This is a genomic window from Candidatus Accumulibacter contiguus, assembly GCF_012940005.1.
GTDB classification, from domain to species: Bacteria; Pseudomonadota; Gammaproteobacteria; order Burkholderiales; family Rhodocyclaceae; genus Accumulibacter; species Accumulibacter contiguus.
Map to the genome: position 1 here is coordinate 1 of NZ_SPMX01000050.1, position 50,419 is coordinate 50,419.

At 62.2% G+C, this 50,419-nt stretch carries 42 protein-coding genes and 4 pseudogenes; 27 read left to right on the plus strand and 19 right to left on the minus strand.

The annotated features are described in order from the left end of the window. Window positions 1–101: 101 nt before the first annotated feature. The 5 genes and pseudogenes from E4Q08_RS15950 to E4Q08_RS15970 all read right to left on the minus strand — a co-directional run. Window positions 102–173: pseudogene (locus E4Q08_RS15950) on the minus strand (protease); the annotation flags it as partial. 10 nt (window positions 174–183) lie between these two features. After that, window positions 184–600, minus strand: a complete 417-nt coding sequence (locus E4Q08_RS15955) for a hypothetical protein (RefSeq protein ID WP_034910513.1) — start codon at window positions 598–600, stop codon at window positions 184–186. A 7-nt stretch (window positions 601–607) separates the two neighbouring features. Further along, a complete protein-coding gene (locus E4Q08_RS15960) occupies window positions 608–2,305 on the minus strand; it encodes a VWA domain-containing protein (protein ID WP_169071113.1) in 1,698 nt (565 codons plus the stop codon). Window positions 2,306–2,369: 64 nt separating this feature from the next. Beyond that, on the minus strand, window positions 2,370–3,149 hold the full coding sequence (locus tag E4Q08_RS15965; RefSeq protein WP_169071114.1) for a hypothetical protein: 780 nt from the start codon (window positions 3,147–3,149) through the stop codon (window positions 2,370–2,372). Continuing rightward, window positions 3,146–4,315 carry a toxic anion resistance protein gene (locus E4Q08_RS15970; RefSeq protein WP_169071115.1) on the minus strand — a complete coding sequence of 390 codons (1,170 nt, stop codon included), beginning with the start codon at window positions 4,313–4,315 and terminating at the stop codon, window positions 3,146–3,148. The genes E4Q08_RS15965 and E4Q08_RS15970 overlap by 4 nt, the downstream gene beginning before the upstream one ends. 284 nt (window positions 4,316–4,599) lie before the next feature. Between E4Q08_RS15970 and acnA the strand changes: the two genes are divergently transcribed. From acnA to E4Q08_RS26200, 5 genes and pseudogenes are all read left to right on the plus strand, one after another. Then, window positions 4,600–7,344 (plus strand): aconitate hydratase AcnA, encoded by a 2,745-nt coding sequence (gene acnA, locus E4Q08_RS15975; RefSeq protein ID WP_169071116.1) that lies wholly within the window; start codon window positions 4,600–4,602, stop codon window positions 7,342–7,344. A 16-nt stretch (window positions 7,345–7,360) separates the two neighbouring features. Continuing rightward, window positions 7,361–7,999: a hypothetical protein gene (locus E4Q08_RS15980; RefSeq protein WP_169071117.1), complete on the plus strand. Its 639-nt coding sequence runs from the start codon at window positions 7,361–7,363 to the stop codon at window positions 7,997–7,999. Window positions 8,000–8,357: 358 nt separating this feature from the next. Next, on the plus strand, window positions 8,358–8,687 hold the full coding sequence (locus E4Q08_RS15985) for a hypothetical protein (RefSeq protein ID WP_169071118.1): 330 nt from the start codon (window positions 8,358–8,360) through the stop codon (window positions 8,685–8,687). Continuing rightward, entirely contained in the window at window positions 8,684–9,742 is a 1,059-nt protein-coding gene (locus E4Q08_RS15990) for an MBL fold metallo-hydrolase (protein WP_169071119.1), read from the plus strand. The genes E4Q08_RS15985 and E4Q08_RS15990 overlap by 4 nt, the downstream gene beginning before the upstream one ends. Window positions 9,743–9,858: 116 nt before the next feature. After that, window positions 9,859–10,041: pseudogene (locus E4Q08_RS26200) on the plus strand (aconitase family protein); the annotation flags it as partial. Between the two features lie 480 nt (window positions 10,042–10,521). Here the strand turns inward: E4Q08_RS26200 and E4Q08_RS16000 are convergent. The 3 genes from E4Q08_RS16000 to E4Q08_RS24105 form a co-directional block, all read right to left on the minus strand. Next, window positions 10,522–11,112, minus strand: a complete 591-nt coding sequence (locus tag E4Q08_RS16000) for a CHRD domain-containing protein (protein WP_034909861.1) — start codon at window positions 11,110–11,112, stop codon at window positions 10,522–10,524. Window positions 11,113–11,409: 297 nt separating this feature from the next. Next, window positions 11,410–13,518, minus strand: coding sequence for a hybrid sensor histidine kinase/response regulator (locus E4Q08_RS16005; protein ID WP_169071120.1), 2,109 nt, complete (start codon window positions 13,516–13,518; stop codon window positions 11,410–11,412). 229 nt (window positions 13,519–13,747) lie between these two features. Continuing rightward, a complete protein-coding gene (locus tag E4Q08_RS24105) occupies window positions 13,748–14,050 on the minus strand; it encodes a hypothetical protein (RefSeq protein ID WP_211203457.1) in 303 nt (100 codons plus the stop codon). Between the two features lie 370 nt (window positions 14,051–14,420). On the opposite strand from E4Q08_RS24105, the gene E4Q08_RS16010 reads away from it, so the two are divergent. From E4Q08_RS16010 to E4Q08_RS16030, 5 genes are all read left to right on the plus strand, one after another. Further along, a complete protein-coding gene (locus E4Q08_RS16010; RefSeq protein WP_169071121.1) occupies window positions 14,421–14,813 on the plus strand; it encodes a hypothetical protein in 393 nt (130 codons plus the stop codon). After that, entirely contained in the window at window positions 14,810–16,282 is a 1,473-nt protein-coding gene (gene istA, locus E4Q08_RS16015; RefSeq protein ID WP_169071122.1) for an IS21 family transposase, read from the plus strand. Before E4Q08_RS16010 ends, istA begins: the two co-directional genes overlap by 4 nt. Continuing rightward, window positions 16,272–17,042 carry an IS21-like element helper ATPase IstB gene (gene istB, locus E4Q08_RS16020; RefSeq protein ID WP_169071123.1) on the plus strand — a complete coding sequence of 257 codons (771 nt, stop codon included), beginning with the start codon at window positions 16,272–16,274 and terminating at the stop codon, window positions 17,040–17,042. Before istA ends, istB begins: the two co-directional genes overlap by 11 nt. Window positions 17,043–17,166: 124 nt before the next feature. Beyond that, a complete protein-coding gene (locus E4Q08_RS16025; RefSeq protein ID WP_169071124.1) occupies window positions 17,167–17,436 on the plus strand; it encodes a hypothetical protein in 270 nt (89 codons plus the stop codon). Between the two features lie 879 nt (window positions 17,437–18,315). Then, window positions 18,316–18,903 (plus strand): hypothetical protein, encoded by a 588-nt coding sequence (locus E4Q08_RS16030; protein WP_169071125.1) that lies wholly within the window; start codon window positions 18,316–18,318, stop codon window positions 18,901–18,903. 110 nt (window positions 18,904–19,013) lie between these two features. On the opposite strand, the gene E4Q08_RS16035 is transcribed toward E4Q08_RS16030, so the two are convergent. Both E4Q08_RS16035 and E4Q08_RS16040 read right to left on the minus strand, forming a co-directional pair. Continuing rightward, window positions 19,014–23,069: an EAL domain-containing protein gene (locus E4Q08_RS16035; protein ID WP_169071126.1), complete on the minus strand. Its 4,056-nt coding sequence runs from the start codon at window positions 23,067–23,069 to the stop codon at window positions 19,014–19,016. A 33-nt stretch (window positions 23,070–23,102) separates the two neighbouring features. After that, the gene (locus tag E4Q08_RS16040; RefSeq protein ID WP_169071127.1) at window positions 23,103–24,233 is read right to left on the minus strand and encodes an ABC transporter substrate-binding protein; all 1,131 of its coding nucleotides are present in this window, start codon (window positions 24,231–24,233) and stop codon (window positions 23,103–23,105) included. Window positions 24,234–24,502: 269 nt separating this feature from the next. Here E4Q08_RS16040 and E4Q08_RS16045 point away from each other — a divergent pair, with 269 nt between their 5' ends. From E4Q08_RS16045 to E4Q08_RS16060, 4 genes are all read left to right on the plus strand, one after another. After that, the gene (locus tag E4Q08_RS16045; RefSeq protein ID WP_169071128.1) at window positions 24,503–25,351 is read left to right on the plus strand and encodes a cache domain-containing protein; all 849 of its coding nucleotides are present in this window, start codon (window positions 24,503–24,505) and stop codon (window positions 25,349–25,351) included. A gap of 64 nt (window positions 25,352–25,415) precedes the next feature. Next, on the plus strand, window positions 25,416–25,757 hold the full coding sequence (locus E4Q08_RS16050; protein ID WP_034919512.1) for a hypothetical protein: 342 nt from the start codon (window positions 25,416–25,418) through the stop codon (window positions 25,755–25,757). A 62-nt stretch (window positions 25,758–25,819) separates the two neighbouring features. Continuing rightward, the gene (locus E4Q08_RS16055; RefSeq protein WP_169071129.1) at window positions 25,820–27,004 is read left to right on the plus strand and encodes an MFS transporter; all 1,185 of its coding nucleotides are present in this window, start codon (window positions 25,820–25,822) and stop codon (window positions 27,002–27,004) included. 56 nt (window positions 27,005–27,060) lie between these two features. Continuing rightward, on the plus strand, window positions 27,061–27,465 hold the full coding sequence (locus E4Q08_RS16060) for a hypothetical protein (RefSeq protein ID WP_308240156.1): 405 nt from the start codon (window positions 27,061–27,063) through the stop codon (window positions 27,463–27,465). 189 nt (window positions 27,466–27,654) lie between these two features. Here E4Q08_RS16060 and E4Q08_RS16065 read toward each other — a convergent pair whose 3' ends face one another. Both E4Q08_RS16065 and mutM read right to left on the minus strand, forming a co-directional pair. Beyond that, window positions 27,655–29,610 (minus strand): dynamin family protein, encoded by a 1,956-nt coding sequence (locus tag E4Q08_RS16065; protein ID WP_169071130.1) that lies wholly within the window; start codon window positions 29,608–29,610, stop codon window positions 27,655–27,657. A gap of 75 nt (window positions 29,611–29,685) precedes the next feature. After that, window positions 29,686–30,513, minus strand: coding sequence for a bifunctional DNA-formamidopyrimidine glycosylase/DNA-(apurinic or apyrimidinic site) lyase (gene mutM / locus E4Q08_RS16070; RefSeq protein ID WP_034915143.1), 828 nt, complete (start codon window positions 30,511–30,513; stop codon window positions 29,686–29,688). Between the two features lie 91 nt (window positions 30,514–30,604). Between mutM and E4Q08_RS16075 the strand changes: the two genes are divergently transcribed. The 5 genes from E4Q08_RS16075 to rpmG all read left to right on the plus strand — a co-directional run bounded on the left by E4Q08_RS16075 (window position 30,605) and on the right by rpmG (window position 34,805). Next, a complete protein-coding gene (locus E4Q08_RS16075) occupies window positions 30,605–32,359 on the plus strand; it encodes a tetratricopeptide repeat protein (RefSeq protein WP_169071131.1) in 1,755 nt (584 codons plus the stop codon). 46 nt (window positions 32,360–32,405) lie between these two features. Beyond that, complete coding sequence (gene lolB, locus E4Q08_RS16080) at window positions 32,406–33,035, plus strand: lipoprotein insertase outer membrane protein LolB (protein WP_034911718.1); 630 nt, start codon at window positions 32,406–32,408, stop codon at window positions 33,033–33,035. Next, the gene (gene ispE / locus E4Q08_RS16085) at window positions 33,032–33,892 is read left to right on the plus strand and encodes a 4-(cytidine 5'-diphospho)-2-C-methyl-D-erythritol kinase (protein ID WP_169071132.1); all 861 of its coding nucleotides are present in this window, start codon (window positions 33,032–33,034) and stop codon (window positions 33,890–33,892) included. Before lolB ends, ispE begins: the two co-directional genes overlap by 4 nt. Window positions 33,893–34,401: 509 nt before the next feature. Further along, the gene (gene rpmB, locus E4Q08_RS16090) at window positions 34,402–34,635 is read left to right on the plus strand and encodes a 50S ribosomal protein L28 (RefSeq protein ID WP_169071133.1); all 234 of its coding nucleotides are present in this window, start codon (window positions 34,402–34,404) and stop codon (window positions 34,633–34,635) included. Between the two features lie 14 nt (window positions 34,636–34,649). After that, window positions 34,650–34,805, plus strand: a complete 156-nt coding sequence (rpmG, locus tag E4Q08_RS16095) for a 50S ribosomal protein L33 (RefSeq protein ID WP_034928807.1) — start codon at window positions 34,650–34,652, stop codon at window positions 34,803–34,805. A gap of 110 nt (window positions 34,806–34,915) precedes the next feature. Here the strand turns inward: rpmG and aroG are convergent, their stop codons facing one another. The 4 genes from aroG to ilvB form a co-directional block, all read right to left on the minus strand. Next, window positions 34,916–35,995, minus strand: coding sequence for a 3-deoxy-7-phosphoheptulonate synthase AroG (gene aroG / locus E4Q08_RS16100; RefSeq protein WP_169071134.1), 1,080 nt, complete (start codon window positions 35,993–35,995; stop codon window positions 34,916–34,918). Further along, window positions 35,992–37,161: an HD-GYP domain-containing protein gene (locus tag E4Q08_RS16105; protein ID WP_169071135.1), complete on the minus strand. Its 1,170-nt coding sequence runs from the start codon at window positions 37,159–37,161 to the stop codon at window positions 35,992–35,994. The genes aroG and E4Q08_RS16105 overlap by 4 nt, the downstream gene beginning before the upstream one ends. A gap of 498 nt (window positions 37,162–37,659) precedes the next feature. Then, window positions 37,660–37,968, minus strand: a complete 309-nt coding sequence (gene ilvN / locus E4Q08_RS16110; RefSeq protein ID WP_169071136.1) for an acetolactate synthase small subunit — start codon at window positions 37,966–37,968, stop codon at window positions 37,660–37,662. 2 nt (window positions 37,969–37,970) lie between these two features. Beyond that, complete coding sequence (gene ilvB / locus E4Q08_RS16115; RefSeq protein WP_169071137.1) at window positions 37,971–39,653, minus strand: acetolactate synthase large subunit; 1,683 nt, start codon at window positions 39,651–39,653, stop codon at window positions 37,971–37,973. Window positions 39,654–40,521: 868 nt separating this feature from the next. Between ilvB and E4Q08_RS16120 the strand changes: the two genes are divergently transcribed. From E4Q08_RS16120 to E4Q08_RS16155, 8 genes and pseudogenes are all read left to right on the plus strand, one after another. After that, window positions 40,522–40,740 (plus strand): helix-turn-helix domain-containing protein, encoded by a 219-nt coding sequence (locus E4Q08_RS16120; RefSeq protein WP_034909712.1) that lies wholly within the window; start codon window positions 40,522–40,524, stop codon window positions 40,738–40,740. Next, window positions 40,741–42,918: a type I restriction-modification system subunit M gene (locus tag E4Q08_RS16125; protein WP_169071138.1), complete on the plus strand. Its 2,178-nt coding sequence runs from the start codon at window positions 40,741–40,743 to the stop codon at window positions 42,916–42,918. Continuing rightward, window positions 42,915–44,159, plus strand: a complete 1,245-nt coding sequence (locus E4Q08_RS16130; protein ID WP_169071139.1) for a restriction endonuclease subunit S — start codon at window positions 42,915–42,917, stop codon at window positions 44,157–44,159. Before E4Q08_RS16125 ends, E4Q08_RS16130 begins: the two co-directional genes overlap by 4 nt. Beyond that, entirely contained in the window at window positions 44,156–44,932 is a 777-nt protein-coding gene (locus E4Q08_RS16135; RefSeq protein ID WP_169071140.1) for a DUF3800 domain-containing protein, read from the plus strand. Before E4Q08_RS16130 ends, E4Q08_RS16135 begins: the two co-directional genes overlap by 4 nt. A 185-nt stretch (window positions 44,933–45,117) precedes the next feature. After that, the gene (locus tag E4Q08_RS16140; protein WP_034909708.1) at window positions 45,118–48,414 is read left to right on the plus strand and encodes a type I restriction endonuclease subunit R; all 3,297 of its coding nucleotides are present in this window, start codon (window positions 45,118–45,120) and stop codon (window positions 48,412–48,414) included. After that, window positions 48,414–48,682 (plus strand): annotated as a pseudogene (locus E4Q08_RS24935) (phosphohydrolase); the annotation flags it as partial. The gene E4Q08_RS16140 and the pseudogene E4Q08_RS24935, both read left to right, overlap by 1 nt. Next, window positions 48,603–48,836: a hypothetical protein gene (locus E4Q08_RS16150; RefSeq protein WP_034909706.1), complete on the plus strand. Its 234-nt coding sequence runs from the start codon at window positions 48,603–48,605 to the stop codon at window positions 48,834–48,836. The pseudogene E4Q08_RS24935 and the gene E4Q08_RS16150, both read left to right, overlap by 80 nt. 40 nt (window positions 48,837–48,876) lie before the next feature. Next, the gene (locus E4Q08_RS16155) at window positions 48,877–49,428 is read left to right on the plus strand and encodes a DCL family protein (RefSeq protein ID WP_248594961.1); all 552 of its coding nucleotides are present in this window, start codon (window positions 48,877–48,879) and stop codon (window positions 49,426–49,428) included. A gap of 57 nt (window positions 49,429–49,485) precedes the next feature. On the opposite strand, the gene E4Q08_RS16160 is transcribed toward E4Q08_RS16155, so the two are convergent. The 3 genes and pseudogenes from E4Q08_RS16160 to E4Q08_RS24110 form a co-directional block, all read right to left on the minus strand. Then, window positions 49,486–49,767, minus strand: coding sequence for a hypothetical protein (locus E4Q08_RS16160; RefSeq protein ID WP_169071141.1), 282 nt, complete (start codon window positions 49,765–49,767; stop codon window positions 49,486–49,488). A gap of 211 nt (window positions 49,768–49,978) precedes the next feature. Further along, window positions 49,979–50,101, minus strand: a pseudogene (locus E4Q08_RS16165) (ATP-binding protein); the annotation flags it as partial. Window positions 50,102–50,113: 12 nt separating this feature from the next. Continuing rightward, on the minus strand, window positions 50,114–50,419 hold a 306-nt coding region (locus tag E4Q08_RS24110; RefSeq protein WP_211203458.1), incomplete at its 5' end, for a hypothetical protein.

Below are 50,419 nucleotides of genomic sequence, written 5' to 3' on the forward strand. Positions count from 1 at the left end.
TCTCCCCGACCCTCCCCCGCGAGGGGGGAGGGAGATTCGTGAGTCGCATACGCGACTTTCACATTAACGGTCATGACTTTTCCAGGCACCCCCGATCATGAAAGTACGCCGGCGGCGGCCAGCAGTTGCGCGCCGTGGCAGATCGCGGCGAGCGGCTTGCCGGCATGGGCGAAATCAGAATTTTCAATTCGAGCTGTGCGGGCGTGTCAGCCGGATCACATGCCAGCCGGCAAAGCTTTCCGTCAGTGCGCTTTCGGCGTTGGTCAGGAAATAGACCTCGGCATTCGCGGCCGGGGGCAGCAGGCCGTTCAGTCGGGAAAAGTCCCGCGGTGCATAGGGCGTGATGCGGCCCGTCTGCAGCCGGTCGGACCATTCGTGGACGACGCTTTTCTCCGTGCTCAGGAAAAACTGCGTATATCGCCGCCGGCCCAGATCGTCCAGCACGGAGGCAACCTGAGGCCAGACTTCGAGCATGGGATAGGAGCTATCCACGACCACCACGACTTGACGCGGGTGGGTCTGCAGGTAGCCATGGTAGCCTGCGCCGAGCCCAGCAAAAGTCGTGACGGCCAGTGCCAGCCAGGTGCGCAGAGCAGACATGGCCGGCTTACATCTGCGCGTTCAACAGCGAACCGATCTTGTAGCCGATGTCGCCCTCGCCGGCATTCAGATTGGCCGCCTCGACGAGACCCGACAGGCGTGCCAGTTCCTTGATGTCAGCCTCGTAGCCCACGGCATAGATCGGAATATTCAGTCCTTTGATGATCATTCGCATGTCGTCGAAACTCATGCCCTGGTTGGTTTCGCCGTCGGTGAGCACGAACAGCATGGGCTGCACGTCCGGGTGTGTGGCCTTCTCCTTGACGAGCAGCGACAGGGCTACCGCGATGCCGTCGTACATCGCGGTGCCACCGGCGGCATCGATCTGTGCGATCGCCGTGCGCAGCGTGGCTTTCTGGCGTAGATCGAAAGGCTTGATCGGCACCACCTCGGTCACCTTGTCGTTGAACAGCACCATGCCTATCGAATTGCTCGCGGCAATCAGGTCGGAGCCCTGCAGCAGGGCCTGTTTGACGTTGCGCAGCCGGCTGCCCTGCATGGAACCGCTGATGTCACACAAGAATACCGCTGCGACCGGCCGGCTCTGGTTCTTGGCCTTTTTCCAGAGTTTTTGTACCTGCGCGATCATCTCTCCGGGCGGCGCTGCAAAGGGGGTTTTATGGTCCATGGGCGAATTAAAGCCATACTTGGCTGCGTTCGCCTGATATTTCTGCTGTGTCGCGAACGCCGCGAAGCGCTTCAGTACTTCGACGCGCTCGGCGGGAATCTTGCCCAGCGCGTAGAGTGGGTTGTCGTGGCGTTCGCCGAACGGCACGAATTCGTAGCCGCTGCTCAATTCCGGCATGTTTGCGAAGGTCTGGCGCTCCATCACGAAGGCGTCGAGCGAGCCGCCACTCTGTACCGAATCGCGCATTTGCAGGGTGGTGATGGCGACGAAGGGCACCTTGCTTTGAAAGCCCTCGAACGCGCTTTCCACGTCCGGCGCCAGCATGCGCGCGGTTTCGCCGCCGGCGAAGGTCTGCAGCACCGTGAGGAGGAAATTCAGGCCGGTCGTGCTCGCATAGGGATCGGTGTAGCCCATCACGATGCGCTCCTGTACGGTCGCGTCGATGAGCATTTTGACGTCCAGTTGGCCGCCCGCGGTGCGTAGCTTGTCGGCTTTATCCTTTTTCAGCACGACGCCCGCAAGATTGCCGGCCAGACGCTCACTGATCGGCGTGACCGCCATGCCGCTCGCGGCCGTCATGCGTATCCACAGATGCGAGGATGGGGTATAGGCGTCGGGAACATATTTGCGCGAGGCGATGAACTGGTAGGCGGTGCCGGAGGCGATGTTGCGCACGCGGACCTGAGCACGCCGGCCGTCGGCAAGCTTCTCGTTCGCGGCATTGAAATCGCGCGCAACCTCGGTCAGCCAGCCATCGCTGCCATTGCCGGATTTTTCGATCGAACTGAATATTTCGGCCACCACGTCACCGGCGCCAGCGGCCGGCTCCACGACGACCGGGAATTTTGCGATGTCGGGTAGTGTATCGGCCAGCGTGGCCGGCGCGCCGACAGGCAGATTGACCTGCGCACGCACCGGACGGGTGTCATAGGCCACGCGCTGCACGTGCTTTGCGAGTTCGGCGTGGGCCTGCTCGCTGGTCAATGGCTGGGAACGATCCGGCCCGCAAGCCGACAGCAGCAAGGTCAGGAGTGCGCCAAGAAGGATGCCGAACGCGCCTGGAGAGGAATTGTTCATGATCTACCTTTCGGTGAGTGGCCTGTGCCGAGCCAGTCGGCCCGCTTGAGCAGCGGCGAGCCGTTCATCTCTTGCCCGGCGGCCGTGCGCCGTCCGCCGCATAGCGGCCGGTCTGGCTTGCCAGTCGTTCGAGTTCCGCGATGGCCGTGCGGGTGTCGAGTTCGCTGCGATCCTTGCCGGTATGCGTATTGGCGAATGCTGTCGCCACCCTGGTCAGCGCGGTAATCGCGGCTTCGTTCTGGGCCAGCAGGTCGGCCGCTTTCTCGAATTGGCCGGCGTGCAAGCGCTTGCGTTCGTGCCATGCACCGGCGCTGTCCGGGTGTGTGCCGGCAGCGTGCATTTCGCGCAGGCGCTGGTCGAGATAGTCGGCATCCCTGCTGCTTACGCTGCGCAAACCCAAAGCCAGTTCGTGCAGGTTATCCAGCGCCGCGAGATAGACCTTGTCGGCCGTTGCGAGATAGCGGTCGAAGGTGAGTTCGCCGGCGTCCAGCCGCCGGCCCAGCACGATGGCCAGGGTACGGCGCTGGTCGCACAGGATGCTCAATTGTTCGACGCCGCGGCGGGCATCCGCGTGGCGCGCGCCAAGTTCGCGCAATTCGGCCGCCAGCGGAGCAATGTCATCGGCGGGGGCGGTGCGCGCATTTTCCTGGGCAGCGCGTGCAGCCAGGACCGGCCAAAGCACCAGCAGTCCGGCGCCCAGCGCCAGCGCGACGATGTGGATCGCGGCGGACGGCGCGAACCACGCGGCAAACGCCCATTCCAGAAAGCCCGTCACGGCCAGCACGAACCCACTGCGCGGATCGCGCAGCAAGCTCCGGAGAGCACGCGGCGCCAGTGGATTCATGCGCCGTTCTGGTCAGGTGTGTGCCAGTCATCCGCTGCAGCATTGCCCTGCTGCAGCGCGCGCACGCTACCTGCGGCCGCAACGGCGATGCGGTCCATTTCGAGAATCGACTTCGCCATTTCAGGCAGCGCCGCGCGGCGGAAACTGGCTAGCGCGTCCAGGGCTGCCCGCACGTCGGAGAAGGCCTTGCGCAGCACCTCCAGATCAAGCTGGGTAGCAGCAGCCTGACGATGGATGTCCACCCCCTGGCTTTTCAGGCGCGCGGCGGTGGCGCCAATCAACTTGTTGGTGGTGTCGGTGATGGTCTGCACCTTGTCCAGCACGATCTTCTGGTTCGCCAGTGCGAGCGCAAGCGCCACAGCAGTTTGCAGCGCATTCACCGTCACATTGACGGCGCGATCCACACCACGCATCAGTTCCCGGTTATTGCGCACGATGACTTCGGTGGTGAGGTAGCCTTGCTGGCCCACGAGCAACTGTTGCTGCATGTCCTGGATGCGCTGCCGCAGCGGGAACAGCAATTCCTCGGCGACGAATCTGGCCTGTGCCGTGTCGGGTTCGATCTGCGTGGCGAGCCGCTGTTCAAGTTCCGCATCCACCAGCCGCGATAGCCCTATCGAATGTTCCAGCCGCTCGGCGAGGGCATGCATCTCCTTCTGATCGCCCTGCAAGGTGAGGTTGTCGCGCCGCAACTGCTCCTTCCCGGCACGCAGTGACTGCAAAATGCGGTCGATGACCGTCGAAACGCTTTCATAACGAGAAAAATAGCGCTTGAGCGGCGTGCCTATCCCCGGAATGTAGCCGATCAGGCGTGTGGCGAATCCCGGCTCCAGATCGAAGCGGGCGGGATCGAGTTCCTCCACGCGGTCGCGCAGCGCGAGCAATGCCTGGGCCACGTCGCCGCCGTCTTCGGCGCGCCCGGCCAGCGCGCGCAGCGGCTCCTTGAGCATCGCGCTGCGACGGGCGAGTTCGGCCTGTTCGAGATGGCCGAGATGTTCCACCTCATCACGCCCGGCCGCCTGTTGTGCGGCTGCCCGCTCCAGCAGGTGGTCGACGAATTGTCGCGCCTGCACCACAAGCGGGTCCGCAGCGGGCGAAGCGGCGGCAAGATCCGGCACGGATTGCCGGGGACTGTGGCCGGCGGGTTTGGAAGGATCGGAACTCATTGCCTGGCAGCCTTCATAAAATGCGCGCGGACGCTAAGCTCAAGCGGGAATCGCGGCAATGCAGGCCCATCCTGCTTGCACCCGTCCCCGACACTTGCGGGACTACGTCAGCATTCTATCCCAGCGACGAGAGTAGATGTTTCCCATCCAGTGGCGGTCCATCGTCGATTCTGCCCTCGCTGAGCCTCACGAAGTGAATCCGTGCCAGCAGCAGCGAACGTACTGCCACCACCCGCTGTCAATCCACCATCTGCGCCAGGCGCGCATCTGTCCGGAGGTTCGACATGTCCCACTCGCCATTCAATACGCTGTCTCGCTTCACGCCTCCCGGCCAATCGGAGGTTCTGTTCTATTCCTTGCCGGCACTGGCGGCTGCCGAGATTGGCAATGTGCCTCGTTTACCGGTGTCGCTACGCATCGTTCTCGAAGCGCTGTTGCGTCACTGCGATGGCCAGCGCGTCAGCGAGCAACACATCCTCGAACTTGCCGAGTGGCAGCCGCGCGCACGCCGCAGCGAGGAGATTCCCTTCGTCGTCGCGCGCGTCGTGCTGCAGGATTTCACTGGCGTGCCATTGCTCTGCGATCTCGCAGCGATGCGGCAGGTGGCGCAGGCGCGCGGACTCGACCCGCGGCGCATCGAGCCGCTGGTGCCGGTCGACCTGGTCGTCGACCACTCGGTACAGGTCGATTACTACGGCACGCCACAGGCGCTGCAGCAGAACATGACTCTCGAGTTCGAGCGCAACCGCGAACGCTATCAGTTCATGAAATGGGGAATGCAGGCTTTCGAGACCTTCCGCGTCGTGCCGCCGGGAGTGGGCATCGTCCACCAGGTCAATCTCGAACATCTGTTCCACGGCGTTCGTCAGCAGGCAATGCGGGAAGCGGGTACAGGGCGCGCCGAGGGACGGCTGTGCTTTCCCGACACGCTGGTCGGCACGGACTCGCACACCACGATGATCAATGCCGTCGGCGTCGTCGGCTGGGGGGTCGGCGGCATCGAGGCAGAAGCAGCGATGCTCGGGCAGCCCGTTTATTTCCTGACCCCGGACGTAGTTGGCGTCGAACTCAGCGGCCGCCTGCGCGAAGGCGTCACCGCCACCGATCTGGTGCTGACGGTAACCGAGCTGTTGCGCCGTGAGAAAGTGGTCGGCACCTTTGTCGAGTACTTCGGCGAGGGAGCCAGCACGCTGTCGGTGACCGACCGCGCGACGCTGGCCAACATGGCACCGGAGTACGGGGCGACGATGGGCTTTTTCCCGGTCGACGAGAAGACCATCGACTATATGCGCAGCAGCGGCCGCAGCGAAGCGGATTGTGTGCTCTTCGAGGCCTATTTCCGGGCACAGGGATTGTTCGGCATTCCGCGCGCCGGCCAGATCGATTACTCGCGTACCGTCCGCCTCGATCTGGCCAGCATCGTCCCCTCACTGGCCGGCCCCAAGCGGCCGCAGGACCGCATCGCGCTGCCCGAGATGGCGAGCCGCTTCAATACCCTGCTGAGCGCACCCGAGTCGGCCGACGGCTTCGCTCGCCCACCCGAGACCCTGCGACAGCGCTACGCGACCGGGCGGCCCGGCGTCGATCTCGGCCATGGCGACGTGCTGATCGCGGCGATCACCTCATGCACCAATACCAGCAATCCGGCAGTGATGATCGCCGCCGGATTGCTGGCGAAGAAGGCCGTCGACAAAGGCCTGCGCGTGCAGCCGCACATCAAGACCTCGCTGGCTCCCGGCTCGCGGGTGGTCACCGATTATCTGGAAAAGGCTGGCCTCCTGGAGCCGCTCGCCAAACTCGGCTTCGCGCTCGCCGGTTACGGCTGCACGACCTGTATCGGCAATGCCGGCGACCTCGACCCGGCGTTCAACCAGGCGATTACCGATCACCAGCTCGTCGCCGCCGCGGTGCTCTCGGGTAACCGCAACTTCGAAGCGCGCATCCATCCCAATCTGCGCGCCAATTACCTCGCTTCGCCGCCGCTGGTCGTGGCTTTTGCAATCGCCGGCCGGGCCAATATCGACCTCGACAGCGAAGCGCTGGGTCGCGGTGCCGACGGCCAGCCGGTCTATCTGCGCGAGATCTGGCCGAGCTCGCAAGAGATCGACGCCGTGCTGCCGTTCGCGCTCGATCCCGAGACCTTCCGCCGGCGTTACGCCGACGTCGGCGCCGACCAGGATCTCTGGAAAGCCATTCCGGCGCCGGCCGGCGAGGTCTACGACTGGCCACCATCGACCTACATCGCCCGCCCGCCGTTCTTCGAACTGCCAGCGCAGCTTGCCGGCAACATTCGCGGCGCGCGGGCGCTGCTGATCCTCGGCGACTCGGTCACTACCGACCATATCTCGCCGGCCGGTTCGTTCGGCGAGCACACGCCGGCCGGGCAGTGGCTCACCCAGCAGGGAGTCAAACGCGTCGACTTCAACTCCTACGGCGCCCGCCGCGGCCACCATGAGGTGATGATGCGCGGCACCTTCGCCAATGTGCGCATCCGTAACCTGATGCTGCCGGCCGACGCCGAAGGACGCCAGCCACAGGGCGGCTACACGCTGTTCGACGGCCAGCAGACGACGGTCTTCGCCGCCGCGATGCGCCATCTCGAGCGTGGCACGCCGACGCTGATCTTCGCCGGCGAGGAGTATGGAACCGGGTCGTCACGCGACTGGGCCGCCAAGGGAACCCGCCTGCTCGGCGTGCGGGCGGTGATCGCGCGCAGCTACGAACGAATCCACCGTGCCAATCTGGTCGGCATGGGCGTACTGCCACTGCAGTTCGTTGCCGACGATTCGGTGACTTCTCTGGGCCTGCGCGGCGACGAGACCTTCGACATCCTCGGCATCGGCCCGAGCCTGTTGCCGATGCAGGCGCTCACCCTGGTGATCGAGCGCGCCAACGGCGAACGCAGCGAACGCCCGTTGCTGTGCCGCATCGACACGGCGATCGAGGTCAGTTACTACCGATCGGGCGGCATCCTGCCCTACGTTCTCGGCGAACTGCTCGGAGCACCTGCGGGAAACACGACCGACTAATTGCTGCAGAATGGCTATGTTGAAATCTCATATAATTGCGCGCTATCCAACCCCTGCACACCTGCCTCCTTTGACCAGACAAGCGGACATATTCAGCTCTTCCATCGTCGCGGTAGGTGCCTTCAATCCGGCCATTTTCACGCCGGACTGGCTAGAGCGAAACAATCTGATCGGAACAGACGACCTGGACGGTGCGCGGAACGACGCGTCTTTGATAGTTTCGCACCAGGTTTGTGCGTTCGAAACCGACTGGTTTGCGCTTCAGGTGTTCGAAGAGCAGTTTTCGCTGACCAGCAAGGGACCTTTGACCCCGGCGTTTGCGGACTTGGCAATCGGGATCCTGTCCTTGGTGCCGCACACACCAATCACTGCTGTCGGGCTAAATTTCCTCGGACATTACCGGCTAGCCAGCAAGGATGAGTACCACCGAGTCGGCGACGTATTGGCACCAAAAACCATTTGGAACGGTCTTTACCCCGAAAAGCACGCTACCACCGGCCTGGTCGATCTGACAATGCTCATCCAGCGCACCGACAAGAGCCGGAACCCCGTATCCGGTGATGAGAAGCGGATTTCCGTCCAGCCTTCTACCAAGGTTCGTTGCGGGGTTTTTTTTCGCCTACAACGATCACCATGTCGTTGCCTCCAGCAATGACGCCGTAACTGCCGCCGAGGTTGCATCCGATACCATCGCTTTGAACTGGGAGACATCTTGGCAAGACGCCGTTCGGGTATTTGATGGTATTCTTTCGCAGGCTCTGGCTGGATAACCACCAAACATGCTAGTCCAGACCACTAGTCCAGCGCGCAGGGGCCGTAGCTCCCGCATCGCCGACCCGTTCGACTTCCAGAGCGAGCCTGTAGCTCCGAAACCCGTTGAAGTCGTGCGAAGTTCCACCGTGTTCTACGATCGGACGGACTTGGCGAGCAGTGTCTCGCAGCGCGCCGAAAAGGCGTTCTTGGCGCCATTGCCTGTCAAGTCGGTCGGAACCCAGGTTGACACTGATGCCTCAGTGATCCAGATCTGGGAAGGCCGCGTACTGAGCGTGGACTTGCAGAGTGAGGTGATGAGCGTCCTCTTGTCTGCAAGAATTGGGCAGGTTGCTGACCATACCGCTGAAATCGACCTGCAATGGGTGGCCGACCAAGACCGTGATCTGGTCCAGCCCGGTGCCGTGTTTTACCTGACTCTCTTCAAACGACTGCGCCGGGGCAGCGTAGAGAACGCGCAGGAACTGCGGTTTCGGCGGCGGCCGGCCTGGTCCAGGCAGCAGATCCAGCGTATCCAGGCAGACGCGGCAATGATACGTTCGAAGATGAAGGCTCGGCCAATCGCTGAATGAGTGATTACGGCAGCGGTCCTGCTCACGACGAGCTGGAAATCACGCTCTTCGGGCCTGGCTTCGGTGAAGCGATCGCGGTCCATCTCGGCGAAAACAACTGGCTGCTGGTCGATTCCTGCATCGATCCCGCAACCAAAGGCCCGGCAACCCACGCATACCTCCAGGCCATCGGTGTTCAGCCCAAGCATGTCAAGACTATCGTAGCATCGCACTGGCATGACGATCACGTGCGAGGCATGTCCCGGCTGGCTGCGCACTACCCGGATGCCGAGTTTATGTTGTCCGCTGTGTTCAACAGCGACGAGGCTTCTGCTTTCCTCGCAGCCTATGGGGGATCAGCGGCCCCCGGCTTGGCACGTGGCGCAAAGGAACTGTTTTCTGTGGTCGCCCAGCGAGCAGAGGTCAGTTTTCTACAGCAACGCTTCTCTGTACTGGAGTTGTCCGCAAATGGTCGGAACGTTCGAGTATCGGCACTCTCGCCAGTCCCAGCTGCTTTCGCCCAATCCCTGGCCCATTTCGCCCAGTATCTACCGCGAAATGTAGCGCAAATCAACCACGCACCGGACCTGCGCCCCAACCACGAAGCGGTGGTGCTACACATTGACTTTGACGGGGATGCGGCGTTGTTAGGCTCTGACTTGGAAAGCCATCCTACCTGCGGTTGGGGCGCGGTGGTGTCCAACGCCTGGTGCGCCGCTCGGCCTACGGGTTCAGCTTACAAAGTGGCGCACCATGGCTCCTATTCTGGTGACCACCCGAACATTTGGGCCACGCTGCTCGGGGAAAATCCGACCGCTTGCCTGACCCCGTTTAACCGAGGTCATAGGTTACCGTCTGATGAAGACAAGGCCCGCATCAAAGCCAATACGGCAATTGCTTATTTGAGTTCCGGAGCAACGCGCCGGCCGGAAATGGACGCGGCGGTGTTGAAGCGGCTGGAAGACATCTGCAAGAAGGTTTCACGGGTTAATTCAGGCTTTGGCGCGATCCGGCTGCGAAAGTTGCCAGCAGCGAACTGGGCCGTGGAACTCTTCGGGGCGGCCTGCGCTTTGTAGGGCAGCAGAAAAAACTGTGCTGGAAGGCGTAAGAGTCTGCTTTGGAGGGCTATCTCCACTGTTCTATAGTCGCAATGCGCCATCTGCACCCTTCACCAACCAGAAATTTCGCGTAAGGCCTGCGCGTGCAGCCGCACATCAAGACCTCGCTGGCTCCCGGCTCGCGGATGGTCACCGATTATCTGGAAAAGGCCGGCCTCCTGGAGCCGCTCGCCGAACTCGGCTTCGCGCTCGCCGGTTACGGCTGCACGACCTGTATCGGCAATGCCGGCGACTTCGACCCGGCGTTCAACCAGGCTCCTACCTGGCCGCGCCGCGAAACGCCAACAGCCTATACCCGGCGATGCCCGCCGCCGTGGCCGATCTGCTGGGCCGATGCCTGCAAGTCGACGTCGCCGCGCTCGAACGGCCCCATGCCCGCCCCTTCAGGCCGTGGCCGCGCTCGATGCCGACGGGCTCAACAACCTGGCGCTCTCGTTCCGCGATCTGGGCCGTGACGAACCAAAACCCATGCCGCCATGGCCGACATCCAGGGACGGCGCGGCAGCAATGCCCAAGCCCTGACTTCCCTGACACGGCGGTGCTGGATCTTTCCGCCGGCGACCGGCTGCTGTTATGCACCGACGGCCTGACCAACATGCTCGGCGACTGCGAAATTCGTCGGCACCGGCACCGACGATGCCGGCGACGCCCTCGACCGTCGCGTCGAATTCCGGGTGTCGACTGCTGAGGCCCCCCGGCTGCGGCGCCCGACCGGCGCCGCAGCCAAAGCCGTGCTCTCAGAGGCGTCGCCGTCCGCGCCGGGTCAGCACCAGCGCTCCGATGCCCATGGCGCCGAGGAGCAGCGAAGCGGGCTCGGGAACGCGCTCGGGGAAAGCGCGGATCTCGCCACCGGGGAACTTGCTGGTATGGATGTTGAAGTACGCCGTGCCGGCATCGAGGCCGGCAAACAGCGCAGTGCGCGCGCCGGCAACGGTCGCGCCACCGAAGTTGTTGATGAACGCGCTGGTGAAGCTGCTGGCCAGGTCGAGGTCGATGAGCGCCGAGTAGGAGCCCGCCGATACGCCCACAGGAAAGCCGGGCAGCGTGCCCGGGGTCACTGCCACGCCGATCGTTCCGGTACCGGCGGTTGCCGTACAACAGTGGATGTGCGCAATCGTCGTCGTTCCGGACAGGCCGGTGAAATCGGCGTGGATCGACAGATCGTTGGTCGCATCATCGAACTTGAGCTTGACGATACCGGACCCGGTGGCGCCCAGGGCTTCGGGGCCAAGATCAGCGGCGTAGGTGTAGACGGTGGCCGAGGCCAGGCTGGAAGTCAGGCTCAGGGTTGCCGCCAGAAAACAGGATTGCCATGAACGTGTACGCATCGGGTAGTCTCCTTTGTCAGGCTGGTTGTCCGCATGGCGAGCCTCACGGCCGCCGCGTGCGGGGGTCGAGCGGACGCGCGATCGACCAACCGGCACCTTCGCGCGATTCGGGCAGCCCGCCCCCGTGCAGACTGAAGCAAGATCCGCACCATTGTTGCAAGGCATTGTTTGCATGAGCTTCCAGCCTGCGGGCACGGCGCGACTGTAAAAAAAATCCGACAAAATCACTCGGAAAATATTCGCTACAGCCCGACGGGAGCGGTCGGCTGCCCGAGAGCGGTGGCGGGGTGCCGTCGCTCATGGCTGGTTGTTGAGCCACCGCCCGAGCATCTGCCGCAGCGCCGCCGCCTCGAACGGCTTCACCAGGTAGTCGTCCATTCCCGCCTGCAGGCACTCGTCACGGTAGCCTGCCATGGCGTGCGCCGTCAGCGCAACCACCGGCGTCCGCTGCGTACCGCGCAGCTTCTCCACCTCGCGAATCCGGCGTGTCGCCTCGAAGCCGTCCATTCGCGGCATCTGGCAGTCCATCAGCACCAGGTCGAAGGGTTGGCGCGCCTGCTCGGTCACAGCCTGCTCACCGTCGGGCACCAGCACGACGTCGATTCCGTAGTGCAGCAGCGTTGCCCGCGTCACCTCGGCGTTGACCGGGTCATCCTCGGCGACCAGAACACGGCGACCGGCGAAAGACCCGGCGACGGCACGGCGCCCCGCCGCCGCCGGCGCCGTTGCCTCGGGGAGGCGGACTCGAAACCAGAAGCATGAACCCTCGCCCGGTGAACTCTGCACCCCGATCTCGCCACTCATCAGGCGTACCAGTTCACGCGCGATCGACAGCCCGAGCCCGGTACCACCGAAGCGCCTGGTCGTCCCCTGCTCGGCCTGCGCGAACGCTTCGAAGATCTGCGCCTGCTTGTCCGCCGCGATGCCGATGCCGGTGTCGTGGACGGCGAAACGCAGAGCGCCATCAGCCTCACGACAGGCGTCGACGTCGATCGTCCCGTGTGTCGTGAACTTCACCGCGTTCGACACCAGATTCAACAGCACCTGGCGCAGCCGGACGACGTCGCCTGTCACCCAACGCGGTAGATCCGCCGCCGCCGTCACCCGCAGGGTCACGTTCTTGAGCCGCGCGGTCTCGCCGAAGAGATCCTGCAGCTCGCGCAGCATCGCCGGCAGATCGAAGCACGCTGATTCCAGATCCAGCCTCCCCGCCTCGATCTTCGAGAGGTCGAGAACATCGTCCAGCACGCCGAGCAGCGCCCGCCCCGAGCGCTGGATGGTCCGTGCGTAGTGCCGCGCCCGCTCCGCCAGGGGCTCATGCAGCAGCAGGTCGGCCATGCCGATGACGCCGTTCATAGGCGTCCGGATCTCGTGGCTCATGTTGGCCAGGAAAGCCGACTTGGCCCGGCTTGCCGACTCGGCAGCCTCTTTGGCGGCGATGAGTTGCTGCTCGATCCGCTTGCGCTCGCTATCGTCGATGGCGAAGATGTAGGCACCCTGTACCGAGCCATCCTCTGCCCGGTCGGGCAACAGGTACGTGCGGTCATAGCGGGTGCTTCCGTCGGACATCGGCAGAGCCATGTCGTATTCGGCTGCCTCTCCCCGCCGTACCTGCTGCAGATGGGGCTCGATCTGGCAATAGGCCTCGTCGCCAAGCAGCTCCGGCACGCCCATGCCGCCGACGGCCTCGGCCGTGCGCCCGAAGCACTCCGCGTAGCGCCGGTTCACGAAGGAATAGCGCGGCATACTCTCGGTGTAATCGGCGTGGGCAATCGCCGCCGGCATGCCATTGACGATGCGCTGCAGGCGCTGCTCACCACGCCGTATGCTGGTGCTGTCGGCCGCCCGCGCACGCAGGACGATCCGCGCTGCCATGGCGACGACGACCAGCGACGAGAGCTGGCCGATGAACGCAAGCAGGGCGGCTTCCTCGGCGGGGACCAGGTTCGGCGGCAGCAGCCCGCACACCGTCGCCCAGTACAGCGCGAAGAGCAGCAGGATGTCGATGGCGAAGGCAGCCAGCAGCACGCGCGCGCGGCCGAAGGTGCCCAGCGTAGCCAGCAGCGCGATCAGCCAGGGCGCCGCCGCCGACAGAACGCCGCCGGTGGCAAAGGCCCAGACGACGACATACACGCTGCCGAGCAGGTTGGTGAGCAGGAGGACTTCGGTCGGCCGCGACACGAAGCGGATGGCGGCCGCAGCGCCGACCGGCGTCAAGATCGCGACCGCAAAGAGCGTCAGTTCGAGCGTGCTCGGCCGGCTGCGCACGACGATGAAGGCGACGAGCAGCAGCGACACCACGGCTGAGATGGTCAACAGCGAGCGGGCGACAATCCGCGCCCGTGCCGCGACGCGGGCGTCGGCACGCGGCGGCACGAACCAGTCGATGAAGCGCCGGCTGCTCACGCCGCGGCCACCACCAGCCGCTGGCCCTGCCGCCGTTGCGGGGCGACGAGCGGAGCGCCAGGAGGGTGCAGGGGGAGTGGCATGCAATCAAGTATAGGGGGGGCAATCAGCGCCGGTCAACCCGCGATCGAGCGGCGACGAACAGGCCCTGGGAGCCTGCGGCACGGCGCAGCAGCGGTCTGCGTGTCAGGGGCGTTCCGAAAGTCATGTGAATTTGGCGGTTTGATCGTCATGGATTTTCTTCGTCGATTTTCTTCGACGACTTTCCTCTGAAGGTCTTTTTGACTCTTCTTCCTCGTTCTTCGGTTTTCTTCCTTCTTCGCTTTTTCCCTTTCCTCATGCGTTCATAGTGTGCTGAGCAGCGCGCTGTTGCGCCGCATTTCGGGGAAAGCGAAGGGAATCCATGGCGCGTACAGAAGATCTCAAGTGTCTGTTGTGCGGGGCATTTTTTGTGGCGGATGCGCGAAACACGCGGCACCAGAAATACTGTTCCGCGCCGGCTTGCCGCAAGGAGAGCAAGGCCGCCAGTCATCGCGCCTGGCTGGCCAAGAGCGACAACCAGAACTACTTTCGCGGTGCCGAGAATGTCGCGCGGGTGAAGTCATGGCGCGAGGCCCACCCGGGGTATTGGCGACGACCGAAAGGCCAGAGAGGAGAAGCGACGACAGGGCCGGCAGAGCCAGTTGCGTTACAAGATGTCTGCCCCACGCAACCCATTGAAATCACTACCGAGCCTCAAGACATCTTGCAACCTGCGTTACAAGATGTCTGGCTTGGCCAACCCGCTGTTGTGATTGGTTTTATCGCTCATTTCATGGGCAGTACGTTACAAGATGACATCGCCAGGAGCACCCGGCTGCTAGTACAACTGGGGACTGACATCATGGCGGGAAGAATTAAAAATGACGATCAAACGCGTTCTTTGTCCAGAGCGAGTCCGGCAGATCCCGATTCAATTCAGTTGGCTCGACCACCGCCTGGTGCGGGAACGGTACATCGAGCGCTGTGATCCGCCGGCAGCGGCGCTGTACCTGTTTCTGGTGACGGTTGCCGATGTCCAGGGGTTGAGCTACTACTCGGATGCTGCGCTCGGTCGCTGCCTGTCGCTGACGCCTGCGCGTCTGAGTCAGGCGCGCAGCGATCTGATACGCATCGGCCTCATTGCCTATCAACACCCGCTCTACCAGGTCTTGTCCCTCGATTCTCCGCCCTGCAGCGAAGGGGGCGAACTCGGAGCTGACGAGATCAGTGTCCGGATCGGCCAGTTGCGCGCCGTCTTGGGATGGACCTCATGATCAAATACGAGCTGTACTGCAAGATCAAGGACTGCCATGAGCGGCAGGGACTGACCGTCGCGCAGACCGCGCGTGCCCTTGGCCTGCATGAGCAAACGGTGGTGAAATGGTTGGCCTGCGAGCAGTTCCACCCCCGGCAATCGGCACCGCGAAGCAGTCAGCTCGATCCGTTCAAGGACCAAGTCATTCGTCTGCTCGAAACGCACCCGTACAGCGCGCAGCAAATCTACCAGCGCCTGCGCGAGGGCGGTTTCGAGGGCGGCTTCACGATCGTCAAGGACTATGTGCGTCGGGTCCGTCCGGTGCGTCGAGAAGCTTTCCTCAAGCTCTCGTTTGCTCCGGGTGAAGCTGCCCAGGTGGACTGGGGCGAGTACGGTTCGATTGGCGTGGGCTCGACTCGCCGGCGGCTCTCGTTCTTCGTCAGGGTGCTGTGCTATAGCCGTCTGATGTACGTCGAATTCACCGTCGCGCAAACCATGGAGCACTTTCTCGCGGCTCACGAGCACGCCTTCGCGGCCTTTGGCGGTTGTCCGGGCCGCCTGATGATCGACAATTTGAAGTCGGCAGTGCTTCGCCGCGTGGTCGGCGAAGCGCCGGTCTTCAATCCGCGCTATCTTGATTTCGCCCGTCATTGGGGGTTTGACATCTCGCCCTGCAATGTCGCGAAAGGCAATGAGAAAGGGAGGGTCGAAAGCGGGGTGGGTTATGTCAAAAAGAACCTGCTCAACGGCGCTGACTTCCTCGACTTCAGTGCAGTGAACCCGGCCGCCGAGGTGTGGCTGGCGAGCATCGCCAATGTCCGTCTCCATGGTGAAACACACCAGCGACCCGTGGATCGGTTCAAGGACGAACAGGCGCTACTGCAGCCACTCAACCCGATGCCCTACGACATCGGTCGCATCCAGAGTCAGCGCGCCTCGAAGCAGTTCCGGGTCGCGCTCGACACCAATCACTATTCGGTGCCGGCCGAGTTTGCCAGTCAACGCGTGACGCTCAAGGCTTACCCGGATCGGGTATGCATTTACCACCAGGACAAACTCATCGCGCGTCACCTGCGCAGCTATGACCGGCATCAGGATATCGAGGACCCCGATCATCCGAAGGCGCTGCTCGCCCAGCGGCGCAACGCGCGCGAGCAGCGCTTGCTGGTGCAGTTCCTGAGCCTGTCCAGACACGCCCAGGTCTATCTCGAAGGCATCGAACAACGTCGCGTTAACCCGCGTCATCACCTGCGCAAGATCGTCGCCTTGAGCGAAATCTACGGCATCGACGCGGTCGATCGGGCGATCCAGGACGGCATTGCCTTTGCTGCCTATAGTTGCGAGTACATCGCCAACATCCTGGAAATGCGGGCTCGTGAAACCCCCGAGCCGGGGGCGCTGCATCTCACCCGCCGCCAGGATCTCCTGGACCTCGAGATCGCCGCACCCGATCTCTCTCCCTACGAAAGGCATAGCGATGGGCACTGACCGACGGATCCTTTCCGATGTCCCCACCGAGGCGCTACGCGCCCAGTTGGCGAGCCTCAAACTGTCCCATCTGCTCGAACGTTTTGAACCCATGGCCCAGGAAGCGGGTGCCGAGCAATGGTCACACGTCGAGTATCTGGCGCGGCTGATCGAGGGCGAGGCGCATGCCCGCGAAGATCGCAGCATCCAGCGACGGGTGGGGCTCGCCCGCTTTCCGGTGCTCAAGACCCTTGATCAGTTCGACTGGAACTGGCCGAGCAAAATCAACCGGCCCCAGATTCAGAATCTCTTCCGACTGCGTTTCATCGAGGAGAAGGGCAACGTGATCTTCATTGCCAATGTTGGCCTGGGGAAAAGCCATCTCAGTATCGCGCTGGGGCATGCCGCTTGCCTGCGCGGCTACCCAGTGTTGTTTACCACCGCGGTCGATATCATCAACTCGCTCTCTGCCGCCCAAGCGCAGGGAAATCTCAAGCGCGAACTGCGCAAGTACCTGCAGCCGCGTCTGCTGGTGGTCGACGAGCTCGGCTACCTCCCGATAGACAAGCATGGCGCCGATCTGCTCTTCCAGATCATCAGCGAACGCTACGAACGCGGCGCCCTCATCATCACTACCAATCGCGCCTACAAGCACTGGCCGGAAATCTTCAACCAGGACAGCACCCTCACCTCGGCACTCCTGGATCGACTGCTCCACCATTCCGAAACCGCCGTCATCGAGGGCAAGAGTTATCGCATGAAAGAGCAGATCGAGGCATGACGTGGGCCGCCTGACACGCCCCGTGCGCAACCCCCCGAGTCCTGAGCCATCGGTAAGCCGGTACCCCGGTCGAGGGGTGCCCGATCGATGAACGTCGTGACTGTCACAAAACCTGGATGAACAAATGACCGACCCCTTGGTGACCGTTACGAAACCCGGCCAGCCTCTCAAGGGCGACCGGCCAATGACTGACACAGAGCGCAAACGTGCCCAACGGGTGCGAGACAAAAGAAACGCCATCAACGCGATCGGCCATGAGCAGGACGCGCCACTTCGGGCGCTGCTGTACATCCTGGAACGGGTCGAGGTATCCGAACCGGCACGTCATTCGGCACGACGGGCATGGCTGGCTTTCGGGCAGCGATACGGATTTGTGACGGTCTCGGAAGAATGATGGGGAGCATGGATTCCAAACCGCCAAATTTAAGTGGAATTCACGCCGCCGCTCACAGGACAGACGGCCAACGATTACTGGCGCGCCGGACGCGCCGGTTTCCGCGGCGACTGGACGATGGGCGGCGGTCACCGGCTGACGCTCAGCGGTCAGGCCTATTACGGCACTACGGGCGACACCTGGCAGGTGCCGGACATCGGCTCGCCTGCAGGCGTGACGCTCACCGACATGCACGCGTCGTTTAGGCGACGCGTATCCGGACTTTCAGTCCGCAACATAAACCCACCGGCTTTAGCCGGTGGTTGTTTAGTTCCGCGAAGTCGTCCTGCCGAAAACGTGCGGTCGCACCGTCGTCTTCGTCGACGAAATCGATTCGACACTAGCAGCCTGTCGGACTTGGGCTGAAACAGCCAAAATCTTGAGCGGAATGGCTCATTTTGGAGCGGGAAATCTCGTTTTTACGCTCAAGGCGCACCTTTCCTTGGTGTTTTGCTTACTGCAGACGCAATACGGCCATGCGCTTCAAATTCCAGGATTCAGAAAGGGTACCGCCGCCATGCTCGGTGCATCGCACACGTCCACCGCCAGCACGGCCAGAGTGGGGTAGTAAAGCGATACGCGCGGCGCGAGAACATGCCGTGCGCGCTCAAGGCCGTGCTTCCCGTGTACTGAAGAAGTCGCGATGCGCAGGCGGGCTTGGGCTTCGCCGGCGCGTCAGCCACGTTTCGAATGCGCGGTGCTTGACGATTACACGCGCCTGGCGCGCCCAGGCGCTCACCTGCAGGTGGTCCCATTCGTTCATCGATGTCACGCAAGTCAACAAGGAGTCAATACAATGAGCCTCTTGCAAAACTCCCCGGTGGGCCGGGCGGATGTGGCATGGCTCGCTCTGGACGAGCGACCGGCGCCTCCACCCAGGTCGCACCGATCGAACCAATCCTGTACCCAGAACGAGCACATGACCCCACCGACCTGCCGGGTCGCACCGTATTGCTCGCAGGTCTGCTGGCGCTTGCCAGCGTGCCGGCGTTGGCCGAAGTCGACGTGCTGAGCATGCGCTCGGACGCGCGCTTCACCAGTGTGCTGAAGGCGCCACCGCCCTGGTCCAGCGCTTACTCGGTTACCAGCGCGGCCGAGTGGATTGCCCTGGGTCGCCATGCGCAGACCGCCACGCCGGCTGGCCAGCCCGTGGGATCACCCTTCAGCGTCGACAACGTGCAGGCCTGGGCCGACTTCCAGCAGGAAGACGAAGGCAGCAGCTTCCACAGCTATGCCCGGCTCACCGGCAGCTACCTGGACGCCGGGCCGTGGAACTTCGCCCGCAACGGCTGGTGGGCAAAACCATCACGCTGCTGGCCGGATGGCGGGCAAACGCCCAGCAGAGTGCCCGATACGGATGCCGCGGCACGCCGCTCCCAGCCCATCGCCAAGGGCGGGTATTGCGGGATCTCTGGTCGTCTTGGCTAGCAGGTGCGCGCCAGCGGAGGCCGCTTCCGCTCACGCGAACCCATTCACCTGTGCAGACATGAGTTGAACTTCGGCGAACTGCCTGGAGTACCTGCGGGAAGCACGACCCACTAGCCTGCCCTGCGGCTGTAGTGGAAACGGGTAAAGGATTCCGCCACTGCCGGGGGGCTGTAGTAGTAGCCCTGGATGGCATGGCAACCGTGCGCTTCCAGATAATCGAGCTGGGCGATGGTCTCGACTCCTTCGGCGATGACTTCCATCTTCAGGCTGGTCGCCATGGCCACGATGGCATCGACGATGGCGGCATCGTTACTGTCATTGGCAAGGTCGCGCACGAAGGAGCGGTCAATTTTCAGGCGCGTCACCGGAAATCGCTTCAGGTAGGCGAGACTCGAATAGCCGGTGCCGAAATCGTCGATCGCCATTTTCACGCCTGCGGCGGCGAGTTGGTGCAAGACTGCCTTCGCCTGTTCGGGATCGATCATCAACATGCTCTCGGTCAATTCGAGTTCGAGGCTTGCCGGATCGATCCCGGAGGCGTGAATCATGGCCGAGATCCGCGCGCTCAAGTCCCGCTGCTGAAACTGCCGCGCCGACAGATTGACGCTGATGCGCAGACCGGGATGTCCGCCAAGCTGCCAGCGCCTGGCCTGACGGCAGGCCTCGCCGAGCACCCATTCGCCGATCGGCACGATCAGCCCGGTCTCCTCGGCAATGGTGATGAAACGGTCGGGAGCGATCAGTCCCCGTTGCGGATGCTGCCAACGAATCAGCGCTTCCATGCCGATCACCTCGCCGCTGCGGCAATCGACCTGCGGCTGGTAATGAAGCAGGAACTCGCCGCGCTCGATCGCCAGACGCAGATCGTTCTCGATCGTGACCCGTTCCTGCACGCTCTGATTCATCGCCTGCGTGAAGAACTGGAAATTGTTGCGGCCTTGTTCCTTGGCGTGATACATCGCCGTGTCGGCATTGCGCAGCAGGGTTGCCGCGTCATCGCCATCTTCCGGATAAACGCTGATGCCGATGCTCGGCGTCACATGCAGCGAGCTGCCTTCGAGCAAGTACGGCGCGGCAACGGCCTCCAGCACTTTCCTGGCGACCACGGCCACGCGCCTGACGGCCGCCAGCTCGGGGATGACGATGACGAACTCGTCGCCGCCCAGGCGCGCCACCGTCTCGGTCGAGCGCAATACTTCCGTCAGGCGCTGCGCGAGTTGCTCGAGCAGGCGGTCGCCGGTGTCGTGGCCGAGGGTGTCGTTGATCAGTTTGAAGTGGTCGAGATCGAGGAACAGCACCGCCATGTGGTCGTCGTTGCGTTTCGACTTGGCGATGGCCTGACGAATCCGGTCGTCGAGCAGGGTGCGGTTCGGCAGCTTGGTCAGCGCATCGTGGTGGGCAAGGAAGTGAATATCCTGCTCCCACTGCTTGCGCTCGCTGATGTCGAAGAAAGTCCCGGTGTAATGCGTCACTTCGCCGCCCGCATTGCGAACGGCGGTGATGGTCAGCCACTCGGGGAAGATCTCGCCATTCTTGCGCCGGCTCCATACCTCACCGCGCCACACACCGACAGCAAGGATGTGTTCCCACATGGCTTGATAGAAGTCGGCATCGTGCCGCCCGGACGAGAAAATTCTCGGGGTTTGCCCGATCAGTTCATGCTCCGTATAACCCGAAAGGGCAAGCAGGGCCGGGTTGACCGAGAGAATCCGCTGCTCGGCGTCGGTGATGCAAATGCCTTCGGCGCTCGCCGAAAACACGGTCGCCGCCAGGCGTTGCGCTGCCTCGGCGCGGCGCTCCTCGCCAATGCGCCAGATTTCCTGGCTGATCAGTTGCAGGGTCTCGACCTCCAGCGGCGTGTAGGGTTCGGCCTTGTTGCCGATTCCGGCGATCAGCCGTACCTTGCCGTTGGCGATGACCGGCACGCTGACCAGGCGAAGCAGTGGCGAATGCCCTTGCGGCAGGCCGCGACGGCCCTCTGCTGACCCATAGTCGTTGCAGACCATCGGCTCGTGGTGGCGGACGACGTCGGCCCAAATACCGGCCTGGCTGATCGGATAGTGTTTCTCGAATGCCGCCGTACAGAATTCGTCGAGCGTGCGCCGCGACCACGCCGCAAACTCGATCATCTCCTGATCGTCGGCAACGAAATGGACGAAAGAGATTGCGCTGCCGGTCAGCCGCTCGGCAATTTCAAGACCGTACTGCATGAATTCGGCTTCTGTCATCCGCTCGGCGGCGCGCGGCATTTCGTGCAGCGCCGTGGCGCGCGCCGCCTGCAGGGCAAGCAACTCGTCCGCCCGTTGCTGTCTTTGTTCGGCACGCTGGCGCTCGGTAATGTCGGTCAGGATGCAGTGCGTCCGCGCCACACCCTGCCGATCGCAAGTAATTCGGCCGTTGATGAGCACGGTACGCGTTTCACCGTCCTTGCGCCGCAAGTCGAACAGCAGGCCTTCGATGTGGTCGGCAGCAACATTCGGAAAATTCCCGGCGAGCACCGGCAGCGAGTGTTCCTCGATGAAATCGGTGATCGGACGCCCGAGCACCTCGTCACGCGTATAACCGCCAAGCAGGGCGAGCCATGCCTCATTGACATCAAGGATCGCCGCATGCATGTCCAGCGACTGGTAGGGCAGAGGCGCCATGCGGAACAGGCCTCGGTAACGCTCTTCCGACGCGGCGAGCTGCTCGGCGGCAGCGCGTTCGGCGGTGACATCGCGGGCAATGCCGGAAAAGCCGACGATGGCGGAGTTGCCATTGGTACCCGCACGCTCGGCGACAATGTTCCACTGCAGCAGGTGCACCGCACCATTGCGCGCAAACTGCCGAATCTCGAACTGCAAGGCCGGGTCATCGCCTTGCAGCCAGGTGGCGAAAGCCTGTCGAGTGCGCTCGCGATCATCAGGGTGGACGAATTCAAAGGCAGACAGTCCGATACAGTCCGCGGCCGGCAGGCCGAAATAGGTCTCGGCCATGTAATTGACGAAGCTCAATCGCCCCTCATGATCGACACGGGTGATCAGGTCGCGGGTGGTCTCGACGACGCCGCGGTACTTGGCCTCGCTCTCGCGCAGCAGCGCTTCCCGTTCGAGCACGACCTGGGCCATGCGGCGCATGCTTTGCGCCAGCTTTTCGATCTCGTCGGTGCCCGAGGGTGGAATCTGCGCGCGGTAATTGCCATCGGCCACCGCTTCCAGGTGCCTGGCGAACTGGCCAAGCCGCTGCGTCATCCGCCGGCTCGCCAGCACTGCCGCAATGACTGCCAGCAATAGCGCCAGCAGACTGCCGAAGGCCAGCGACCGCAGCGTCGAGTGGAACGTGGCAAAGGCCTGTTCGGTCGGCTGCGCGATCAGCGCCGTCCAGCCCGCCTCGTGGATCGGCGTACTGCTGCCGATGTAGTCGATGCCGTCCAGATGGAAACGCGCGGTTTGCAGCGAGGCCGCACCACTCCCACTCAGTGGCGGCAGGTGGCTGAGGTTTTCCTGACGCAGGGCACGCTCGGCGTCAGGATGTCCGACGACATTGCCGCGCCGGTCGACGATGACCGGCAGCACATCGGCAGCGCGGGCGAGCAATTCGGCAAAGCGCGAGACTTCCTGCAAATTGAGTTCGCCCACCAGGACGCCGTGCCTGGGTGCCGCAGTAGCCAATTCCGCTGTAATCGTCAATGGCAGGGCCAGCGCCACAACGATGTGTCCACCGGTCGACAAATAGGTATCGGACCACACTGGGCGCTGCTGCACACGTGCCGCGTGCACAAAGCGACGGCCAGAGAAATCGACGCCGAGCTGGTTGTCGCGCAAGGTACGGCGAGCCTTCGGCAAGCCGACTTCGAGAACCCGATCGGCACCATCGACGACGTAGATCGACTCGATGGCGCCATCTGCCTGGGCCAGGGTATCGAGCATGACGCGCAGTTGGGCTGTGTCCATCCTCGGCTGACTGCCGACATCGTCAGCCAGGAGGCCAAGATGAGAAGAAAATTCCGCGAGAAAAGCGTCGATCTGCGTCGCCGTCGTTGTGCCGAGCGCACGGATCTGGGCCTCCACACCAGCGTTGAGACGCGGCAGGAGAACGCCGAGCAGCACTGCGATGAGCGTCAGGATGGCCAGCGCGACCAGCGACGACAGTCCAAGCGACAACCAGAATCGTAGCGAACGTGACATTATTGCCGTGGTCTCGTCGTTCCTGGAGGTTGGTCAATGCAGGCGCACGAAGGTGCCATCACGGATGGTAGTCAGATAGGTCTCGCGTGCCGCGTCGCCGGTGGCGTCGAAACGTATCTCCGACTGCGCGCCGGAAAACACGCCGCGCGCAAGAATGACCTGCTTCAGGGTCTGGCCGGGCTGTTTGGCCGCAAGCGCGTCGAGCACCACATTCGCCGCGTCGAAGGCGGTGAGGCCGCCAAATCCCGGCTCCTGGCCGAAGCGCTCGACGTAGCGCCTGCGAAAGGCCACATAAGCGGGCTGTGTGCTGTCGCGATCGACAAATTGTGCGATCACGACGCCTTCGACCGCCTTGCCACCCAGCTCGACCAGCCGTTCGGTGGCAGCCCACTCCGAGGTGCCGATGCGCACGACGGCATCGCGCTTGCGGAGCTGCTGCGCGAGCAGGGCGGCATCGACCGAATTGGCCAGGATCAGCACAGCGTCCGGTTTCGCCCTGAGAAGACCCTCCGCCAGGTCAGCAAACGAGGTTTCCTTGCCGGAACTGAAGGGAACGGTGATGCCGAGCGTGCCACCGGCCGATTCGAAGGCGTGGCGATAGTCGGCCAGCCAGCCCTCGGTATAGGCCCGATTGTTCAGATCATAGGCGGCTGCGACACGGCGTAGCCCCAATCGATCGAAGTGATAAGCGGCGCTGACACGCGCGTATTCGGCGGTCGAAGCGATGACCCGCAGGAAATGATCGTCGATCCCGGTCAGCGTCGTTGTCGTCACTGTCGGGCTGAGCATCACCAGTTCGGCCTCGTTGACCAGCGGCACTGTAGCCACCGCCATGGCGCTGGTCATCGGCCCGATGATCGCCTCGACCTTGCGCTCCAATAGCCGGCCAACGGCTTTTCTGGCGAGATCCGGGTCCTGCTTGTCATCCTCGACAATCAGTTCGACCGCCCGGCCGTTTACACCGCCGCTGCTGTTGCGCATTTCGACGGCCAGCGTCGCGCCATTGCGACCGGCAATTCCCAGGTCGGCCACCCGGCCCGAAATACCGCCGAGGAAGCCCAGGCGCAGCGGCTCCGGCGGTGCACAGCCAAGCAACGCGCCACAAATCGCAAACCGGGCGACAAGCCATTGCCACTTGCGTGGAAGCGAACTCTCTCCAGCCAAGGATCGATCCTCTCGACATCCGTCGAAAAAAGACACGTCAGCGCTAACGACGCGCTGCACGCCGCAAACAGATAGTCTGATGTAATCCAGGGCATTATGCAGAATGTCGAGTTCACTGTCCAAAAAAAGGTGCGAATGAACACGAATTATCGATGGATGGTTGAAAAAGTCTCGCCCTGAGCCGAGAATCGATACTTTCACCTTTTCGCTGCCCAATCCCTCGCCGCAAGCATGACCAGCTCATCATTGATCCACATCGGGAGAATTTCATGCCGCGCACCCTGCAGAGCAAACTTGTCGCTTTCGTCGTCGGGCTGATCGCCAGCGCTGTCCTCCTCCTCGGTGTCCTTTTCTACCAGCAGTTGCGAGGCCAGTTGCTGGAAGGAATAGAGAATGAAATCCGGAGCGCCGCTACCGCTTACTCGCTGGCCATTGGCGAATGGATGGCCGCCAAGGTTCAGTTGCTGAAGGCGATCAAGCCGGTGATCGGAACACCGGAGGCAAAAAGCGTTTTCGTGCTGGCCAAAGCGGCTGGCGGCTTTGACACTGTCTACGCTGGCTACCCCGATAAGCGCGCACTCTTCTCCGAGTCACAAAACCTTCCCGCGGACTGGGATCCCACCAGCCGCCCCTGGTACAAGGAAGCCGAGCTGGCTGGCGAAGCACGCATCGTCATTACCAAACCCTACGCGGATGCCGGAACCAAGAAACTGGTGATCTCGATTTCGTCTCTGGTCAAGGATGGTGGCAACACCGTCGGCGTTGCCGCCGCCGACCTCTTCATCGATCGAATCGTCAGCGAAGTGCTGGCGCTCAAACTGGCCGGTAACGGTTTTGGTTTTCTGCTGCACAAGGACGGCACCGTACTCGCGCACCCGCTCAAGGAAGCCGTGATGAAACCGGTGACCGAGCAGGTTCCGGAGCTGAGCAGCGACCGCATCGGGCACGCCGCGAGCGAGGGGAAAATGTTTTCCGTCCAGCGTAACGACGGTGACCGGCTGCTCTTTCTTGCGCCAATCAAAGGTACCGATTGGCTGCTCGGCATCTCGCTGGAAAATCCGAAGACGCGGCGATCCAGGAAGCGCGCGTCACCATCTCGTCTTTGTCCAACAACGTGAAGAACACACAGCGGCTTCTCGAAGACTTTCGGGGGTGATGCCCACCGCCGTAGAAGGAATGATCATGAGCAAATCTGTCCAGCCCTCGCTTCGCTTCTTCTATCCGGAAGCCCTGCACATACGCACCCTGCAATTCCTGGATACTCTCGAACAGGCCGAAGATCCGACCAGGCATGCAAATGCCCTGGGGGATCTGGTGGTCGAGTTGACCGATATCGGCATGGATTACTACTTCCTCAAGCCGCTCGAGCAAGCCGGGGTGGGCTTTGTCCTCCGACAGTCGGCAAATCTCGGGATGGCCGGCGCAGTCCGGGTCATCGGCCCGGTGATTCGCAAGATCATCGCGCGTCTGGATCACAGCCAGTTGCTGACCATCAGCGCGTATCTCCGGCAACTCATGCGTTGACTGTGCGTGATGATGAACCGATGTGACCTTCCCCGGCGGTACAATGCCGGAGAGCAGACGACATGATCAGTTCTCCCCTTCTTCACGACTCCAGGGCGGCTTGGTTGTTGGCGGGCGTGGAGTTCTTCTTCTCCTTGAGTTGGGTGGTTTACGTCATCTTTCTTCCCGAGCTGCTGACGCGCGGCGGCATCGACCAACGCTATGTGCCGTGGTTCCTGGCCGCTGACCAACTGGTATTTGCGCTGTCCGACTGGTCGGTCGGCGTCGCGCTTGACCGCGCCCGCGCAGCGTTGCGCAGGATCGGGCCATTGCTGGTGCTGCTGTCGACGCTTTCGGCGCTGGCCATGTGGCTGCTGCCCTTACTGGCCGGGATGCCGATGCTCTTCCTGCTGATGACTACCTTGTGGGTGGCCACTTCGTCGGCCTTGCGTGCGCCGCCCTACGTTCTTCTCTCCCGTTACGCCGGACGTTCTTCGATCCCGCGTCTGGCAGGTATCCAACTGCTTGGTCTGGCGATCGCTTCGTCGCTGGCGCCGTATCTGGCGATCGTGCTCAAGGGTGTCGATGCCGCGCTGCCGTTCCTGCTCAGCGCGCTGGCAGTGGGTTTTTCAGCGCTGGCGCTGGCATATGTCGAACGTTCCCTGCCTGCCGCCCAGTCAGTTGTCACTTCTGCCAAGGCGAATGCAGTGGGCCGCTCGGGCAACGCCTCCTGGGGCTACCTGCTGCTCGTCGCCTGGTTGCTCGCTGTCGGCCAGCAGTGGCATACGGCGGTCAACTCGGCGCCGCAGTTCAAGCGGCTCGCGGATCCGGCACTGCTTCCCTGGCTGATGCCCATCTTCTGGGTCGGTTTCAGCTTCGGTCTGTTGCTCGTCGAGCGCGTGCTCCGCGCGTGCGGCGTCTGGCTGCTCCTGCAACTGGCCTGTGCAGCAGGTGCGCTGGCGCTCACTGGAACGGTAATGGCCGGCTCATTGACCGTGCTGGCATCGAGCCAGTTCGCTGCCGGGGTGTTCTGGGGTTTCATCCTCTGTGCCTCGATCGGCCTGGCGACCGAATGCGGTCAGCCGCTGCAGACTGGCCGCAATACCGGCGCGCTGATGGCGACACTGGCCGTCGCGGCAATGTCGCGCCTTGGTCTGGCGGCCTCTGGCGGGTTGGGCTTCGCCACTGTCGACGCGTTCTTGCCGGTGGCCGCATGGTGTGTGGCGCTGCTGTTCCTGCTGCGCCTCAGGTCGCTGGAGTCGACGTGAGATCGCAACCGCCGTCAGCGAAGTCTTCCCGGAAGATACAAACCGACGAGGATCGCGTGCAAGAAATCGTCGAAAGGCATGCGCAACCGAGCCGGTCTATGGCAAAAGCATATTCAGGGCGAGCGGCTACTCTTTTAGCATTGATTGGAACGACAGGAGGCATGATGTTTCGGAAATGGATACCCACGGTGTGCTTCGCCTTGTTCGGGAGTATCGCCGACGTCGGCGCCCAGGCATTGCCAGCCCCGACACGCGGCGAGCTGTTGTACTCGACACATTGCATCGCCTGCCACGACACACAAATTCATTGGCGAGACAAGAAACTGGTGACCGACTGGAAGAGTCTGCAGAAAGAAGTACGCCGCTGGCAGGAGCTTGCGGGGCTTGGCTGGAGCAATGAAGAAATTGCGCAGGTTGCGCAATATCTGAATCAACGTCTCTACCACCTGACGCCGGACTAACGGTCATGACTTTTCCAGGCACCCCCGATCATGAAGTCATGACCGTTTCCCTCTCCCCCTCCCGAGGGGGAGGGGAGATTCCTCAGTCGCGTTCGCGACTTTCACATTAAGGGGGTTGGCAATCGCCGCGCCCACAACCATCCGCCAGGGTGAGCGGCCATCGTTTTTCAGGCGGCCAAGGTCGCTGCTTCAGGCGGTGCTACGCATATCCTCAAGGTTCACCGTCTGCTGCAGAACCTCGCGAAAGTTCTCGCCGATCTTGCCGAGTATATTCAACTGCAGGAGAAGTTTGGCCTCGACATGTTGCAGCTCTTCGATCCGCTCTTCGAGAGTATCGGTGGCCTGGTGAATCCGCTTGATGCTTTCCAGCCGGCGCTTGAGCTGAATCTGGTGTTCGCGAATCTGAATCTCCAGCGGCGTCATGATCGCCTTCAGCCATGCCTGGACATCGCGGTTGGCATGCTCGAAAGTCTTGCGCACCTGCGCCGCCACCTCCTCGAAGAAGCGCTGTGTGAGCTGGCTCTTTTCGTGCGTCAGCAACTGGAACACGGAGTTGATGTGGGTGTTGCACCATTGATCGAGGCGGTCGATTTCCTTCTCGTACTTCCGCAGCGAAAAACCGATCGGCGTACCCAGTTTGAGGCCATGTTCAACGGCGAATTTCTTGTAGATGGCCTCCATCATGCTCGTGATTTCCGTGACCTCTGCCTTCGAGTTGGCGAGATTGCCGCGAGCGACCACAAAGAAGTGATCGATCGCTTCGGTAAGCGTTCTGGAAAAGGTAGCCTGCACCATCGTCTCCCGCGTCGCCGTGCTCAGCAGGCGCAGCGAATCGAGTCCGAGATGGGCAAAAAGTCTGTTGGTCAGTTGTGAGAAAACGCTGCGCACCGCGTAATAGCGCTGCAGACCGGATTCAAACTCCTCCTTCTCGCAACGCACCTTGCCCATCATGTACTCGACGACACCCTTGTTCTTGCCTCGCAGTTCTGCCAGCTCGCCAAGCTGTTCGCGCAGACCGACAAGGCGCGACTCCAGCAGGCTGCGGGTGCGCTGATGGCAATCGGTAAACTCGACATGGATGCTGTCGCGAACGATCTCCTGCTTGGCCGGGATCAACTCCTCGGAAAGCGCATGCTCAAGCCTCGACAAACGGCTGCGCTGCAGCAACACGTGATCATCATTGATCTTGGCAACCAGCGCTTTCTGTGCCGAAACCGGAAAAATCTGATCCTCCGGCAAATCCAGCGCCCACGCGCAGGTGTCGACCTGTCTGGCGATTTCTGTGTCGATCTCTTCGGCCGACTTGAGTTCGTCCCACAAGCTGTCGATCTTGTTGAGTACGACGATGCGGCCCTTCTTGCGACCCACAGAGGTGCCGATGTGTTCGCGCCAGACGGTCAGATCGGATTGCGTCACGCCGGTGTCGGCAGCCAGAATGAACAGTACGGCATGCGCATTGGGCAGCAGGGACAGGGTCAGTTCGGGTTCCGTACCAATCGCGTTGAGACCGGGGGTATCGAGGATGACCAATCCCTGCTGCAACAGCGGATGCGGAAAATTGATGATCGCGTGCCGCCAGCGCGGGATCTCGACGCCGCCCTGTTCGTCGACGCGCAAGGCCGCCACGTCGCCGTCGGTCATGGCAAAGCCGAGCCTTTCGGCAGTTGCCAGGTCGACATGGATGACGTCGCTGACATGGCGAAGCGCGTCCTGCATGGCCTCGGCCGAGCTGGTGTCGATCGGGAGCAGTTCCCATTCCTCGGGAGAGCGCTTGTATTCGCTGATGCTGCCGTTGGATTCACGGCTCTCGATGGGCAGCAACTCGATCGATGGCAACCTCGTTTGGTCGTACATCAACTCGGTCGGGCACATCGTCGTGCGGCCGGCGGTCGAGGGCAGAATGCGGTTGCCGTAACCGGCGAAGAAGATGGCGTTGATCAACTCCGACTTGCCACGCGAAAACTCGGCGACGAATGCCACATGCAGGCGATCCTCGCGTAGATTGTCCAGCAGTTGGGCGATGCGGCGATCGATCTGGGCGTCGGTCAATTCGTTCTCGACGAGCCAGCCTGCGAACTTCTCCAGGATCCCGGAGATGCGGGCACGCCATTCGCTGTAGGCGGCAAAATGTTGGGCAAGCGTCATGGCAGGTTCCAGCACAAGGCACAGGTTTTCACTCTACCACAAGGTCGTGCTCAATCAGCGACATAGACCGACAACTCAATGCTGGCAACGCGGACAGTAGAATGTCGAGCGGCCCGCCTGGCGAATGACCCGTACCGGTCCGGCGCAGGTCGGACAGGGCTCGCCCGCACGACCATAGACCCTGCAGGAAAGCTGGAAGCAACCGGCACCACCGTCGCTATGCACGTAGTCACGCACACTGCTGCCACCGGCAGCAATTGCCGCAAGCAGCGTTGCACGGATGGCATCCGCCAGTACGCGATAGCGCTGACGGCTGATCCGATCACCGGTGCGCAGCGGTGACACACCGGCATGATGGAGGCTTTCGGCGGCGTAGATATTGCCGATGCCGACGATCAGACGACTGTCCATCAGCAGCGGTTTGATCGGCACCCGGCGGCAACGCGTCGCCGCATACAGCCAATCGCCGTTGAAATCATCAGAGAGCGGTTCGATACCCAGATGGGCGAGTGCCGGATGACTTTCGACGCCGCCGCCCTCGTGCCAGAGCAGCGCTCCGAAGCGGCGCGGATCGCGAAAACGCAGAACGATGTCGGCGAAGACCAGATCAAAGTGGTCGTGGAGCCGTGCTGGCGTAGCCGGCGGCACCAGGCGCAGACTGCCCGACATGCCGAAGTGAATGAGCAGCCAGCCGCCACCGCTGGTACTCTGACAGTCCAGCAAGAGATACTTGCCGCGCCGCAAAATGGCGTCCACACGCAGACCGGCCAGGCGCGCAGCCAGCCCGGCGGGAATCTCGTGCCGCAACCGCGGCGTGCGCACCACCGCGCCGATGATCGGTTGTCGGGACAAGCAGGAGAGCAATCCTTGTCGGCTGACTTCAACTTCCGGGAGTTCTGGCATTGCTGCTACCGCGAAAAGTCCATAACATGCGCAAATTATGACGCAAAGTCGCCGTCGGTTCCTGCAATGGTTCGCGGCAGGCAAGGAAACCATGAAATCGATCAAGAACACTCTCCTCTGCACGACGCTGGCGCTGGCCTTCGGCGTGCCCGCTCTGGCTGCCGGCGACGCCCCCTCCGGGAAACGCAAATCGACTTCGCATGAGTTCAAGCGCAATGCGCCGGAGGCCTTCGCGCCACGCCTCGACGACAAGGACTACAAGGAACTCAGCGGACAGGTGGTCTATCAGCTGCTGCTCGCCGAAGTGGCGCTGCAGCGAGGCAAAGCCGAGTTCGCCAGCCAGGCCTATGCCGACCTGGCCGTGCGCACCCGCGACCCGGGAATCCTGGCGCGAGCGATCGAGGTGGCTGGCTACGCGCGTCGTTACGATCTGGTTCTCGACCTCGCACGCCTGTGGTTGCAGGTCGAACCGGATTCCAAGCGTGCCCAACAGGTGCTGGTCGGCGTGATGATCCTGTCCAACCAGTTCGATGGCCTGGCACCGCAACTGATTCGCATGCTGGAAGCCGACAAGGAAGCGCTGCCGGGCAACCTGCTGGCACTGAACCGGATGTTTGCCCGCAGCCAGGATCGCCAGGCGGTCCTGCAATTGATCATCAAGATCTGCGCGACATTCCTGGACCTGCCCGAAGCGCATTACGCGATCGCCATGGCTGCCAGCGCAGCCGGCGACAACCCCCGCGCACTTGCGGAAACGCGGCGCGCACTCGATTTGCGCCCGGACTGGGAGGCTGCTGCACTGCTGGAAGCGCAGCTACTCGCCCAGAAGTCACCCGCCGAAGCCATCGCTGCCCTGCAACGTTTTGTCGATCGTCATCCGAAGGCGCGCGAAGTACAACTGCATCTGGCGCGCGCACTGGTCGGCGAGAAGCGTTATGGCGAAGCCAAATTGCAGTTCGAGCAGTTGCTGCTCACCTACCCGAACAACCCGGATGTGGTTTTCCCGGTGGCCATCCTGGCTCTGCAGGAAAACGACCGGAAACTTGCCGAAACGCAGTTCAAACACCTGGTGACGCTCGACATCCCGGACAAGAGCGCTGCCTACTATTACCTCGGTCAGCTTGCCGAAGAAGGCAAGCGTGCTGACGAAGCGCTGGCCGATTACCGGCAGGTTGGCCCAGGCGAGCACTATCTCCCGGCGCAGCTTCGCAGCGCCAGCATCCTCGGCAATCAAGGCAAGGTCGAAGAGGCGAGACGCCAGCTTCGCGAAGCGGCAACAAAGAACCCGCAGTTGCGCGTCCAGCTATCGATCACAGAAGCCACCCTGCTGCGCGATGCGAAGCAGACCGAGGCGGCTCTTGCCCTGCTCGACCAGGAACTGAGCACGCAGCCGGAGCAGCCAGAGCTGCTCTATGAGTCGGCGCTGCTGGCGGAAAAGCTCGGACGCGTGGAAATCATGGAAAGCCGTCTCAGGAAGCTGATCGAACTGCAGCCGGAGAATGCGCAGGCCTACAACGCACTCGGTTACTCCTACGCCGATCGCAACCTGCGGCTGCCCGAAGCCCGGCAGCTCGTCGAAAAGGCGCTGCAACTGTCGCCCAACGACCCCTTCATTCTCGACAGCATGGCCTGGGTCCTGTATCGGCAGGGGGATCACGAAGGCGCGCTGGCTCTCTTGCAACGCGCCCTTGCACTGCGCCCCGACCCCGAGATCGCAGCACATACCGGAGAAGTACTGTGGATGCTCGGCCGCAAGGAAGAGGCGCAACGGACCCTGCGCGAAGCGCACAAAAGGGATCCGGCAAACGAGGTACTGAACGAAGCGATCAGGAAGTTCTCGCCCTGACCGGCAAATACCCGCGCCGTTCCATGACCGTCGCGCCAGCGCTCCGATGCAGCCGCGAGTCCTGATCGCACTCCTGATCGTCCTTGGCTTGCCAGGGCTGAGCTCCTGTACCACCCTGCCGGCAGCGGCCAGCGCGCATGCGCCGCTCGCCGTCGCGCGAGACGACCTGCAGGCCTTTGCACTGGCCGGCCGCTTTTCGGTTCGCCAGGAAGGCAAGAACTACCCTGGTCGCCTGCACTGGCGTCACGACGGCGACCGCGACGAGTTGCTGCTGTCCTCGCCGTTCGGGCAAGGCCTGGCCGAGATCGTCAGCGACGCCGGTGGTGCGCGCCTGGCCACCAGCGACGGCAGTTCATATACGGCAGCGACTGCCGATGAACTGTTGCAGTCGATCCTGGCGTATCCCTTGCCCTTGAGCAAACTGCTCGACTGGCTGCGTGGCCACCATCCCGACGGCGGCGACCTGGCACGGGACAGCCTCGGCCGCCCGCTATCCCTGCGCCACGAGGACTGGCGGATCGACTACGAGTACGACAGCGACGACCCGCAAGCCCTGCCCGGCCGCCTCTTCGTCGAGCATGAAAGCGGTTTTGCACTGCGCCTGCGCATCGAAGAGTGGCAGATGTGGCCCACTGCGCTGCCGAATCGGCTGCCTGCCGTAGACTGCATCCCATGACTTCCAGCCGCCAATTCTGGGACTGGCAAAGCGTCTATCCGGCGCCCGCCAAACTCAACCTCTTCCTGCATGTCGTCGGCCGCCGTGCCGATGGCTACCACCTGTTGCAGACGGTGTTTCGCTTTCTCGGACAGGGTGACCGGCTGCGCTTTTCGCCACGTGCCGACGGCCTGGTGCGTCTGGCGACGCCGCTGGCAGGTGTCGCGCCCGATCAGGATCTGAGCGTTCGCGCCGCCCGCCTGTTGCAGGCCGAAACCCATTGCCTGGCCGGCGTCAATATCAGCATCGAAAAACGGCTGCCGCTCGGCGGCGGTCTCGGTGGCGGCAGTTCGGATGCGGCGACGGTCCTGCTGGCACTCAACCACCTCTGGAAACTGCATGTGCCGCGTCGGCGCCTGCAGGAAATCGGCCTCGCTCTTGGCGCCGACGTGCCGGTCTTCGTTTTCGGACGCAACGCTTTTGCCGATGGCGTCGGTGAAAACCTGCTGGCAGTCGAATTGCCAGCGTGCTGGTATGTGGTCCTCGAACCACCGCTGCAGGTGCCGACCGCAGTCATTTTTGGCGCGCCGGAACTCAAACGCGATTCGCTCGCGATCGCCCCGGCGTCGTGGCGCCCCGGCTTCGGTGGCAACGACCTCGAAGCCGTGGCCTGTGCCCGCTTTCCGGCGATTGCCGAGCATCTCGCAGCGCTGTCCGCCTTCGCCCCGGCGCGCATGAGCGGCTCCGGTGCCTGTGTTTTCGCCGAGTTCGCAAACCGCGAAGACGCCGAGAACGCGCTGCGACAATTGCCCGCCGCGATGCGCGGCTGGGTGGCAAGGAGCCTGGACCGGCATCCCCTGTGCGAACTGGCGAGTTGAAGCCGCCGCCGGGCGCTGTTGGCAACACAACCCCTGAAGGCATTTTCGCTCCTCGCAAACCCTTGCCATTCCTGGGTGAAACAAGATGAAGCTGCGCGTAGGGCTGGCCTTCGCGGTCATGCTCGCGATGGCGCTCGGGCACATCCAGCAGGGGTGTACTCACCAAATGCGCTCACTGGTCCAGACTCCACGACCGGCCAGCGGTTAGCGCCTCCAGGCGACTCCCTCGTATCCGGCATACCAGACGGCGATTCTTCGGCGGGGACGGGTGGCGCCCAAGGATCGTCCAAACTGGAAAAAACCGGGCGCCGACGACAAAAATCCAGCGCAGCCTCGCCTCCGACGGCTGCCAGTACGTCGACGCCAGCGCCAAAAATGCGTAGGGTATATTTTGCCGCCGGAAAATCGACGCATCGAAAATGTCTCTGGCAGGAAATTGCTTGAAATCGACCGCCTGCATGGGCTAGAATCGCGGGCTTTCTTCCCCAAATACAATTGGAGTATTGATCATGGCGCGTGTTTGCCAGGTTACGGGCAAGGGCCCGATGGCAGGGAACAATGTTTCCCATGCCAACAATAGAACGAAGCGCCGCTTCCTTCCGAACTTACAGTATCGCCGTTTCTGGATCGAGAGCGAAAACCGCTGGCTCCGCTTGCGCGTATCGAACGCCGGTTTACGAACGATTGACAAGAATGGCATCGACGCCGTGCTCGCCGACTTGCGCGCCCGCGGCGAGATCTGACAAGGAGAACAGCCATGCGTGACAAGATCAAGCTTGAGTCGACCGCCGGTACCGGCCACTTTTACACCACGACCAAGAACAAGCGCACGATGCCCGGCAAGATGGAAATCAAAAAGTACGATCCCAAAGCACGCAAGCACGTAATTTACAAGGAAATCAAGCTGCGTTAAGCAGTTCTGGCAGGTTCCCGTGCGTGGCTGCATGACCAGTATTTGGCGACAGCCACAGTAACCCGGCTGTTGCGTTCGCGTTCCCGAAGCCGCTCGATCAGCCCGGCGAATTACTGCGCCGCTTTGACCAGCCGGCGTGCGCGAACCCCTTTGGCGAGGCTCTCCAGGACTACCAGCGAGTCCTCCCATCCCAGACAGGCATCGGTAATGCTCTTGCCGTACTCCAGATCCTGACCGGGAACGAGATCCTGACGTCCTTCAACGAGGTGCGATTCAACCATCACGCCGACGATGCGTTCGTCGCCGGCCGCGATCTGGCTGGCGGTGTCCCTGGCGACCTCGATCTGCATCTTGAAAAGCTTGTTGCTGTTGGCATGCGAGGCATCGATCATCAGGCGTGCGGCGAGGCCGGCGGCGGCGATTTCCTTGCAGGCGGCGTCGACATGCGTGGCGTCGTAGTTCGGCTCCTTGCCGCCGCGCAGGATCACGTGGCAGTCCTCGTTGCCGGCCGTAGACACGATTGCCGAATGGCCCGCCTTGGTCACCGAAAGAAAATGGTGCGGTGATTGCGCCGCACGGATGGCGTCGATGGCGATGCGGATGTTGCCATCGGTGCCGTTCTTGAAGCCGACCGGGCAAGACAAGCCGGAAGCCAGTTCACGATGCACCTGTGATTCCGTGGTACGCGCGCCGATCGCCCCCCAGGCAATCAGGTCAGCCGTATATTGCGGGGTGATCGTATCGAGGAACTCGGTCGCACAGGGCAGGCCCAGGTCGTTGATTTCGAGAAGCAGGCCACGCGCCAGGCGCAGTCCCTCATTGATCCGGAAGCTGTTGTCGAGACGAGGATCGTTGATCAGGCCCTTCCATCCGACCGTCGTGCGCGGTTTTTCAAAGTACACGCGCATGACGATCAGCAGATCGTTGACGAAACGGGGAACTTCCTTCTGCAGTCTCTTAGCGTATTCAACGGCCGAATCGACGTCGTGAATCGAGCAGGGTCCAAGCACCACCAGCAAGCGGTTGTCGGCGCCATGCAGGATGCGGTGGATACCCTGGCGCGCTTCATAGGTCGTCGTTGCCGCACGCACACCAACCGGAAATTCACGGAAGACGTGCGCTGGCGGCACCAGTTCCTTGATTTCTCGAATGCGAACGTCGTCGGTATTGGGCTTGCTCTGCAAGGTCATGCAATATTCTCCTGGCTCCTGGCCTGGTTCGACCAAGGGCTCGATTCTACTCCGGGTATCGCGATGGCGGTTTGGCTCAGCACGTCCGTCTCGCCATCGGCATGCCTTGCGGCAATGTGGATGAATTCCTCCTGACGGGCGAAAAAGGCATTCACCACATCCGGGTCGAAATGAGTCGCCCGCCCTTCGTGGATGATCAGCAGCGCTTTTTCGAGGGAAAAAGCTCTCTTGTAGACCCGTTGCGTGATCAATGCATCGAAGACGTCAGCCAGCGCCATGATGCGTGCAGAAACCGGAATCGCGTCCCCTGTCAATCCTTCCGGGTAGCCGGATCCATCCCACTTCTCGTGGTGATAATGCGCGATCTCCTTGGCCATGCTCAAGAATTCGATCGGGTACTCGGCACCCTGCTCGGCCTGTTCGAGTGCTTGATAGCCAAGTTGGCTGTGCGTCTTCATGATGGCCCACTCATCCGGCGTCAGCTTGCCGCGTTTGCGCAGAATGTGGTCCTTGATGCCGACTTTCCCGATGTCGTGCAGAGGTGCCGACTTGATGAGCACCTCGATGCGGCGTGGTGTCAGGAAATCGGCGAAACGCGGGTGCGAGCACAGTTCCATCGCCAGCGTGCGCACATAGCCCTGTGTGCGGCGCAGGTGGTTGCCGGTCTCCGGGTCGCGGATCTCGGCCAGGCGGGCGAGTGCGCGGATGCTGGTATCCTGGATCAGGAGGTTGTCCGCCATGCGCCGGGTGATTTCCCCTTCCAGACAGCGGTTGCGATCCTGCAACAGGTCGCGGGCAGCTTTCAGGTCGAGATGGGCCTTGACGCGCGCAATGACGATTGCCGGCCTGATCGGTTTGGTGATGTAGTCCACCGCGCCGAGGGCCAGACCGTGCTCCTCCTCGTCGGCTTGTTCGAGAGCGCTGACGAAGATGACCGGGATGTCTACCGTGGCGGGGTTGGACAGCAGGCGCCGAATCACCTCGTAGCCGTCCATTTCCGGCATCATCACGTCGAGCAGGATCAGATCGGGTTGCGGCTGTTCGGCTGCCGCCTGCAAGGCGCGCCGCCCGGAAGTGACTGCGCGCACCTGATGGATGGGGCTCAACAGGCCGCACAGGAGCGCCAGGGTTTCGGGGACATCGTCAACGATCAGAATGCTTGCCATGAGGTTCCTAGCGGGGAAACAGAGAGAAACAGCAATCGGCCCGCGCGCATTATCCGGGAAAGCGTCAATGGCTGCTCGTTTCCCTTTTGACAGATTTTGCCTCGCCGCATGCGCAGCCGCGTTTGTGCAGAGCAGCGGCGAGGAAATCGCTATGCTGTCCACCGTTTCGAAGAGACACTCGCCGATTTTGATCAGGGGAATCTAGTAGGCGATCTGGCGCGAGCCGCTGTCGATCACCCGCCGACCTGGTCTTTCAGGGCTTCGCAGCCGATCGAGACACGCTCAAGTACCGTTGCCCGGCGGCCTACGTGGGGAGTGTGTACCCAGGCGCCGGCCTGCCACGCCGCAGGCAAAGTCCATCCCGGCGCCTATGGCCGGATTGTTCGTCTCAAGATGACCGAACAGGTCAAGCGGCAGAGCCACGGGGTACATTTGCTCTGCCGGTAACCCATTGTTTTGCAGTCATTTCATCTGGGGTGCCTGAATAAGTCATGGCCGTTAGCGAAAAAACTCCTCCAGCCGTACAAACACCTCGTGCTCGGCGCCGTGCCGATGCACCGCGAGCACATCTTCGAGCTTTTCGATCTGCTTCACCATCTGATCGAGGCGTTCGTCTTCATTGACCAGCAGCCAGATGCGGCTGGTGTCGCCATTGCCCACCGGCATCACCAGGATGCCTTCGACGTTGTACGAACGGCGGGAGAACAGGCCGACGACGTGCGACATGACGCCGGGGTGGTTGTTGACGTCCAGTTCAAGCACCGTACGCGCCAGTGCCTGGTTTTCACTTCGTGAAATCGAGTTCATCTTCAGCCTCCGATCATTTCCTTGTTGGCCGCACCCGGCGGCACCATCGGCAATACCTGTTCGTGCATCGCGATGCTGGCGTGGATCAGCATCGGCCCGGATGTCGACAGCGCCCTGGCCAGAGCCGCCAGCGGATCGCTCTCCTGGTCGAGGTCGATGGCAGGCACCCCGAATCCCTCGGCGACCCGGATGAAGTCGGGCATGCCCTTGAATTTCGAAGCGTAGATGCGTTCGCCGTAAAACAGCGTCTGTTGCTGGAAAACCAGGCCCAGCGACGAGTTGTTCATGAGCACGATCTTGACATTGACGTTTTCCTCGGCGGCAGTCACCAACTCCTGGACATTCATCAAGATGCTGCCGTCGCCAGTGAAGCAGACTACCGTGCGCTCGGGTTCGGCCAGGGCGGCACCGATCGCTGCCGGCATGCCGAATCCCATCGTGCCGAGACCGCCGGAGGTCAGCCACTGCCGGGGGCGGCGTAGCGGATACGCCTGCGCAACCCACATCTGGTGCTGACCGACATCGGTGGTGATTGTCGCGGCATCGTCGAGGCAATTGGCAACCGCACGGATCAGGCCATAGGGGGTGCGCGGATCGTCGATGCCGGGCATGCGCAGCGGATGCTCCGCCTTCAGGCTGGCCACACGCGCCAGCCAGTCGTCGTGCACCGGCGCTGCGATCGCCGGCAGCAAGCTCTGCAGGACCGTACCGACGTCGCCGGCGATACCGATGTGCGCGGTCTTGATCTTGTCGAGTTCGGAAGGATCGATGTCGATGTGGATGATTTTTGCCTGCGGGCAGAAACCGGCGACCTTGCCGGTCGCCCGGTCGTCGAAGCGAGCGCCAACGGCAATCAGCAGGTCACACTCGTCGAGCGCAAGGTTGGTGCAGCGCGCCCCGTGCATGCCGAGCATGCCCAGCGACAAGGGGTGATCGACCGGCATCGCGCCGAGCGCCATCAAGGTCATGACCGTCGGCAGGCGGGCCTTTTCGGCAAGAGACACCGCCGTTCCGGAAGCGCCCGAATGCACGACGCCCCCCCCGAGGTAGAGAATCGGCCTGGTGGCCGCGTTGATCATCGCAGCAGCACGGTCGATCAGTTCGGCTGCCGGCGCCGGGACGGGATCGGCGCAGCCCGGATCGGGCCAGTTGCTGACCTCGACGAGCTGGTTCTGCACATCCTTGGGAATATCGACCAGCACCGGCCCGGGACGCCCCGAAGCGGCGATGCGGAAAGCCTGCGGAATGACGCTCAACAGGTCGTCTGCCGAACTGACCAGGAAGTTGTGCTTGGTGATCGGGATGCTCAAACCATAGGTATCGACTTCCTGAAAGGCATCGGTACCGATCATCGCCCTGGGCACCTGCCCGGTGATCGCCACCAGCGGAATCGAATCCAGCTTGGCGTCGGCAATCGCCGTCAGCAGATTGGTCGCGCCGGGGCCGGAAGACGCCATGCAGACTGCCGGCATGCCGGTGGCGCGCGCCATCCCCTGGGCCAAGAAGCCGCCGCCCTGCTCGTGCCTGGCAAGGACATGATGGATCAGCACTGACTTCGACAAGGCATCGTAAATCGGCAGGATGGCGCCACCAGGAATGCCGGCCAGCGTACGGACGCCCTGTCGTTCGAGCAGACGGACAACGATCTGTGCTCCGGTGAGGGTTTCTGGGGTTGGTTGGGACAAGGGAATCTCCTCAAAAGCGTTGGTCCGGAAATACGAAACCCCCGCTCGGTTTGCACCGGCGGGGGTTTGTGGAATTTGCTGTGCTTCGACTTATCTTGTTTCGACCCTCGACGGTGTATCAGGCCCTGCGCGTACCACCAGTACAGCTACCGAAGCATGGCCCACGGCAAAACCAGCAACCGGAAGCACAACCAGTCGATGGGGATTGTCGGAACGGTACATGATCATCAGTCTCCAGTCCAAGATGCCCCATTAGAACCGAGTGCAAAGAGAAAAGCAAGCCTTCAGGCAGCCCTGGGTGTGATTCAAAGTGATGCGCCAGCGAAATGCTCTGGTTATGCGGCTTGCTTTTCGAGACCCTTCCAATAATCAGCCCATTCCCGGTTGGCGCGGTTGATCCGTAGGGCCAGCATGCTTCGACATTTCTGGGTGCCCACCAGGCGCCGGGAAGCTTAAGGTGATTTCCGCAAATGGCCGTACCAAGAGTCATGGTGTTAGGCCGGGCCCATGGCCAGAAAAACAAGCTGCTGCGGTAGTTGTTCGGGATCTTGATTCCCGGAAATCACCTAAGGCGGGAGATCTTGTGAGTCTGATCGGGTCGGGGGCACAGGCTTCCGCGAGGGCGAATGGCTTAGCCGCCAGCTTTACGGCGACGGAGGCCGTTCAGCCCGGTATCCACTCGCCCTAGATCGCCGACGCAACTCCAGCGATGGCGTCCGGATCGTGGCCGAAGTGGTCGTCGGCCAGTTGCCACAACCGTGACAAACTGTCGTCGATACCACCCGCTCGAGCCAGATATGTTATGCGTCATTCTGTTAGACTGATGACAATTTAAGACGACTGTGAGGGACGCCGAAGTATCAATGCCATGAATCCAGAACCGTGGGTTACTGCAAGTGATGTCGCCCAGCACCTGGGCGTCGTGAAGGACACCGTCTACCGCTGGCGGGAGCGCAAAGGCCTGCCCGCTCACAAGATCGGTCGACTGTGGAAGTTCCAGTTGTCCGAGGTCGATGAATGGGTGCGCGCGGGCGGGGCCGACGAGGGTGCTGCGGCCGGTGCCGAACAGAACAACGGGAACGATTGAATGAACGTCCAGCAACTCGAAAACGAACTCTGGGAGGCCGCCGACCAGCTGCGCGCCAACTCCAAGCTCACCGCCGCCGAATACGCGATGCCGGTGCTCGGCCTGATCTTCCTGCGCCACGCCGACAACCGCTTCAAGGCCTACCTGCCCGAGATCGAGGCCGACATCCCGCCGCAGGTGCCGGCCGCTCAGCGTGAGACGCTGATCAAGCTCGGCTTCCAGGGCAAGGCCGCCATCTACCTGCCCGAAGCAGCGCGCTTCGACCGCATCGCCAGCCTGCCGCAAGGGGCGAACGTGGGCGAGGTGATCGACCGCGCCATGGACGTGATCGAGGCCGAATACGAAGTGCTCAAAGGGGCGCTGCCGCGCGGCTACCCCGCCTTCGAGACCGACTTGCTGGCCGAGTTGGTGAAGATCTTCGACCGCCCCGCCATCAAGGCCGCCACCGGTGACGTGTTCGGCCGCATCTACGAATACTTCCTCAACAAGTTCGCCATGAGCGGCGCACAGGAAGGCGGCGAGTTCTTCACGCCGCCGTCGCTGGTGCGCATGATCGTCAACATCATCGAGCCAGACCACGGCCTGGTGCTGGACCCGGCCTGCGGCTCGGCGGGCATGTTCGTGCAGACCGGCCACTTCATCGAAGACGTGCGCCACCAGCAGGCCAACGACACCGTCACCTTCCATGGTCAGGAAAAGAGCGACACCAACACCAAGCTCGCGCGCATGAACCTCGTGGTGCACGGGCTGGACGCCTCCAACATCCGTCAGGGCAACACCTTCTACGACCAGGTGGACCACCTCGTCGGCCAGTGCGACTTCGTCATGGCCAACCCGCCGTTCAACGTCGACGGCGTGGACACCAAGAAGGTGGAAGGCCAGGCCAGCGACGGCGGACGCTTGCCCTTCGGACTGCCCGGCACCAATGCCAAGACCGGTGCCATCAGCAACGCCAACAGCCTGTGGATTCAGTACTTCTATGCCTACCTGAACGACAGCGGCCGCGCCGGTTTCGTCATGGCGTCCAGCGCCTCGGATGCCGGCAACAAGGACCGCGACATCCGCGAGAAGCTGGTCAAGACCGGCCACGTCGACGTGATGATGGCCATCGGCAACAAGTTCTTCTATACCCGCAGCCTGCCCTGCACGCTGTGGTTCTTCGACAAGGGCAAGCCGCAGGACCTGCAAGACCAGGTGCTGATGATCGACGCGCGCAACGTGTACCACGTCGTCTCGGCGCGCTCGCACATCTTCACCGACGAGCAGCACGCCAACCTCAACGCCATCGTCTGGTTGTACCGGGGCGAGACCGAGAAGTTCTTGGCGCTCGTCGCCCGCTACCAACGGCAGGTGGATGAACGGCTGGCAGCCGTTCCGGACCGCATGGCCGCCGATACCGCTGCCGTGGAAGGGCTGGCCACGCAGTTGCAGTCGTTCGCGCAGGGTGCCACGCTGGCTGAACTGAACGCCGACCAGCCTGACGACGCGCACCTCACCCAGGCCCAACTCGATGCCTTCAAGGCGGAACTGGCCGCCGTGCAGGCCGACGCCCACGCGGCACATGCCATCGCTGCACTGCTCACCGCCTGCACCCACGCCCGCGCCGCTGTCGCCCAAGCCGACCTCGCCAGCCACGCCGGGCAGGTGGCGCTGCAGGCCACGCTCGATGCCCTGGCACCACAGCTCAAGGCCATGGGCAAGACCCTGGAAGCTCGCCACAAGCAGTGGCTCAAGCTGCTGGACACCGCAGAAAAGCAGCTACGCGCCCGGCAGAGCAAGGCCTTCGACGGCAAAGCCACCCGCAAAGCCAAGCGCGCCTTGCTGGCCGCCGACGAGAAGAAGAACGAAGCCCCCACGGTGCGCGACGCGGTGCTCGACGCGCTGAAACAGGCTGCCTACTTCATTCACCAGGTTCACTGGCTGCATAGCCGCTTCCCGCATGGCGTGTTCGAGGACGTTCCGGGCCTGTGCAAGGCCGTCACGCTGGATGAGATCGCCGCCAACGACTATTCGCTGACGCCGGGGCGCTACGTGGGCGTGGCGGCGGCAGCGACCGAAGACGAGGACGACTTCGTCGAAAAGCTGCGCGAGATCCACGACGAACTGGCCGAACTGAACGAAAAGGCGGTGGAACTGGCGGGGCGGATTGCCAGCAACTTTGGGGAGTTGCTGGGATGAGTTGGCCAGTAGTAACGCTGGATAGCATCAAGGCCAACGTTCCTTACGCGTGTGTCGGCGGGCCGTTCGGTTCAAACCTGACATCGCAACACTATGTGGATGAGGGCGTACCGGTAATTCGCGGCCAGAACCTCGGCGGTCCTGGGTGCTTTGACGAAAGTGGTTTCGTCTTTGTTACCCCGGAGAAGGCTGATCAGCTTCGGCCCAATTTGGCCTTTCGCGGCGACGTCCTGTTTACGCAACGTGGCACGCTTGGGCAGGTCGGCTTCATCCCCAGCGACTCGAAGTACGATAGGTACGTGGTGTCTCAAAGTCAGATGAAGCTCACTGTCGATCCGAGCAGAGTGGATGCAAGGTACGTCTACCAGTACTTTCGCCTTGAATCCACGATTCAGGAAATCCTGAATCGAACCATTACGGCGGGCGTTCCGCACATCAATCTCGGCATTCTAAAAAATTTTTTGATTCCACTTCCGCCTCTTCCCGACCAACAGGCGATTGCGGAAATTGCGCAAGCCTACGACGACCTGATCGCCACCAACCAGCGTCGCATCGCCTTGCTCGAAGACGCCGCCCGCCGCCTCTACCGAGAGTGGTTCGTGCACTTGCGCTTTCCCGGCTGTGAAACGGTGCCGGTGAAGGACGGGGTGCCGCAGGGGTGGACCAAATTGCCACTTGGCGATGTCGCGGAAATCACGATGGGCCAGAGCCCGGAATCCAAGTACTACAACACCGATGGCGATGGGCTGCCTTTTCACCAAGGCGTGTCCGATTTTGGGCATCGATTTGTCACGCACGAAATGTTCACAAAGCAGACCACACGGGTTGCAGAGGCGGGAGACATCCTGTGTAGCGTTCGTGCTCCTGTAGGCAGACTTAACGTGACTCGGGACAGGATAGCGATTGGGCGTGGTCTGTCGGCCATGCGAAGCCGCGCGGGCCGCCAATCGCTTCTCTTCTATCAATTGGGGGCACTCTTCGTAGAAGAGGACATGATCGGCGGCGGTGCGATCTTTGCGTCAGTGGGGAAGAAGGAACTGTTCGGTCAGTTGATCCTGCAACCCAACGCAGATATTGCTACGGCGTTTGACCGATTGATCGGCGACATTGACCGCCAGATCGATACCCTCGATTTGCAGAATCGTCGTTTAGCGGATGCCCGCGACCTGCTGCTCCCCAATCTGATGTCTGGCCAACTCGACGTCTCCGGCATCCGTCTGCCCGAGGAGGTCGCGGCATGACCGGACCGGTGGCGAGCTATGTCATCCCTCGGGCCGGCGGCGGCCACAGCGACTACATCGTCTACGTCGACGAAAGCGGCGATCACAGCCTCACGTCCATCGACCCGGACTATCCGGTGTTCGTGCTGTCGTTCTGCATCTTCCGCAAGGATGGGTACGCGAGAGGCGTGACGCCGGTCATCCGGCAGCTGAAGTTCGCCACCTTCGGCCACGACATGGTGGTGCTGCACGAGGCGGACATCCGGCGCAAGAAGGGGGCATTTTCGCGGCTGTCGAAAGAACCGCGCGAGGCTTTCCTGAACGCACTGACCGACATCATCGGCGAGGCCGATTTCCAGTTGATCGCCGTGGTGATCGACAAGCGCAAGCTCAAGGACCGCTACAACATCCCGGCGCACCCGTACCACCTGGCGCTGGAGTTCGGGCTCGAGCGTATCTATCGGCTGCTGAAGGGCGCGGGCCAGGACGACGCGCTGACCTACAGCGTGTGCGAGGCACGCGGAGCCAAGGAAGACGCCGATCTGGAGCTGGAATTTCGCCGCATCCGTGACGGCGCGAACTACTTCCACCGCCCCTTGCCGTTCGACCTGATTATTGCCGACAAGAAGACCAACTCGGAAGGCCTGCAACTGGCCGACCTGACGGCACGGCCGATCGGCTTGACGGTGCTACGGCCGGGACAGGCCAACCGGGCGGCAGAGGTGCTGGAGGGGAAGTTCTACCGGGACAAGGCCGGCAATAAGCTGGGCATGGGGCTGAAGGTGTTTCCGTGACAACCGAAAACCGCCCCCCAGAAAGCAGAAGGGCCCCTGTAGTACCAGGAGCCCGACGCCGGCCGCGTAGTCGCAACCCATTTGCCCACAATGGTAGCGGATCGACCATGACTTGACAAGACGGCCGGGCCCAGACGGCCGGGCCCTGCTCGTGGCGGGCCCGGGGACTGGAGGGAAACAAGACGATGGCCAAGAAGGACTATTCCGAAGACCTGTTGATCCAGGCGCCGACCGCCGAACTGCTGGAAAAGCAGCTCGGCTGGCAAACCGTGTTCGCCCAGGACGACGAGGACTTCGGGCCAGACAGCCTTCTGGGCCGCAGCAACGACACCGAGGTGGTGCTCAGCCGCGAGGTGCTGGCCGCGCTGAAGCGCCTGAACCCGGGCTTGGCCGCAGAGGCCTACAGCCAGGCCCTGGCGCAGGTGCTGCAGGACGACATCACCAAGACGCTGATTGCCCTGAACGAAGAGAAGTACAAGCTGCTGCGCGATGGCGTGCCGGTGAAGTACCGGGACGCGGCTGGCCGCTTGGTGGACAAGCGCCTGCGTCTGATCGACTTCGACCACCCGGAGAAGAACCGCTACCAGGCGGTGCGCGAGCTGTGGGTGCGCGGGCGCCTGTGGCTGCGCCGCCCGGACTTGATCGGCTACGTCAATGGCCTGCCGCTGGTGTTCATCGAACTCAAGCGCTTCGAGGTGCACATCGACAGCGCCTACAAGAAGAACTACAGCGACTACCTTGACACCATTCCGCACCTGTTCCATTGGAACGCGCTGGTGGTGATCTCAAACGGCCACGATGCGCAGTATGGGTCGCTGACCAGCACCCGCGAGCACTTCTACCGATGGAAGCGGCAGGACGAGGACGACCCGGAGCCGGGCAAAGACCAACCCCTGCTGCCCATCCTGCTCAAGGGCATGCTGAACAAGGCCCGTCTGCTCGACATCGTCGAAAACTTCGTGCTATTCGATGCCAGCGAAGGGGGCACGCACAAGATCGTGGCGCGCAACCACCAGTATCTGGGCGTCAACCGGGTGATCGAGCGCCTCACGTCTGACGACCCGCAGGTCAAGGCCGAAGTGAAGGCCGGGCAACTGGGCGTGTTCTGGCACACGCAGGGCTCGGGCAAGTCGTATTCGATGCTTTTTCTGACCGAGAAGATCCACCGCCGGATCTCGGGCAGCTACACATTCGTGGTCATCACCGACCGCACCGAGCTGGACGACCAGATTGCGTCCACCTACACCAATGCCGGCCGCGCCAACAGCAAAACGGACCAGGCCTCCAGCGGCGACGCCTTGCGCAAGATGCTGCGGGACCAGAACCGCCGCTACGTGTTCGGCCTGATCCAGAAATACCGCGAACTGGTGAAAGAGGCCTATTCGGAGCGCGACGACATCATCGTCATCAGTGACGAGGCGCACCGCACCCAGTACGGCCGCCTGGCGCTGAACATGCGCAAGGGCCTGCCGCGCGCCAAGTTCCTGGGCTTCACTGGCACGCCCTTGATCGACGCCGGCGAGAAGCAGCTGACGCGCGAGGTATTCGGCGACTACGTGTCGATCTACGACTTCCAGCGCGCTGTGGCAGACGGCGCAACCTTGCCTTTGTTCTATGAGAACCGTGGCGAGAAGCTGAAGATCGTCGACCCAAAGGTGAGCGAACGCATTGCCGAGCACATCGAAGCGGCCAGGCAGGGCGCGACGCTGAACGACCCCTGGACCGACGAGAAGGAGGAAAAGCTCTACCGGGAGCTGGCGCGCGACTACCCCATCCTGACCTCACCCACGCGCCTGGAGAAGGTGGCACAGGATTTCGTCGATCACTTCCACCAGCGCTGGAAGGTGGTGGACACCGGCGGCGGCAAGGCCATGATGGTCTGCTTGGACAAGATCACCTGCGTGAAGATGCACGACTTGGTCAAAGCCAAGTGGCAGGAGAAGACCGCCCAGCTGGAAGCGAGCGTGGCCGCTGAGGAGGCGTTGTTCGCCGCCAAGGGCAAGGCACTGCCGAAGCTGCTGCATCAGCGCCGCAAACAGGTCGAGTGGATGAAGACCACCGAATGCTGCGTGGTGGTTTCGCAGGAGCAGGGCGAGGTGGCCGAGTTCGCGAAATGGCGCAACTTCCGCGACGAGCCGCTGGACATCTCTTCGCACCGCGAGAAGATTGTCAAGCGCAACCTGGAGAAGGAGTTCAAGCAGGCCGATAACCCTTTCCGCATTGCCATCGTCTGCGCCATGTGGCTCACCGGCTTCGACGTGAAGTGCCTGGCCACGCTGTACCTCGACAAGCCGATGCAGGGCCATACGCTGATGCAGGCCATCGCCCGCGTCAACCGCGTGGGCGGCGGCAAGAAGCATGGCCTGATCATTGACTACAACGGCATGCTCAAGAGTCTGCGCAAGGCCCTGGCCACATTTGCCCAGGGCGACCGCGCCGGCACAGGAAAGGGCGAAGGCGAGCAGAACACAGTGCGCGACGACTCGGAAGCGCTGGCCGAGTATGCTCAGAGCCTGAAGGCGGCCAGGGACTTTCTGGGGGACCTCGGTTTCGATCTGGACAGGCTCATTGCCGCCAAGGGCTTCGACAAGCAGCAGCAGATCCTTGTCGCGGTGAATCTGCTGTGCGAGAGCGACCAGCGCCGCAAGACCTATCAGGTGATCGTGGAGGACGTGCGGGCCCGCCACCGGGGCCTGTTCCCGCACCCGGGCCTGTTTGACTTCGATGCCGAAGAGAGCGCCGTCACTGCGATCTACAACAAATTGCAGGACGCCCGCGAGTCGCCCGACGTCAGCGCGCTGCTGCAAGACTTGTACGAGGTCGTCGACACGGCACTGACGACGGATGGCAAACCAGCACCCGCCGTGGCCAACCAGGGCCATGCACGCTACGACCTCTCAAACATCGACTTCTCACGCCTGCGGACCGAGTTTGAGAAGTCGCCGTTCAAGAACGTGGTCACGCTGAACCTGAAGGAAAAGATCGAAGAGCGTCTGGCCATGATGGTGGCGCTCAACCCGACCCGAGTCGACCTGTACGAGCGCTACCAGGAAATCATCCAGGAGTACAACAAGGACAAGGACGCCGCCGAGATCCAGAAGGTGATGGATGACCTGTTCACCTTCAACGACAACCTCAACGAAGAAGAGAAACGCTACCTGCGTGAAGGGCTGGAGAGCGAAGACCAACTGGCCGTTTTCGACCTGCTGCAGAAGGACAGCCTGACCAAGGGTGACCGTGATGCCATCAAGAAGATAGCAAAGGAGTTGCTGTACAAGCTGAGCAGCGGCAAGCTGCAGATTGACCACTGGCGCGAAAAGGCCACCGCGCAGGCCCAGGTCAAGGCCGAGATCATCAAGCACTTGTTCGCGTACATGCCGTCTGGCGTCTACGACGCGGACGAGATCAACCTCAAGGCCAACGCCGTGTTTGCGCACATCTACACGACGGGGTTCGGTGAGGCTGCAAGGGCGTACCACTGATGACCGACGACAAATCGTTGGAGAAGCATGTCCGCAACGGCAAGTCGAACACGCGCCACACCTCTCGACTGAGGCCAAACTGGTGAAACTGGCCGACAAGATCTGCAACGTGCGAGACATGCTGGCATCACCTCCTGCAGGCTGGCCAGTGGAGCGGAAGCAGGCATATTTCGACTGGACTGCCAAGGTTGTCGCTGGTGACCTCGGTATGCGTGCCCCGTCCGTATGCCCATTTCCGCTTTCTTACCTCGGGCGGCTTCAGCAATGACATCAGCTTGCGCGGCATCTGCACTCCCTTGGGGGCGGGTGGGAGGCTGTCGCTCTTTGGAATGCTTACCTTGACCATTCCAGCAGAACACGCCAGCGAGTTGCAGCGCTTGATGAACAAAGAGGGGCTTGCACCTGAGGTGCTGCCCCTTTAGAAGTAACAGGTCTTGACGGCCTTTACGTATTGGAGTTCGAATGGCAAAATCGGTCGAAATCGGGTCCGGGAGTTTCCGGACCCAGAAAAGTGCCCTTGATCACTACAAGGCAGTCCTGCACCGGTACCAGGACGGGCAGCGTGTCTCCAAGCAGGACGACCATGCCGACCTCGTGGCGCTCATCGAGCGTTACGACCCGGTGCTCGACGCGGTTGGCGAACCCACCAAGGGTGATGGCCAGATCGCGCACTTCGAGCGGCGCCTAAACACCGGGACCGGCTGGAGCAGTTCCGGCTTCTGGGTTGTTCGTCAAGACGGGACTGACACCGACTTCTCGTATATCGACGCGGTCAAGGGCCAACCCAAGGGGCGGTCCCAGGACTTCTATGGTGCCTGCCGGCAGGCCGTCGCGCTCGACCTCATCCAGGCCAAGAAGCAGGCATTCGCCCAGTACGTGTGTATTCCACGCAAACTGGACACTCATTCCACGCCAAACTGGACACTGATTCCACGGCAAACTGGACAGTCGGAGCGTAGCGACGCGGGGTTGATGGGTGGTACTTCAAGACGCTTACTCGGGTCAAGTTTTTAGCTCACCCGAATAAATGTCTTTGGTCTTTTTAGTGCGTGTCAGTCGGGGCGAATTTCGTTACGGCGTAACGATTTCCGGACCCAATCGACGCTGTTTCTCGTAGTAGTCGGCGCTGCCATCGGGAAGCCTCGACGCCTGCGTTGCGGCGTCGCTATCGGCCTGACGAAGAAGCCTCTCCAGGAACTCCTGTTGTGTTACGCCGTAACAGAATGCCAGACGTTCGAGTGCGCGTTTGGTGTGGAAATGAAGAACGATATTCAGCCGATCGCCGTGTCCGTTTTCATCTTTCAGATGACGTTCCCGGTATTCCAACTGTCGTTGCGCGTTGGTCTTGGCCATTCTTACCTCCTGATGAGCGTTACGCAGTAACGCACGGTTTGCGCGCTGGCACGCAGGAAATCCCTGAAACCGAGGCGCGGGCGGTGGAATGCCTGGCGCCCGGGAGGGGCAAAGCGCAGAGTGATCCACGGGCGCCCGCCAGACGGCGCTCCTTCTATAGCTGGACGGCTGGCGGGCGGCGGTGGATCACTCGTCAGTCTGGCGCGGCGGTTCATTCGGGTTTGCCGTTCTTGCGCAGCGATTCGCCATCGAGATCCAGGACAGGCGCCTGATGCACCAGGCGGTCGAGGATCGCATCGGCGAGCGTCGGGTCACCGATTGCGGCATGCCAGTGTTGGCTACCCACTTAAGCCGGGACAGTGATGTTGCCGTATTCAGAGGAAGGAGGCGGTAGAAACTGGTTGCTGTATCCCTGTATCCTTCCGACCATGACAAAAAAAACGCCACCACTCAAGCCATACGGGCGGCCAGCCGCGCGATTGTTGCTGGGATCGCTGCCAAGCAAAGCCTGCGCGCATTGGGGAAGGTGGTTGGCCACACGAAAAGCAGCGTCCACCGACACCTGAAGGCACAGTTTCGCAGGAACCGGCCCCCTGAATCGGGATTGTGGGAAACCGAGGCTGGAGTTGCCTGGCAGAGATTGCTGGTGTTT

Coding starts and splice junctions, on each gene's coding strand:
- E4Q08_RS15970 (WP_169071115.1), bottom strand. CDS start 4,315: ATGAGTTCCGATCCTTCCAAACCCGCCGGCCACAGTCCCCGGCAATCC.
- E4Q08_RS16130 (WP_169071139.1), top strand. CDS start 42,915: ATGAGTTGGCCAGTAGTAACGCTGGATAGCATCAAGGCCAACGTTCCT.
- E4Q08_RS16050 (WP_034919512.1), top strand. CDS start 25,416: ATGAGCAAATCTGTCCAGCCCTCGCTTCGCTTCTTCTATCCGGAAGCC.
- E4Q08_RS15960 (WP_169071113.1), bottom strand. CDS start 2,305: ATGAACAATTCCTCTCCAGGCGCGTTCGGCATCCTTCTTGGCGCACTC.
- rpmB (WP_169071133.1), top strand. CDS start 34,402: ATGGCGCGTGTTTGCCAGGTTACGGGCAAGGGCCCGATGGCAGGGAAC.
- E4Q08_RS16075 (WP_169071131.1), top strand. CDS start 30,605: ATGAAATCGATCAAGAACACTCTCCTCTGCACGACGCTGGCGCTGGCC.
- E4Q08_RS16055 (WP_169071129.1), top strand. CDS start 25,820: ATGATCAGTTCTCCCCTTCTTCACGACTCCAGGGCGGCTTGGTTGTTG.
- ispE (WP_169071132.1), top strand. CDS start 33,032: ATGACTTCCAGCCGCCAATTCTGGGACTGGCAAAGCGTCTATCCGGCG.
- E4Q08_RS15990 (WP_169071119.1), top strand. CDS start 8,684: ATGAGTGATTACGGCAGCGGTCCTGCTCACGACGAGCTGGAAATCACG.
- E4Q08_RS16000 (WP_034909861.1), bottom strand. CDS start 11,112: ATGCGTACACGTTCATGGCAATCCTGTTTTCTGGCGGCAACCCTGAGC.
- aroG (WP_169071134.1), bottom strand. CDS start 35,995: ATGACCTTGCAGAGCAAGCCCAATACCGACGACGTTCGCATTCGAGAA.
- E4Q08_RS16045 (WP_169071128.1), top strand. CDS start 24,503: ATGCCGCGCACCCTGCAGAGCAAACTTGTCGCTTTCGTCGTCGGGCTG.
- rpmG (WP_034928807.1), top strand. CDS start 34,650: ATGCGTGACAAGATCAAGCTTGAGTCGACCGCCGGTACCGGCCACTTT.
- mutM (WP_034915143.1), bottom strand. CDS start 30,513: ATGCCAGAACTCCCGGAAGTTGAAGTCAGCCGACAAGGATTGCTCTCC.
- E4Q08_RS16030 (WP_169071125.1), top strand. CDS start 18,316: ATGGCTCGCTCTGGACGAGCGACCGGCGCCTCCACCCAGGTCGCACCG.
- E4Q08_RS15955 (WP_034910513.1), bottom strand. CDS start 600: ATGTCTGCTCTGCGCACCTGGCTGGCACTGGCCGTCACGACTTTTGCT.
- E4Q08_RS16010 (WP_169071121.1), top strand. CDS start 14,421: ATGACGATCAAACGCGTTCTTTGTCCAGAGCGAGTCCGGCAGATCCCG.
- E4Q08_RS16125 (WP_169071138.1), top strand. CDS start 40,741: ATGAACGTCCAGCAACTCGAAAACGAACTCTGGGAGGCCGCCGACCAG.
- E4Q08_RS16135 (WP_169071140.1), top strand. CDS start 44,156: ATGACCGGACCGGTGGCGAGCTATGTCATCCCTCGGGCCGGCGGCGGC.
- ilvN (WP_169071136.1), bottom strand. CDS start 37,968: ATGAACTCGATTTCACGAAGTGAAAACCAGGCACTGGCGCGTACGGTG.
- E4Q08_RS16035 (WP_169071126.1), bottom strand. CDS start 23,069: ATGTCACGTTCGCTACGATTCTGGTTGTCGCTTGGACTGTCGTCGCTG.
- E4Q08_RS16120 (WP_034909712.1), top strand. CDS start 40,522: ATGAATCCAGAACCGTGGGTTACTGCAAGTGATGTCGCCCAGCACCTG.
- E4Q08_RS16065 (WP_169071130.1), bottom strand. CDS start 29,610: ATGACGCTTGCCCAACATTTTGCCGCCTACAGCGAATGGCGTGCCCGC.
- acnA (WP_169071116.1), top strand. CDS start 4,600: ATGTCCCACTCGCCATTCAATACGCTGTCTCGCTTCACGCCTCCCGGC.
- E4Q08_RS16025 (WP_169071124.1), top strand. CDS start 17,167: ATGACCGACCCCTTGGTGACCGTTACGAAACCCGGCCAGCCTCTCAAG.
- E4Q08_RS16155 (WP_248594961.1), top strand. CDS start 48,877: ATGGCAAAATCGGTCGAAATCGGGTCCGGGAGTTTCCGGACCCAGAAA.
- E4Q08_RS24105 (WP_211203457.1), bottom strand. CDS start 14,050: ATGACTGGCGGCCTTGCTCTCCTTGCGGCAAGCCGGCGCGGAACAGTA.
- E4Q08_RS15965 (WP_169071114.1), bottom strand. CDS start 3,149: ATGAATCCACTGGCGCCGCGTGCTCTCCGGAGCTTGCTGCGCGATCCG.
- E4Q08_RS16160 (WP_169071141.1), bottom strand. CDS start 49,767: ATGGCCAAGACCAACGCGCAACGACAGTTGGAATACCGGGAACGTCAT.
- E4Q08_RS16140 (WP_034909708.1), top strand. CDS start 45,118: ATGGCCAAGAAGGACTATTCCGAAGACCTGTTGATCCAGGCGCCGACC.
- lolB (WP_034911718.1), top strand. CDS start 32,406: ATGCAGCCGCGAGTCCTGATCGCACTCCTGATCGTCCTTGGCTTGCCA.
- istA (WP_169071122.1), top strand. CDS start 14,810: ATGATCAAATACGAGCTGTACTGCAAGATCAAGGACTGCCATGAGCGG.
- E4Q08_RS16105 (WP_169071135.1), bottom strand. CDS start 37,161: ATGGCAAGCATTCTGATCGTTGACGATGTCCCCGAAACCCTGGCGCTC.
- istB (WP_169071123.1), top strand. CDS start 16,272: ATGGGCACTGACCGACGGATCCTTTCCGATGTCCCCACCGAGGCGCTA.
- E4Q08_RS15980 (WP_169071117.1), top strand. CDS start 7,361: ATGTTGAAATCTCATATAATTGCGCGCTATCCAACCCCTGCACACCTG.